The 55,520-nt window shown below is 71.6% G+C and carries 52 protein-coding genes and 3 pseudogenes (2 of these 55 cut by a window edge); 20 read left to right on the forward strand and 35 right to left on the reverse strand.

Features of this window, described 5'->3' with window-relative positions:
- From GTY58_RS10345 to GTY58_RS10355, 3 genes are all read right to left on the reverse strand, one after another.
- Positions 1–759, reverse strand: the 5' portion of a protein-coding gene (locus GTY58_RS10345) for a glutamate ABC transporter substrate-binding protein (RefSeq protein ID WP_010983402.1). The gene continues 159 nt to the left of window position 1, outside the view; 759 of the gene's 918 nt are visible here — the first part of the coding sequence; its start codon is at positions 757–759; its stop codon lies beyond the left edge, outside the window.
- Positions 760–777: 18 nt separating this feature from the next.
- Complete coding sequence (locus tag GTY58_RS10350) at positions 778–1,521, reverse strand: amino acid ABC transporter ATP-binding protein (RefSeq protein WP_037647305.1); 744 nt, start codon at positions 1,519–1,521, stop codon at positions 778–780.
- Positions 1,522–1,636: 115 nt separating this feature from the next.
- Positions 1,637–2,077 carry a DUF6278 family protein gene (locus GTY58_RS10355; protein WP_010983404.1) on the reverse strand — a complete coding sequence of 147 codons (441 nt, stop codon included), beginning with the start codon at positions 2,075–2,077 and terminating at the stop codon, positions 1,637–1,639.
- 207 nt (positions 2,078–2,284) lie between these two features.
- Between GTY58_RS10355 and GTY58_RS10360 the strand changes: the two genes are divergently transcribed.
- The gene (locus GTY58_RS10360) at positions 2,285–4,048 is read left to right on the forward strand and encodes an SGNH/GDSL hydrolase family protein (RefSeq protein ID WP_010983405.1); all 1,764 of its coding nucleotides are present in this window, start codon (positions 2,285–2,287) and stop codon (positions 4,046–4,048) included.
- Positions 4,049–4,054: 6 nt separating this feature from the next.
- Here GTY58_RS10360 and GTY58_RS10365 read toward each other — a convergent pair whose 3' ends face one another.
- From GTY58_RS10365 to GTY58_RS10380, 4 genes are all read right to left on the reverse strand, one after another.
- Entirely contained in the window at positions 4,055–4,843 is a 789-nt protein-coding gene (locus GTY58_RS10365; protein ID WP_010983406.1) for an exodeoxyribonuclease III, read from the reverse strand.
- A gap of 80 nt (positions 4,844–4,923) precedes the next feature.
- Positions 4,924–5,559, reverse strand: a complete 636-nt coding sequence (locus tag GTY58_RS10370; protein ID WP_010983407.1) for an MBL fold metallo-hydrolase — start codon at positions 5,557–5,559, stop codon at positions 4,924–4,926.
- A gap of 72 nt (positions 5,560–5,631) precedes the next feature.
- Positions 5,632–6,927, reverse strand: a complete 1,296-nt coding sequence (gene pcaC, locus GTY58_RS10375; RefSeq protein ID WP_010983408.1) for a 4-carboxymuconolactone decarboxylase — start codon at positions 6,925–6,927, stop codon at positions 5,632–5,634.
- Between the two features lie 32 nt (positions 6,928–6,959).
- Positions 6,960–7,532: an IS110 family transposase gene (locus GTY58_RS10380; protein ID WP_010983409.1), complete on the reverse strand. Its 573-nt coding sequence runs from the start codon at positions 7,530–7,532 to the stop codon at positions 6,960–6,962.
- Between GTY58_RS10380 and GTY58_RS40585 the strand changes: the two are divergent.
- A pseudogene (locus GTY58_RS40585) lies at positions 7,506–7,678 on the forward strand (site-specific integrase); the annotation flags it as partial. The gene GTY58_RS10380 and the pseudogene GTY58_RS40585 overlap by 27 nt on opposite strands.
- Before the next feature lie 123 nt (positions 7,679–7,801).
- Here the strand turns inward: GTY58_RS40585 and GTY58_RS10390 are convergent.
- Positions 7,802–8,563, reverse strand: coding sequence for an SDR family NAD(P)-dependent oxidoreductase (locus GTY58_RS10390; RefSeq protein WP_010983410.1), 762 nt, complete (start codon positions 8,561–8,563; stop codon positions 7,802–7,804).
- 190 nt (positions 8,564–8,753) lie between these two features.
- Between GTY58_RS10390 and GTY58_RS10395 the strand changes: the two genes are divergently transcribed.
- The gene (locus GTY58_RS10395; RefSeq protein ID WP_010983411.1) at positions 8,754–9,626 is read left to right on the forward strand and encodes a helix-turn-helix transcriptional regulator; all 873 of its coding nucleotides are present in this window, start codon (positions 8,754–8,756) and stop codon (positions 9,624–9,626) included.
- 79 nt (positions 9,627–9,705) lie between these two features.
- Here the strand turns inward: GTY58_RS10395 and GTY58_RS10400 are convergent.
- Positions 9,706–10,008, reverse strand: a pseudogene (locus GTY58_RS10400) (Tn3 family transposase); the annotation flags it as partial.
- Between the two features lie 184 nt (positions 10,009–10,192).
- Positions 10,193–11,014, reverse strand: coding sequence for an alpha/beta hydrolase (locus GTY58_RS10405; protein WP_010983413.1), 822 nt, complete (start codon positions 11,012–11,014; stop codon positions 10,193–10,195).
- 246 nt (positions 11,015–11,260) lie between these two features.
- On the opposite strand from GTY58_RS10405, the pseudogene GTY58_RS40590 reads away from it, so the two are divergent.
- Positions 11,261–11,380: pseudogene (locus GTY58_RS40590) on the forward strand (NADPH-dependent FMN reductase); the annotation flags it as partial.
- A gap of 26 nt (positions 11,381–11,406) precedes the next feature.
- Here GTY58_RS40590 and map read toward each other — a convergent pair.
- On the reverse strand, positions 11,407–12,174 hold the full coding sequence (gene map, locus GTY58_RS10410; RefSeq protein WP_010983414.1) for a type I methionyl aminopeptidase: 768 nt from the start codon (positions 12,172–12,174) through the stop codon (positions 11,407–11,409).
- A gap of 65 nt (positions 12,175–12,239) precedes the next feature.
- On the opposite strand from map, the gene GTY58_RS10415 reads away from it, so the two are divergent.
- Positions 12,240–12,545: a helix-turn-helix transcriptional regulator gene (locus tag GTY58_RS10415; RefSeq protein WP_010983415.1), complete on the forward strand. Its 306-nt coding sequence runs from the start codon at positions 12,240–12,242 to the stop codon at positions 12,543–12,545.
- A 24-nt stretch (positions 12,546–12,569) separates the two neighbouring features.
- Here the strand turns inward: GTY58_RS10415 and GTY58_RS10420 are convergent, their stop codons facing one another.
- The 9 genes from GTY58_RS10420 to GTY58_RS10460 form a co-directional block, all read right to left on the reverse strand.
- Positions 12,570–12,806 (reverse strand): hypothetical protein, encoded by a 237-nt coding sequence (locus GTY58_RS10420; RefSeq protein WP_037647302.1) that lies wholly within the window; start codon positions 12,804–12,806, stop codon positions 12,570–12,572.
- A gap of 298 nt (positions 12,807–13,104) precedes the next feature.
- Positions 13,105–15,477 carry an SWIM zinc finger family protein gene (locus GTY58_RS10425; RefSeq protein WP_010983417.1) on the reverse strand — a complete coding sequence of 791 codons (2,373 nt, stop codon included), beginning with the start codon at positions 15,475–15,477 and terminating at the stop codon, positions 13,105–13,107.
- Positions 15,474–18,350, reverse strand: a complete 2,877-nt coding sequence (locus tag GTY58_RS10430; protein WP_078234620.1) for a DEAD/DEAH box helicase — start codon at positions 18,348–18,350, stop codon at positions 15,474–15,476. Before GTY58_RS10430 ends, GTY58_RS10425 begins: the two co-directional genes overlap by 4 nt.
- A gap of 107 nt (positions 18,351–18,457) precedes the next feature.
- Complete coding sequence (locus GTY58_RS10435; protein WP_010983419.1) at positions 18,458–19,042, reverse strand: hypothetical protein; 585 nt, start codon at positions 19,040–19,042, stop codon at positions 18,458–18,460.
- Positions 19,039–20,184, reverse strand: coding sequence for an ROK family glucokinase (locus GTY58_RS10440; RefSeq protein ID WP_010983420.1), 1,146 nt, complete (start codon positions 20,182–20,184; stop codon positions 19,039–19,041). Before GTY58_RS10440 ends, GTY58_RS10435 begins: the two co-directional genes overlap by 4 nt.
- Positions 20,185–20,233: 49 nt before the next feature.
- Positions 20,234–21,076, reverse strand: a complete 843-nt coding sequence (locus GTY58_RS10445; protein WP_010983421.1) for an ATP-binding cassette domain-containing protein — start codon at positions 21,074–21,076, stop codon at positions 20,234–20,236.
- Positions 21,073–22,104, reverse strand: a complete 1,032-nt coding sequence (locus GTY58_RS10450) for an ABC transporter permease (protein WP_010983422.1) — start codon at positions 22,102–22,104, stop codon at positions 21,073–21,075. Before GTY58_RS10450 ends, GTY58_RS10445 begins: the two co-directional genes overlap by 4 nt.
- The gene (locus GTY58_RS10455; protein WP_010983423.1) at positions 22,101–23,105 is read right to left on the reverse strand and encodes a sugar ABC transporter substrate-binding protein; all 1,005 of its coding nucleotides are present in this window, start codon (positions 23,103–23,105) and stop codon (positions 22,101–22,103) included. The genes GTY58_RS10450 and GTY58_RS10455 overlap by 4 nt, the downstream gene beginning before the upstream one ends.
- A 151-nt stretch (positions 23,106–23,256) precedes the next feature.
- Positions 23,257–24,006, reverse strand: coding sequence for a GntR family transcriptional regulator (locus tag GTY58_RS10460; protein ID WP_010983424.1), 750 nt, complete (start codon positions 24,004–24,006; stop codon positions 23,257–23,259).
- 116 nt (positions 24,007–24,122) lie between these two features.
- Here GTY58_RS10460 and GTY58_RS10465 point away from each other — a divergent pair, with 116 nt between their 5' ends.
- Entirely contained in the window at positions 24,123–25,133 is a 1,011-nt protein-coding gene (locus GTY58_RS10465) for a Gfo/Idh/MocA family oxidoreductase (protein WP_010983425.1), read from the forward strand.
- Positions 25,134–25,151: 18 nt separating this feature from the next.
- On the opposite strand, the gene GTY58_RS10470 is transcribed toward GTY58_RS10465, so the two are convergent.
- The 3 genes from GTY58_RS10470 to GTY58_RS10480 all read right to left on the reverse strand — a co-directional run bounded on the left by GTY58_RS10470 (position 25,152) and on the right by GTY58_RS10480 (position 27,542).
- Positions 25,152–25,577: a hotdog fold thioesterase gene (locus GTY58_RS10470; RefSeq protein WP_010983426.1), complete on the reverse strand. Its 426-nt coding sequence runs from the start codon at positions 25,575–25,577 to the stop codon at positions 25,152–25,154.
- Between the two features lie 70 nt (positions 25,578–25,647).
- Positions 25,648–26,829 carry a cytochrome P450 gene (locus GTY58_RS10475; protein WP_010983427.1) on the reverse strand — a complete coding sequence of 394 codons (1,182 nt, stop codon included), beginning with the start codon at positions 26,827–26,829 and terminating at the stop codon, positions 25,648–25,650.
- A 41-nt stretch (positions 26,830–26,870) separates the two neighbouring features.
- On the reverse strand, positions 26,871–27,542 hold the full coding sequence (locus GTY58_RS10480) for a response regulator transcription factor (RefSeq protein WP_010983428.1): 672 nt from the start codon (positions 27,540–27,542) through the stop codon (positions 26,871–26,873).
- 146 nt (positions 27,543–27,688) lie between these two features.
- Between GTY58_RS10480 and GTY58_RS10485 the strand changes: the two genes are divergently transcribed.
- Entirely contained in the window at positions 27,689–28,717 is a 1,029-nt protein-coding gene (locus GTY58_RS10485) for an aldo/keto reductase (RefSeq protein ID WP_010983429.1), read from the forward strand.
- A gap of 102 nt (positions 28,718–28,819) precedes the next feature.
- Here GTY58_RS10485 and GTY58_RS10490 read toward each other — a convergent pair whose 3' ends face one another.
- From GTY58_RS10490 to GTY58_RS10505, 4 genes are all read right to left on the reverse strand, one after another.
- Positions 28,820–30,187 (reverse strand): histidine kinase, encoded by a 1,368-nt coding sequence (locus tag GTY58_RS10490; protein ID WP_242432230.1) that lies wholly within the window; start codon positions 30,185–30,187, stop codon positions 28,820–28,822.
- 287 nt (positions 30,188–30,474) lie between these two features.
- Positions 30,475–30,870, reverse strand: coding sequence for a ribonuclease (locus tag GTY58_RS10495; protein WP_010983431.1), 396 nt, complete (start codon positions 30,868–30,870; stop codon positions 30,475–30,477).
- An 86-nt stretch (positions 30,871–30,956) separates the two neighbouring features.
- Positions 30,957–31,862, reverse strand: coding sequence for a DMT family transporter (locus tag GTY58_RS10500; protein WP_010983432.1), 906 nt, complete (start codon positions 31,860–31,862; stop codon positions 30,957–30,959).
- A gap of 125 nt (positions 31,863–31,987) precedes the next feature.
- Positions 31,988–32,596 carry a dihydrofolate reductase family protein gene (locus tag GTY58_RS10505; protein ID WP_010983433.1) on the reverse strand — a complete coding sequence of 203 codons (609 nt, stop codon included), beginning with the start codon at positions 32,594–32,596 and terminating at the stop codon, positions 31,988–31,990.
- A 197-nt stretch (positions 32,597–32,793) separates the two neighbouring features.
- Between GTY58_RS10505 and GTY58_RS10510 the strand changes: the two genes are divergently transcribed.
- Entirely contained in the window at positions 32,794–33,801 is a 1,008-nt protein-coding gene (locus GTY58_RS10510) for a CorA family divalent cation transporter (protein ID WP_010983434.1), read from the forward strand.
- A 37-nt stretch (positions 33,802–33,838) separates the two neighbouring features.
- Here GTY58_RS10510 and alc read toward each other — a convergent pair whose 3' ends face one another.
- Together alc and allB are read right to left on the reverse strand one after the other, a co-directional pair.
- Positions 33,839–34,969, reverse strand: coding sequence for an allantoicase (gene alc / locus GTY58_RS10515; protein WP_010983435.1), 1,131 nt, complete (start codon positions 34,967–34,969; stop codon positions 33,839–33,841).
- A gap of 69 nt (positions 34,970–35,038) precedes the next feature.
- Positions 35,039–36,376 carry an allantoinase AllB gene (gene allB, locus GTY58_RS10520; protein ID WP_010983436.1) on the reverse strand — a complete coding sequence of 446 codons (1,338 nt, stop codon included), beginning with the start codon at positions 36,374–36,376 and terminating at the stop codon, positions 35,039–35,041.
- A gap of 250 nt (positions 36,377–36,626) precedes the next feature.
- Here allB and GTY58_RS10525 point away from each other — a divergent pair, with 250 nt between their 5' ends.
- Entirely contained in the window at positions 36,627–37,430 is an 804-nt protein-coding gene (locus GTY58_RS10525) for an IclR family transcriptional regulator (protein WP_010983437.1), read from the forward strand.
- A 328-nt stretch (positions 37,431–37,758) separates the two neighbouring features.
- On the opposite strand, the gene GTY58_RS10530 is transcribed toward GTY58_RS10525, so the two are convergent.
- The gene (locus tag GTY58_RS10530) at positions 37,759–38,049 is read right to left on the reverse strand and encodes a DUF5955 family protein (protein WP_248844750.1); all 291 of its coding nucleotides are present in this window, start codon (positions 38,047–38,049) and stop codon (positions 37,759–37,761) included.
- 233 nt (positions 38,050–38,282) lie between these two features.
- Here GTY58_RS10530 and GTY58_RS10535 point away from each other — a divergent pair, with 233 nt between their 5' ends.
- Both GTY58_RS10535 and aceB read left to right on the forward strand, forming a co-directional pair.
- Positions 38,283–38,882 (forward strand): nucleotidyltransferase family protein, encoded by a 600-nt coding sequence (locus GTY58_RS10535; protein WP_010983439.1) that lies wholly within the window; start codon positions 38,283–38,285, stop codon positions 38,880–38,882.
- Between the two features lie 221 nt (positions 38,883–39,103).
- The gene (gene aceB / locus GTY58_RS10540; protein ID WP_010983440.1) at positions 39,104–40,729 is read left to right on the forward strand and encodes a malate synthase A; all 1,626 of its coding nucleotides are present in this window, start codon (positions 39,104–39,106) and stop codon (positions 40,727–40,729) included.
- Positions 40,730–40,733: 4 nt separating this feature from the next.
- On the opposite strand, the gene GTY58_RS10545 is transcribed toward aceB, so the two are convergent.
- From GTY58_RS10545 to GTY58_RS10555, 3 genes are read right to left on the reverse strand one after another with little or no spacing between them, the layout of a single operon-like run.
- A complete protein-coding gene (locus GTY58_RS10545; protein WP_037647298.1) occupies positions 40,734–41,015 on the reverse strand; it encodes a SelT/SelW/SelH family protein in 282 nt (93 codons plus the stop codon).
- Entirely contained in the window at positions 41,012–41,926 is a 915-nt protein-coding gene (locus GTY58_RS10550) for a HipA family kinase (protein WP_010983442.1), read from the reverse strand. Before GTY58_RS10550 ends, GTY58_RS10545 begins: the two co-directional genes overlap by 4 nt.
- A gap of 41 nt (positions 41,927–41,967) precedes the next feature.
- Positions 41,968–43,476, reverse strand: a complete 1,509-nt coding sequence (locus tag GTY58_RS10555) for an IucA/IucC family protein (protein WP_037647295.1) — start codon at positions 43,474–43,476, stop codon at positions 41,968–41,970.
- Positions 43,477–43,570: 94 nt separating this feature from the next.
- Between GTY58_RS10555 and GTY58_RS10560 the strand changes: the two genes are divergently transcribed.
- The 3 genes from GTY58_RS10560 to GTY58_RS10570 are packed head-to-tail and all read left to right on the forward strand — an operon-like array spanning position 43,571 to position 47,241.
- Positions 43,571–45,079: an IucA/IucC family siderophore biosynthesis protein gene (locus GTY58_RS10560; protein ID WP_010983444.1), complete on the forward strand. Its 1,509-nt coding sequence runs from the start codon at positions 43,571–43,573 to the stop codon at positions 45,077–45,079.
- 54 nt (positions 45,080–45,133) lie between these two features.
- Complete coding sequence (locus tag GTY58_RS10565; RefSeq protein WP_010983445.1) at positions 45,134–46,396, forward strand: VWA domain-containing protein; 1,263 nt, start codon at positions 45,134–45,136, stop codon at positions 46,394–46,396.
- Complete coding sequence (locus tag GTY58_RS10570) at positions 46,396–47,241, forward strand: hypothetical protein (RefSeq protein WP_010983446.1); 846 nt, start codon at positions 46,396–46,398, stop codon at positions 47,239–47,241. Before GTY58_RS10565 ends, GTY58_RS10570 begins: the two co-directional genes overlap by 1 nt.
- Before the next feature lie 374 nt (positions 47,242–47,615).
- Here the strand turns inward: GTY58_RS10570 and GTY58_RS10575 are convergent, their stop codons facing one another.
- Positions 47,616–48,254, reverse strand: a complete 639-nt coding sequence (locus tag GTY58_RS10575) for a helix-turn-helix domain-containing protein (protein ID WP_037647292.1) — start codon at positions 48,252–48,254, stop codon at positions 47,616–47,618.
- 85 nt (positions 48,255–48,339) lie between these two features.
- Here GTY58_RS10575 and GTY58_RS10580 point away from each other — a divergent pair, with 85 nt between their 5' ends.
- The 4 genes from GTY58_RS10580 to GTY58_RS10595 all read left to right on the forward strand — a co-directional run bounded on the left by GTY58_RS10580 (position 48,340) and on the right by GTY58_RS10595 (position 51,506).
- Positions 48,340–49,548, forward strand: coding sequence for a pyridoxal phosphate-dependent aminotransferase (locus tag GTY58_RS10580; RefSeq protein WP_010983448.1), 1,209 nt, complete (start codon positions 48,340–48,342; stop codon positions 49,546–49,548).
- Positions 49,549–49,659: 111 nt separating this feature from the next.
- Positions 49,660–50,259 carry a histidine phosphatase family protein gene (locus tag GTY58_RS10585; RefSeq protein ID WP_010983449.1) on the forward strand — a complete coding sequence of 200 codons (600 nt, stop codon included), beginning with the start codon at positions 49,660–49,662 and terminating at the stop codon, positions 50,257–50,259.
- A 59-nt stretch (positions 50,260–50,318) separates the two neighbouring features.
- The gene (locus GTY58_RS10590) at positions 50,319–50,942 is read left to right on the forward strand and encodes a hypothetical protein (RefSeq protein ID WP_037647287.1); all 624 of its coding nucleotides are present in this window, start codon (positions 50,319–50,321) and stop codon (positions 50,940–50,942) included.
- Positions 50,943–51,083: 141 nt separating this feature from the next.
- Positions 51,084–51,506 (forward strand): acyl-CoA thioesterase, encoded by a 423-nt coding sequence (locus GTY58_RS10595; protein ID WP_010983451.1) that lies wholly within the window; start codon positions 51,084–51,086, stop codon positions 51,504–51,506.
- A gap of 52 nt (positions 51,507–51,558) precedes the next feature.
- On the opposite strand, the gene GTY58_RS10600 is transcribed toward GTY58_RS10595, so the two are convergent.
- Positions 51,559–51,960, reverse strand: coding sequence for a helix-turn-helix domain-containing protein (locus GTY58_RS10600; protein ID WP_010983452.1), 402 nt, complete (start codon positions 51,958–51,960; stop codon positions 51,559–51,561).
- Between the two features lie 101 nt (positions 51,961–52,061).
- Here GTY58_RS10600 and GTY58_RS10605 point away from each other — a divergent pair, with 101 nt between their 5' ends.
- Positions 52,062–53,522, forward strand: a complete 1,461-nt coding sequence (locus tag GTY58_RS10605) for an MFS transporter (RefSeq protein WP_010983453.1) — start codon at positions 52,062–52,064, stop codon at positions 53,520–53,522.
- Positions 53,523–53,717: 195 nt separating this feature from the next.
- Positions 53,718–55,520, forward strand: the 5' portion of a protein-coding gene (locus GTY58_RS10610; protein WP_010983454.1) for an alpha-N-acetylglucosaminidase. It continues 384 nt past the right edge of the window; only the first 1,803 of its 2,187 coding nucleotides appear in the window; the start codon lies at positions 53,718–53,720; its stop codon lies beyond the right edge, outside the window.

The raw sequence follows: 55,520 nt of genomic DNA on the forward strand, positions 1-55,520 counted from the left end.
GCCGATGCCGTAGGGCTCCTCGGAGAAGGGCTTGCCGACGACCTTGAGCTCCTCGGGCACCTTCGCCGCGTAGCCGATGAGGATCGCGTCGTCGGTGGTGACGGCGTCGACCTGGTAGGTGAGCAGGTTGTCGACGCAGACGGAGTACGTGTCGTACGCGACGAGCTTCACCTTCGGGTAGTCCTGCTGGATGCGCTGGTACGGGGTGGAACCGGCGGCCGAGCAGACGCGTTTGCCGGCCAGGTCCTGCGGCCCGTTGATCCCCTGCTCGTCCTTGCGGACCAGCAGGGACTGACCCGCCAGGTAGTACGGACCGGCGAAGCCGACGAGCTTCTTGCGCTTGTCGTTGATGGTGTAGGTGCCGACGTAGTAGTCGATCTGGCCGTTCTGGAGGGCGGTTTCACGGTTGGCGGAGGCGATGGTCTTGAAGCGGATCGTGCCGGGGTCGAAGCCGAGCGAGGCCGACATCATCTTGGCGATCTCGATGTCGAAGCCGGAGAAGGCGCCGCTCGCCGGGTCCCTCTCGCCGAGGTAGGGCTGGTCCTCCTTGACGCCGACGGTGAGGTAGCCGCGCTTCTTGGCCCGCTTCCAGGTGGGCGAGTCGTTGAGCTGAAAGCCCTGCGCCACCTGGTAGTCGGGCAGTTTGTCGGTGGCCGGTCCCTTGGTGGGCGGACTGCCCTCCTTGCCGCAGGCGGTCGCGAGAAGTGCCGTGATCAGGACGAGGGCAAGGGCAAGACACACACGTGTGCTGCGGATCATGGGTCGCACTCCCCCGGCTCAGTGCTTGAGGATCTTGGAGAGGAAGTCCTTGGCCCGCTCGGTGCGCGGGTTGGTGAAGAACTCCTCCGGCGTGCGGTCCTCGATGATGCGGCCGTCGGCCATGAAGACGACGCGGTTGGCCGCCGAGCGCGCGAAGCCCATCTCGTGGGTGACGACGACCATGGTCATGCCGTCGCGGGCGAGCTGCTGCATGACCTCCAGCACCTCGTTGATCATCTCGGGGTCGAGGGCCGAGGTCGGTTCGTCGAACAGGAGCGCCTTGGGGTTCATGGCGAGGGCGCGGGCGATGGCCACGCGCTGCTGCTGGCCGCCGGAGAGCTGCGCCGGATACTTGAGCGCCTGATCGGCGAGGCCCACACGGTCGAGGAGCTCCCGGGAGTGCCTGTCGGCCTCGTCCTTCTTGCGGCCGCGGACCTTCACCTGCGCCAGCGAGACGTTCTGCAGCACGGTCTTGTGGGCGAAGAGGTTGAACGACTGGAAGACCATGCCGACCTCGGCGCGGAGTTTCGCGAGCGCCTTGCCCTCGTCGGGGACCGGCTGTCCGTCGAGTCTGATCGTGCCGGACTCGATGGTCTCGAGCCGGTTGACCGTTCTGCAGAGCGTCGACTTGCCCGACCCGGACGGGCCGATGACCACGACCACCTCCCCCTTGCCGACAGTGAGGTTGATGTCCTGGAGGACATGGAGCTCGCCGAAGTACTTGTTCACGTCATGCAGTTCGATCAGCGGATCGACAGCCATGCAGCCCGCCCTACTCACTCTCAGCTGTGTCGCAGTCGCCGCAAACTATCCAGCCAGGAACGGGCTTAATACTCGACACGCACTTTTCGGGCATTAGCCGTATTTACGCCTCGGCTTACGGTTCGGCGACCTCCGCGTACACCTGGGAGAGCTCCGGTGCGCCGGTCGTCGCCCACTCGTGACCGGCGGAGACCACGTCGACCTCACGGCCGCCGGCCAGCCGCACCGTGGGCCGGCCACTGGTCCAGATCTCCCAGTCGGCGCCCGCGACCGTGCGCACGATGACGGTGCCGAGATAGAGCCCCGCGTCGTTTCCCAGCCAGGGCAGGATCTCCTCGTCGTCGCGCCAGCGCGGCAGGAGCTGGTCGAGCGCCTCCAGCGAGGTCGCGGAGTCGTCGAGTTCGACGCCCGCCTGCTCGGCCTGCGAGCGCAGCAGCTCGCACTCCGAGAGAAGTTCGGCGACCCCTTCGCGATCACTGTCACCGTCGGTGAACACCGCGACACCGAAGGCCGCACCGTGCTTCTTGCGCCAGTTGCCCAGGAAAGGGATGTTCATACGCCTAGCGTGTCATTCGCACGACCTGCCGCACCACAGGCGCGCGGACCTGGCCTCGCACGGAGCCGCGCACGGACCCGGACCCGTACGGATCCGGCCCGATCGCCGCGGGTGCGGCCACCGCCTGCATTGACGTGTACCCGACGCCTCCTTAGCTTCAGGGAAGATCTGACATCACCTCGGCTTCCGTGGGGAGAGGAGCGGGACGTGCGTCGACGTCTTTGGGGGGCGGCCGCGCTGCTCGGGCTGTTCGCGGGTGTGGCGCCGGTCGCGGCGGCGGAGGCGGTCGCGGCACCGCACGGCGCCGGACCGGTCCCACTGGAACGGCTCTTCGACAACACCGCGGTCAGCGACGACCAGCGGCCGGGCGCCGCGGACTTCGACGGCTCGGGGAGCTCCCTGTCCGCGCAGGACCTGACGGCGGCCGGCTGGACACCCGGGCGCACGCTGACAGTGCAGGGCGCACGGCTGACCTGGCCGCGCCGGGCGGCGGGCGAGCCCGACAACGTACGGGCCGACGCCCAGTCGGTCCGGCTGCGCGGCCGCGGCGACGCGCTCGCCTTCCTCGCCGCCGGCACGGCCGGCTCCGACGTGAGCGGCACGGGCACGGTCCGGTACGCGAACGGCACCCGCTCCTCGTACCGGCTCACCGCCTCGGACTGGCGCACCGGCCCGCTCGCCACCAAGGCGGTGGCGCTGCCGCACATCAACACCCCCGCGGGTCAACTCGCCGAGAAGGCACGGCTGTACGTCGTGACCGTGCCGCTCGCGCACGGCCGCGAGGTCGCCTCGGTGACACTGCCGCGGGGCGGCGACCTCCATGTGTTCGCCCTCTCGATACGTCCTTCCACCCGTGGCTGGACGGGCAGTTGGGCGGCCTCGACCTCCGGTTACACGGCCGTCGGCCCGTGGACGGACCGGACTCTGCGGCTTGTGGTGCACACCTCGGCGGGCGGGCCACGGGTGCGCATCCGGCTCGACAACACGTTCGCGGCGGCGCCGGTGCGGATCGGCAGCGCGACGGTGGCGGTGCAGGAGGCGGGTGCCCGGCCCGTGGCGGCACCGGTGCCGCTCTCCTTCCGGGGCGCGGCCGGGGCCGAGATCCCCGCGGGGGCGCAGGAGGTCAGCGATCCCGTCGGCTTCCAGGTGCCGGCCGACGCCCAATTGCTGGTCAGCTTCCATCTGCCGGGGACGGTGACCGCAGCGCCCGTGCACCGGCTCGCGGTGCAGCGGTCGTACGTCAGCGAGCCGGGCGACCATGCGGGCGACGGCACTCCGGACGCGTACACCTCGGCCATCACCTCGTGGCCGCTGCTGACCGGCGTGGATGTGGGCGGTGGGCCGGGCTCCGTGGTGATGCTCGGGGACTCGATCACCGATGGCGAGAAGTCGACGCAGGACGCCAATCACCGCTGGCCCAATGTGCTCGCCACCCGTGTGCTCAACCAACATGTGGTCCCGCACTATGGCGTGCTGAACCAGGGCATCTCGGCGAATCGTGTGGTCACCGACCGCTATCCCGGAGACGGGATCTCCACCGACACCGGCGGGGTGAGCGCGCTGCACCGGCTCGACCGTGACGTCCTGGCCCAGACGTCCGCGCGCACGGCCGTCGTCTTCCAGGGCGTCAACGACGTCCGCTGGGGCGCCTCGGCGGATCAGGTGATCGCGGGGCTCCGGGAGCTGGCCGACCGAGCCCATGGGCGAGGGCTACGCGTCCTGGCCGCGACGATCGCGCCCTGCGAGGGCGAGTCCCTGTGCACCCCGGCCGCCGACACCCGGCGCACCGCGGTGAACACCTGGATCCGCGCGAGCGAGAGCTTCGACGGCGTCCTCGACTTCGACGCCGTCGTACGCGACCCCGGGCATCCCGCACGCCTCCTGCCCGCATACGACAGCGGGGACCATCTGCATCCCAACGACGCGGGCCTCGCGGCGCTGGCGGAGTCGGTGGACCTGACGCTGCTGTGAGCCCTGCTACGCGTCCTGCACGTCCAGGTCCACCACGACCGGCGCGTGGTCCGACGCGCCCTTGCCCTTGCGCTCCTCGCGGTCCACGTACGCGTCCTTCACCGCCTTGGCGAACGGCTCGTTGCCGTACACCAGGTCGATGCGCATGCCGCGGTTCTTGGGGAAGCAGAGCTGGCGGTAGTCCCAGTACGTGTAGGGGTGCTCGTACTTCAGCGGACGCGGGACGACATCGGACAGGCCCGCCTCACGGAGCGTCGCCAGGGCGGCGCGCTCGGCCGGGGTGACGTGGGTGAGGCCCTCGAAGGCGGCCACGTCGTACACGTCGTCGTCCGTCGGCGCCACATTGAAGTCGCCCATCACCGCGAACGGCCGGCTGCCCGCCGCGTCGCCCGCGACCGCCGCCTTGAGGGCCTCGAACCACTGGAGCTTGTACGCGTAGTGGGGGTGCTCCACCTCGCGGCCGTTCGGCACGTACACCGACCAGACGCGGACCGGGCCGCAGGTCGCGGAGAGCGCGCGGGGCTCCTGGACGCCGTCGAAGCCGGGGTCGCCGGGCAGGCCCCTGACCACGTCCTCGAGGCCGACGCGGGAGATCACCGCCACGCCGTTCCACCGCCCTGTGGCGTGCACCGCCGACTCGTAGCCCAGCTCGCGCAGCGCGTCCGCCGGGAACTGCTCGGCGGTCGTCTTGGTCTCCTGGATGCACAGCACGTCCGTGCCGCTGCTCTCCAGCCAGGCCAGGAGCCTCGGGAGACGGGCGGTGATCGAGTTCACGTTCCAGGTGGCGATGCGCATGCCTCACAACCTACCGGGCTGGTATGACAACCGGTCGCGCGGTGGTCCCGGCGCCGGACCTCGCCCGACTGGTCCCGGCGTCAGACCTCGGCCGACGCGCCCGGCGTCAGACGCAGGTGTTCGGAGCCGCCGAGGGCGCCGATCTGGTGGTCGTAGATCGGGCGGGCGAGGTCCGTGAGGAGGGCGTCGTGGATGTCGTACGCGCGCTGGGGCTTGACCTCGCGCACATAGTCGATGACCTCGGCGATCTTGCTCCAGGGGGCCATGACGGGGAGCATCAGCGTCTCGACCGGGTGGTCGGGGACGGTGAGCGCGTCGCCCGGGTGGAAGACGCGGCCGTCGTCGATCAGGTAGCCGACGTTGGTGATGCGCGGGATGTCCGGGTGGATCACGGCGTGCAGTTCGCCGTGCACCTGGACGTCGAAGCCCGCGGCGGTGAAGGTGTCACCGTGCCCGACCGTGTGCACGCGGCCCGGGAAAGCCGCGGAGAGCTTCTCGGCAACCGACTTCAGGGTCCAGATCCCGGCCGCCGGGTTGGACTCCAGGCCCGCCCGCAGCCGGTCCTCGTTGAAGTGGTCGAGGTGCTCGTGCGTGACCAGGATCGCGTCCGCGCCGACGGCCGCGTCCTCCTCGCTGAAGGTGCCCGGGTCGATGACGAGCGTGCGCCCGTCCTTCTCGAGGCGGATGCAGGCGTGCGACTTCTTCGTGAGCTTCATGAGTCCATCCTGCCCCCGCCGACGCGACGGAGGGCTGCCGAGACTGGTGCTCTCACTGCCAGGCTCAAAGGATCACTCCTGGGGCGTGGTCTCCTCCCGGATGACCTGCTGGGCCACCTTGAAGGCGCTGTTCGCGGCCGGTACGCCGCAGTAGACCGCCGCCTGGAGGAGCACCTCCTTGATCTCCACCGGCGTGAGCCCGTTGCGCAGGGCCGCGCGGGTGTGGAAGGCGAGCTCGTCGAGGTGGCCGCCCGCGACCAGCGCGGTGAGCGTGACGCAGCTGCGCGCGCGCCGGTCCAGCCCGGGCCGGTCCCAGATCTCGCCCCACGCGTACCGGGTGATGAACTCCTGGAAATCCCCGGAGAACGCGTCCGCCGAGGCCAGGGCCCGGTCGACATGCGCGTCGCCGAGCACCTCGCGGCGCACCTTGAGCCCGGTCTCGTAGCGGTCGGGCCTGCCCGCGGGCTCCGGCTGCATGGCGGCCGGCGCGATCTCGGCGACCGGCGCGACCGGTGCCGGCGCGGCGAGCACCGGCTTCACGGGGGCCGCGGGAATCGCCGTCTGGCCGGTGGTCGACTCGAAGGCGGGCTGCCAGGCGGTGGAGAAGTGCCGCACGAGCAGATCGGTGACCGCCGCGGGCTGCTCCACCGGCACCAGATGGGAGGCGCCGGGCACGACCGCGAGCCGGGCGTCCGGTATCCCGGCGACCAGGGTGCGCGCCTCGGCGGGGCCGGTGACCTGGTCGTCCGAGCCGACGAGGACCAGCGTCGGGACGCCGATCCGGCTGAGTTCGGCGCGTACGTCGAAGGCGGCGAGTGCCTCGCAGGACGCGATGTAACAACCGGGGTCGGTCGTCCGCACCATCTGCACGGCCCACTCTGTGATCGCGGGCTGGGCGGCGGCGAACCCGCCGGTGAACCATCTCTCCGGGGACGTACGGGCGATGGGGTCGAGCCCGTTCGTCCGTACGATCACGCCGCGCTGCCGGAACTCGTCGGCCGTGCCGAAGCGCGGCGAGGCGGCGATCAGCGCGAGCGAGGCGAGGCGTTCGGGGTGGCGCAGTGCCAGCTCGGCGCCGACGGCACCACTGAGCGCGCAGCCCGCGTAGCCGAACCGGTGCACGCCGAGGGCGTCGAGCGTGGCCAGCAGCCGGGCGGCCAGGTCGGTGACGGACCCCGCGGGGTGCGCGGGCGCGCCGCCGTGTCCCGGCAGGTCGAACCGGAACACCCGCCACTGCTTCATCAGCTCCGGGACCTGCCGGTCCCACATGTGCCATGTGGTACCCAGTGAGGGACCGAGGATCAGGACCGGGGCGTCTTCTGGCCCGTCAAAGCGGTATTGCAGGGTGTTCATCGGTGTCTCACTCACCCGCCTGACCCTCTCATCTGTCACGACAGCCCCTATGAGCGGGGTGCTGGCCGTAGCTGTTTGACCAGGTGGAAGACCTCCCGGGCCGCGTAGCGTTTGAGGCAACGCACGATTTCGCGCCGGGTCCTGCCCTCCTCGATCCGCCGCTCGTAGTGGTCCTGAGCGCGCGGGTCGACCCGCAGGCGGGTGAACACGATGCGGTGGAGCGCGGCGTTGGCCTGCCGGTCGCCGCCGCGGTTGAGGCGACGGAACTGCCGGCGTCCCGAGGAGCGCTCGACGGGGCTGACCCCGCACAAAGCGGCGAAGGACGCCTCACTGTCCAGCCGTTCCGGGTTGTCCCCCACCGTGATCAGCAGAGCGACCGCCGTGTCCGGACCGATCCCGACCACGTCGAGAAGCTGCGGGGCACGCCGTTCCACCAGCCGGGTCAGACGAGCGTCGACGTTCCGGATCTCCTCGGAGAGCTGGCCGATCCGGTGAACCGGCAGGCCCAGCGTGATCCGGGTGGCCTGCACCACCGACTCCTCGCCGACCTCCTCGCGACCACGCGCATCGGTGAACTGCGCGCAGGTACGGACGAGTACCGCCACTCCGCCCTGACCCACCTCGGCGAGCAGGGCGCCTCGCTGCTGACGCTGATGGCGAAGTCCGGCACAAGAAGCCGGAGAACGTCCGCCCCTACTTCAAGCCTTCTCCGGAGGTGATCGCCGAGCTCACCAGCCTGCTCGCCCCCACAGACGCCCGCCGCTGAAACGTCGCCGCCCGACAGAGCGGAGCCGTTCGGGTGGCGGGGTTCGTGTCCAGGACACGCGTGGCTGCTCGTTGGCGCCCGGGGGCGGTGATCCATGCGGCCCCTGTGATGGGGGGAAGGGGGTCAGCCTTCACGGCTGGGGAGCATGGCCAGGGCCTGGGAGCGCTGTGCGACGAGGTCGTCGTAGGTGCCGTCGCGCTCGGCCCAGCGGTGCATGAGTGCCGCCTTCACGAGGATTTCGCGGGGGGTGGGGTCCTCTGAGAGCAGTTGCACGACCTCGGTGGCGAAGTCGTCGAGCGGCAGCGCGTGCGGGTTCACCTTTTCCTGGCCTGCTGTGGCGACGGCCGGGGGGACGAGTTCGACGACGCTGACGCCGGTGCCGTCGAGTTGCGCGCGCAGCGCCTCGGAGTAGGCGTGCACCGCGGCTTTCGAGGCGGCGTAGGTGGGCATGGGCGGGAAGGGCAGGAAGGCGATGCCGGAGGTGACGGTGATGAAGGTGCCGGCGCCCCGCCGGACCAGGTGCGGGGTGAAGGCGTCGATGACCCGGATGGTGCCCACCAGGTTGGTGTCGATCGTCGTCGCTGCCGCCTCGAAGTGCGCGGGGTCGCGCAGGTCCTCCAGGAGCATGATGCCCGGCATCGTCACCACGGTGTCCAGCTCGGGGTACCGGGCGAGCACGGCGTCACGGGCAGATGCGACGGAGGCACTGTCGGTGACATCGATGCTGATTGTGCCGAAGCCTTCTCCGGCGAGTTCCGAGAGTGCCTCCGGGCTGCGGCCGCCGACGGCCACGGTGCTGCCCGCTGCGGCGAACCGGCGGGCCAGCTCTCGTCCGATACCCGAGGTCCCGCCGACGATGAGAACGGTGCGGTTGGAGAGATCCACGAGATCTTCCCTTCAGTTCAGAGCGCCGACGGCGTTCAGACCCGCGGCGCCATTCGGCGATGTTCTCTGTCCTTTGTGAACAGTGATGCCGCAAGTCTTGGCGGTATCCGCTGAGCGTGGCAGGGCCCCCGTCTTCCCTGGTCCTGCCAGGGCCCCCGCTGAGACGCACGCACCGCACTACGGTGTCGGTATGAAGGATGAGGAATCCGGCAACCGGCTCGGCAGCTACCTGCGCGCCCGGCGTGAGCTGGTCTCACCGGCGCGGGCGGGGCTCCCGCCCGGCGGCAACCGCCGCGTGCCCGGCCTGCGCCGTGAGGAAGTCGCCCTGCTCGCCGGCATCAGCCCCGACTACTACCTGCGACTGGAACGGGGACGCGACAAGAATCCCTCACCTCAGGTCCTCGAATCACTCGCGCGTGTCCTGCGGCTCGACGACATCGAGCGGACGTATCTGCTCGGCCTCACGGCAGCACGCCCCAGGGCTCCGCGCCGCAAGCGACCCGAGCACGTACCGGCACGGGTGCACCAGCTCCTCGCCCACCTTCGGATTCCCGCGTTCGTCGAAGGTCGCGCCTTCGACGTCCTGGCCTCCAACCCCATGGCCGTCGCGCTCTCCCCGCGCCTGCGGCCCGGCCAGAACCGGCTTCGTTCCCTCTTCCTCGATCCCGAGGAACAAGCCTTTCACCAGGACTGGGCCAAAGCCGCCGCCAGCTTCATCGCCGGCCTTCGCACCACCATCGGGGACGACACCGACAACCCCCGGTTTGTCGAACTCGTCGGAGAGCTCGCACTGTCCAGCCAGCGGTTCCGCACCCTGTGGGCCCGACACGACGTCCGCAACCTCGACGGAGGCACCACCACCGTCCACCACCCCGTCGTCGGTGAACTACGGCTCCACCGCGACAAACTCCCCATCGACGACGTCATCCTCGTTGTCTACTACCCCGACAAGGCCAGCGACGGCGACGAGAAGCTGCAACTTCTCGCCGCACTCTCACAGACCGAACCCACCGACACAGCACACAGCAGGCAGGCAGACGCCCCGCGCCCGAAAACACCCTGACGAACACCGGCCTCCCGGCAGTACAGCCAGAACGGCCGCGCCACGATGTCCGCCATCCGCGGACCGTCTCGGCGCCCGGTCATTGGTCGTCGGTGGCGTCCGGGGCGCGCAGGGGCCGCAGGCCGCCGGGCAGGTCGGGGAGCTGGAAGGAGTAGCGGCCCAGCATGTTGATGTGATGGCGGACGAACGAGGAGAGGCGGGCCACGTCCTCGTCGCGGGCCTCGAACCCGTCCTCGCGCGGCTGCGTGACGGCGGCCTCCAAGTACCTCGTGTTGAACAGCGCATTCAGGACCAAGCCCAGCGCGCCGATCTGGTCCTCCATGCCGTCCTGGTAACGCTGGTAGAGCTGTCCGGCGTTGCCGTGGAAGATCTTCCGGGCGAGCGCGCGGCGGCCCCTCCTGGAGGTTGGCCTGCGCCTTGACCACGGTGTTCTGCGGGACAGTGCGAGCCCTTCGGGCGACCAGCCTTGCCCCGCTCCCGCCTGCTGGAGCGGGGCAACAGGTGGGCGTTCTCCTGCTGAAGGGAGAACTGGCTCTGTCGACGAGGACCGCCACGCGCGCCGCGGCTCAGGCCGAGGGGAAACCGGCTGTCAGGCAGGCCAACAGCCGGCCCGGCGCGTCTTCCTGGAGAAGGTGGCCGGCGCCCTCGATCCAGTGCAGCTCCGCGTGCGGAACGCGTTCGTGCAACCACTCGGCGTACCGCGGCGGAAGAATGCGGTCCTCGCGGCCCCAGACGAGCCGCACCGGAAGCGACATACCGCCCAGCAAGTGCTCGTACGCGACCGTGTCCGCCTGCCTGATCTGGCTGTACTGACGGTAGAACGCCGCTTGCCCTGAGTCCCCTCGCCACGGTGCGAGGAACGCATCGAGAACTCCCGGCCGGAAGCCGACGTGCGTGGCGTGCCGCAGGTGGCTGGCGACCAGCGCTTCGTGCGCGTAACCGGGAAGCTTCTGGAAGACCTCCTCGTGCTCCAGGAAGAGCTGGAAGAGCCCTCTCTCCCACTCGCCGCCGCTCACCGCGTCGAAGAGGGTCAGATCCTGGTAGCTCCTCTTCTCCAGCAGCAATGTCCGAAGCGCCACTGCCCCGCCTATGTCGTGGGCGACCACGCTCGGGTCGGATAGCTCCCAGTGGTCGAGGAGCCGGGCAAAGTTCCTCGCGTGAGCCGCCAGGCTGAGGTCCTGGCCCTCGCGTCGGTCCGACTGGCCGAAGCCGAGATGGTCGAAAAAGAAGACCTTGCGGGTGCGGGCGAGGGCCGGAGCGATGTCCCGCCAAAGAAAGGAAGAATACGGCGTGCCGTGCACCAGTACGATCGGGTCTCCGCGACCCAAGGTCCCCCACCGCACCACCCCTTCAGGCGTCGCAAATTCCTCACCAAGCGTCCAGTCCATCACTGGCCTCCTCCTTGCCTCATGAACAGCGCCTTCCACGGAGAGCGTGCCTCGATGCCTCATCAGCAAGAAGCTCCCGCATCTGTGGTCCCAGGCTCACCGGCATCACCCTTGCCCCGAAGAGGGCGAGCCTTCTGCGAGCAAGGGTGAAAGTTCCGAGGAACGTGCGGGAGCCGAGGGCCACTGTCGCGATGGCTGTCATGACCATCCGGCCAACCGGCGCGGGGCCAAAGTCACCGGCAAACGCGCCTCGGCTTCTACCTCGGCGCCAGCGCACAAAGCTTCAACGACACACCCGCGGTCCACGACGCAGACCTGCACACCGCCCGCCACCTCGGCCGGCGCGTCGCCGAGCACACTCGGCTTTTGGGCTCACCTCGGCGCTACCCCCCTTACGGTCGGGTGAGAATTTCGGCTCCGCTGTCGGTGATGGCGATGGTGTGCTCGCTGTGCGCGGTCCGGCAGCCTGTCGCGCTGCGCAGCGTCCAACCGTCGGCGTCGGTGACGAGTGTGGCAGTGTCGGCCATGACCCAGGGCTCCAGGGCGAGCAGCAGTCCGGGGCGCAGCTTGTATCCGCGGCCGGGCCGTCCGGTGTTCGCGACGTGTGGGTCCTGGTGCATGGTCGAGCCGATGCCGTGGCCTCCGAACTCGGTGTTGATCGGGTAGCCCGCCTTGCTGAGGACCGTGCCGATGGCGTGGGAGAGGTCGCCGATGCGCGCCCCAGGCTTGGCGGCGGCGATGCCGGCGGCGAGTGCACGTTCGGTCGCCTCGATCATCGCGACGCTCTCCGCCGGCCTGGCCTTGCCCACCAGAAAGCTGATCGCGGCGTCCGCGGCCACCCCGCCCCTGGCTACGGCGAGGTCGAGAGTCAGCAGATCCCCGTCTGCCAGCGTGTAGTTGTGAGGCCGCCCATGGAGCACTCCGTCGTTGACGGCCGTGCAGATGTAGTGCCCGAACGGGCCGCGCCCGAAGGAAGGCGCGTAGTCGACGTAGCAGGACTGCGCTCCCGCCTCGGTGATCATCTCCTTGGCCCACTGGTCGATGTCCAGCAGGTTCGTCCCGACCGCGCTGCGCTGCTTCAGCGTGTGCAGGATGTTTCCGACCAGGGCGCCGGTGTCCCTCGCCCGCTCGAGCCGCGCGGAGTTCAGGATCTCAATCATGGGGGACCTCTCATGTACGGCCAATAACTATCCCGGTCTAACTATACCGGTATTAGAATGGGGTCATGGTCAGGTTGCCGCTCACCCCCGCCGAGGTAGAACGCGGACAGCGCCTTGGCGCCCTGCTCCGCCGAGCCCGGGGCTGCCGCTCGATGCTGGACGTGGCGCTCGCTTCGCACATCTCGCCGGAAACTCTGCGGAAGATCGAATCCGGCCGTGTGGCCACCCCCGCCTTCCCGACCATCGCAGCGATCGCCGACACCCTCGGCCTGTCTCTCGACGCCGTCTGGGCCGAGATCAGCCAGGCGGAACGAACCGTCGAGGACCAGTCGGTCCTGCCTGTCACACGGCATCCATCGCTGGTTTCGTAACGCCGCACTCGGCGAGTCAGCGGTTCACTGACCGCGCTGTGCCGGTACGCCTGCGCGCACGCTGATCACCTCGTCGACCAGCCCGAGCACCGCCCAGCGGACCTCGGCGGCTACACCGACCTGGCCGCCTGTCGGCTCCGTCGCTTCCTGCCCGAAGGGCGCGAGCGCCCGCACCCTCGCCGCGTGCCCGCACATGGGGAAGGCGTGGGAGACCCGGTAGCCGACGCACTCGCGGCAGGCGGCGACACCGCCGTTCTCCACTTCGGCATCGCGGTGCGGTTGGAGATCCGCTCCTCCCACTCGCGCCCGGCCGCACACCGCCACCACAACCGACGGGCTTCGTCGTGCTGTCAGGTGTCACGCGCGAATCACAGACCCCGCGGACACCCTCCTGACACAGGATCCCGAAACTGGACATTCCTCTCGCTCGGGGCGCTGGCCCCCAAGTCTGCGCACCCGGCTCCCGGACATCACCGGGAGATCCTCACACCGCCTTCACCAGATGTCGGCCGGCGGTGTCGCGGAGGCAGCCCGGGGGCCCGGCGGGTTGAACGTCGGCTCACGCTTCGTCCGGTGCGCCGAGACCCGTCAGGGCGCCGACCGGGTCCAGGTCCGGGGTGCCCCGGGGCCACCAGTCGTCGTGGTCCGGTTCCGATTCGTAGGCGTACCAGAGGCCGTCGTGGCCGAGGCGGAGCTGGGCATGGCCCTTCGGATGGGTGAGGCGGTTGCGCCAGGGCCGGAACGCCGGGAGGTCGGCAGCGAGGAGAAGCGGGCGGGCGCGGTCGAAACGTCCGGCCGGCGGATCCCAGGGTTCCTCGAGGACGGCGAGCCCTTCGAGTCCGCCCTGTCGCCAGGCGGCGACCGCCCGGGCCAAGTCCCCGGTGGTCCGTCCGGCGGCGGTGGCCAGCGACGCGTACAGCGCGCGTGTCGCCGCGGTCAGACCGGAACCGGGCCGGGCGGCGGCGAGTCGTACCGCGTCCTGCCACAGCGTCAGCTCGGCCACCGGATCGCGTCCGGCGGTGAGCAGGGCGTGCGCGCGGGCGGCCGCGTCGGTGGCCAACTGGTCCAGCGCGAACGGGTCCGGCCCGCCCGGGGCCGCCGGGTAGACCGGGGGCTGCTCCGGGTGCGGGGGCGCCGGCAGCGGTGCCGGGAGGGGCGGGAGCGAACGTCGGGCGAGGGTGTCCCGGGCGCGTACGCCGGGCAGCGGTGCGGGTTCCTGTTCCTGGGCGGCGCGGGCCGCGCGGGCGGCGTTGCGGCGGGACAGGGCGTCCAGCACCTCGCGTTCGCCGCGGCCGCGGAGCAGGAGCAGGACGAACGGGTCCTCGTCCAGCAGTCGCGCGGTCTGGTAGCAGAGGGCCGCCGCGTGCTTGCAGGGGTGGCCGGAGTCGGGGCAGCTGCACTGCGGGTCCAGGTCGCGGGGCTCGGGGAGCAGCGGGATCCCGCAGTCGGCGAGGGAGTGCGGCATCTCCTTGTCGAGCAGCGCGGCGATGTGCCCGGGCCGTTCGGCGGCGGCGTCCAGGAAACGGTCCCAGTCGTCGTCGGAGAGCGTGCGCAGCCGGACCTGCACGCGGTACGGGCGCGGACGGCTGCCGTGTACGTACGCGAGCACGAGCCCGGGCGTGACGGTGATGGCGTCCACGTGCCCCTGTCCGGCGTACACCCTCCCCCGCGCCAGGCGGGCCGCGTCCAGGGCGCCTTCCTCCAGCGCCGACACCCAGGCGTCGCCCCACCAGGTCTCGGCGAACCGGTCGACGCCGACGCCGTCCCCGGTCCGCGCCGGAAGGGCGGCGAAGGTGCGCCGCAGTTCCCCGTCCCGGCCGGGGGCGGCCATGGAACGGGGGACGCGCGGGGCCGAGGGCTGATGCGGCGTGTCTTCCGAGGGCGCCGAACCCGTCAGCGGGCGGGAGGGGGAGACGGGGGGACGGGGCTCGGTCTCGCGCCCGTCGGCACGACGGTCTGCCGTCGGCGTCGACCTGCCGCTCCACACCTCGTCCTCGGCGTGCGTCGAGGACGAGGTCGAGGCGTGCGTCGAGGCCGCGTCCCGCGTTTCGTCTCGCGGGGCCGCGTCCGTGGGAAGCGCGTCCGCAGGAAGATCCGTCGGGTCATCCGCAGGAAGTACGAAGGCGCCGGCGAGGAACTCCCGGAGCTCCCGGGCCCGGTTGCGCCTCTCGTCGCCCTCGCCCGGTGTGCCCTGTCGCTCCCGGGAATCGGTGCGGCTCGCACCGGCCGAACGGCGTGCGGCCCCGACTCCCCTGGCCCTGGCCTCTCGCTGCCCCTGCTTCGCGTCATCACGCGCGGCACGCAACGCCTGCCGTGCGATGTCGCCGGGGCGGCCGGCCTGAGCGTCTTCCTTCGCGGCGGGCAGCCCGGACCAGCCCTCCGCAAGCTCCTCGCCTTCACTGGACTCACCGGACTCACTGTGCTCAGCGGGCCGGCTGGGCTCAGCGGGGCTGTCCGGTGCCGGTGGTGCTCCCTCGCCGGACCCGGCAGCGCTCCCCCGCGCCGTCGCCCGCCGCAATGCCTCACGTGCCACGTCGCCGGGCCGGGAGCGTCGACCCGAGGTCTCGTCGGACGTCGTGGGGCCCGCGTCCCGCACCGGGTCCGCCTCGGCCTGGGCATCGGCATCGGCATCGGCATCGGCCTGGGCATCGGCGCGGGGAGCATCGGCATGGGCTCGGGCATCGGCATCGGCATCGGCATCGGCCGCGTCAGCCCCCCGCGCGTCCCGCCCCCGCGCGGCGCGCAAGGCGCGCCGCGCCACATCCGCGGGCCGCTGCGAGCCGGAAACATCAACCTCACCGGCCGGGTCGTGCGGGCCGGTCACGTCGGCCCCGTCGGCGGAGCGCCGAGGATCGGCCCCGTCGGCGGCCCGCTGCCAGGGGGACCGCTCCGCCCCGTCGTCCATCCCCTGGGTCCCCGTCATGTCGGTCATGTCGGCCTCCGCAGCGACACCAGGTCCGACAGGTCGCGGTCGGTCAGTTCCGTCAGGGACGACTCGCCCGAGCCCAGGATCGCGTCGGCCAGGGCCCGCTTGGCCTCCAGCATCTCGGCGATGCGGTCCTCGACCGTGCCCTCGGTGATCAGGCGGTGGACCTGCACGGGCTGGGTCTGGCCGATGCGGTAGGCGCGGTCGGTGGCCTGTTCCTCGACGGCCGGGTTCCACCAGCGGTCGAAGTGGACGACATGGCCGGCTCGCGTGAGGTTCAGGCCCGTGCCCGCCGCCTTGAGGGAGAGGACCAGGACCGGGGTCGTACCGCTCTGGAAGCGGTCCACCATCCGCTCCCGCTCGGGGACCGGGGTACCCCCGTGCAGCAGCTCGACGGGGACGGCGCGCGAGGCCAGGTGTGCGGTGATGAGACGAGCCATTCCCACGTACTGCGTGAAGACCAGCGCCGAGCCGTCCTCGGACAGCAGCGTGTCCAGCAGCTCGTCCAGCAGGGCCAGCTTGCCGGACCGGGCGGCCAGGCCCGCCGTGCCCCCGGCGTCCTCCTTCAGGTACAGCGCCGGGTGGTCGCAGATCTGCTTCAGGGACGTGAGGAGCTTGAGGACCAGGCCACGGCGGCCGATTCCCTCCGCCGTCTCGATCGCGAGCATCGACTCCCGTACCACCGCCTCGTAGAGGGAGGCCTGCTCGCGGGTGAGCGGCACCGGGTGGTCCGTCTCCGTCTTCGGCGGGAGTTCGGGGACGATGCCCGGGTCGGACTTCTTGCGGCGCAGCAGGAACGGGCGGACCAGTCGGGCCAGGCGCTCCACCGCCTCCTCGTCCTCGCCGTTCTCCACGGCCCGCGCGTGGCGGGCGCGGAAGGACTTCAGCGGGCCGAGCAGACCCGGCGTCGTCCAGTCGAGGAGGGCCCAGAGTTCGGAGAGGTTGTTCTCGACGGGCGTGCCGGTCAGGGCGACCCGCGCGGGCGTGGGGATCGTGCGCAGTGCCTTCGCCGTGGCGGAGTAGGGGTTCTTCACGTGCTGGGCCTCGTCCGCGACGACCATGCCCCACTTCTGTTCGGCGAACCGGGGTGCCGCCGACCGCATCGTCCCGTAGGTGGTGAGCACGAAGCCGCCGTCCAGGTCCTCCAGGCTGCGGTCCGGGCCGTGGTAGCGGCGGACCGGGACACCGGGGGCGAATCTGATGATCTCCCGCTGCCAGTTGCCCAGCAGGGACGCCGGGCAGACCACCAGCGTCGGTTCACTGCGCGCCCGCCGCAGATGGAGTGCGATGACCGTGACCGTCTTGCCCAGCCCCATGTCGTCGGCGAGGCAGCCGCCGAGGCCGAGGGAGGTCATCAGGTCCAGCCAGGCCAGGCCTCGCAGCTGGTAGTCCCGCAGGCGGGCTTGCAGCCCCTCGGGGGGCTCGGCGGGCCGCACTCCCGCCGTCAGCCGGTCGCGCAGCACCGCGAGCGCGCCCGCCGGGACCGCCTCGACCGTCTCCCCGTCGACCTCCGTGCTGCCGGTGAGGGCGGCGGAGAGCGCGTCGACCGGGTCGAGCAGGCCCAGCTCGCGCTTGCGGGCCTTGCGGACGAGGGCCGGGTCGACGAGCACCCACTGGTCGCGCAGCCGGACGACGGGACGGTGGGCTTCTGCCAGGGTGTCCATCTCGGCCTCGGTGAGGGGATCGCCGCCGAGCGCCAACTGCCAGCGGAACTGGAGCAGTTCCTCGCTCTCGAAGAAGCCGGTGCCGTCGGTCGCGGAGCCGGGTGCGGGCCGCACCACCGCGGCCGCGGTCAGGTCGTGGGCGAGGTCCCTCGGCCAGTGCACGGCGACTCCGGCCGCGCCGAGCCGGGTCGCGGCGACGCCGAGCAGTTCGGACAGCTCCTGCTCGGACAGCGCCAGTACGTCGGGCACGTCCTGTTCGGCGAGCCGGTCCAGCGGTGGCCAGACGCGGGCCGCGCGGCGGACGGCCAGGGCCGCGTCCACACGCGCGCGTGGTCCGAACGTCGCGTCCGCCTCGCCCGCCCACAGCGCCGCCGCGTCGACCACGAGGGTCGGGTCGGCGAGGCTGTGCACCTGGACGACGGCCGCGCCCGCGCGGCGGGCCCCTTCGCCGTCGTCGAACAGCTGGTACGCGGACAGATCCAGGCGCAGCGAGACGCGTACGCCGGCGTCCATCCCCGCGGCCACCTCGGCGGCCCAGTCATGGGCTCCCGGCAGCCGCTGCGGCTCGCGCGCCGCGAAGGGCTTCCCGGAGGTGTACGCGGCGGCCGGGGTGCGCGGCAGTGTGTCCGCGACCGCGTCCAGGAAGGACCTCATCAGCGCTTCCGGCTCGGGAAGCCGGAGCGGTCCCGGGCCCGGGAGCGGGACGGCATGGCCCTCGTACGGAAGGGCGGCGGCGACGGCCCTGAGGTGGGCGATGTCCTCGGGGTCCAGCGGTCCGGCACGCCATGCGTCGAGGCCGTCCGCCGTCAGGCCCGGCAGCAGCCGGCCGCGGGCCACGAGCCGCAGGGCGTGCAGGGCGGCGGCGCCCCAGCAGGCGGTGGCGGGGTGGGCGGCGGGGTCACGGCGGGAGCGGGCGAGCAACGGCAGGGCCGCGTCGAGCGGCAGGGACACCGCGGGCACGGTGCCTCTGCGCACGCCGGCTCCGTGCGGTCGTACGACCGTGAGCTCCTCGTCGGACAGCGGGGTGCCGGGGAGCGGTGGCAGCGGTCCGCCCGCCGGATCCCAGAACGCGACCCGCCCCTGTCGCGGCAGCGGCGCGGGCAGGAAGACGGCGGCCAGCCGCACCGGCACGGACGCGTCGACGACCACTCCCGGCCGCACCGCGACCGCGCCGGCGGCGCGTGCCGCACCCCCCGGAACCACCCCGTCCCCCATACGCCCGGTCACCTCCCGCCCCTGCGTCGAATCAGTTGTCTTCGACTGTACGGGCGGGGTCTGACAATCGGCCCCGGCGCCTGGTCGCCGGTCATCGGCAGGACCCGTCAGGGCACCGCCCGCGACACCACGTAGACCATGGGGTGCTGGGGATCGGACCGGTTCACCACGATGTCCTGCGTGGGCGCCGGGTCCTTCTGGTGGTGGACGAGGCCGTACCAGGGCCCGGGTCCGGTGAACTCCCAGCCGACGATCCGCTGGTCGCGGGCGCTGATGGCGATCTTGTCCTGCTTCAGCTCGCCGGTGTTCGTGCCGATGTTGTCGAGGAACGTGTCCAGAGCCTCGTTGCTGGTGCGGAACTGGGCGTACAGGCGGCTGGTCTTCCAGTTGTTCGTCTCGTAGTAGGCGACGTCACTGGACCACCCCGGTATCGGCACCTGGTAGAGCCGGCGCTGCACGCGCGAGGGCCAGCCCGCGGTGAGGCCGGTCGCCGAGTACTTCTCCTCCTTGTCCTTGCCGCTGTCGCGGCTCTGGTTGGCGGAGATCACCAGATAGCCGGCCGGTACCCCGATGAGCAGCACGATGATCAGCAGGGTCAGCGCGCGGCGGCGGATCCTGTGGCGTGGGTCCTCCGGGGTGCGCGACGGTTCGTCGGGCGAGGAGGACTGCCGGGGGACCGAGGCGGCCGTCACGGCGACTCCTTGGTCGTGCGACGGGACTCCACGTACCGCTCGTAGCGCTCGTAGCGCTCCACGCGGCGTCGGTTGGCGCGCCGGAAGCGGCGGGCGACCAAGCGCGCGAGGTCCGCGGCGCCGACCATGCCGGCCTCGGGGCCGAGCTGGGCGCGGGCGATGCGGGCCTCGGGGCGGTAGCCGCGGCCCGTGAGATGCCGGCGGAACGCGTCGCGGGCCGGGCCGATCAGCAGGTCGTCGGCCGCCGAGACGCCGCCGCCGATCACGAAGCAGGACGGGTCGAGGGCGGCGGCGAGGTTGGCGATTCCGACGCCGAGCCACTGGCCGATGTCCTGGAGCAGCTCGATGCACATCGCGTCGCCCTCGCGGGCCAGCTCGGTGATCATCGGTCCGCTGATCTCGGAGATGTTGCCCTTGACGTGCTCGATGATCCCGTACGCCACCGGGGAGTCGGCGGCGGCCAGCTCGCGCGCCTCCCGGACGAGCGCGTTGCCGGAGCTGTACTGCTCCCAGCAGCCGCGGTTGCCGCACGGGCAGCGGTGGCCGCCGGGCACGACCTGCATATGGCCGAACTCGCCCGCCACACCGAACTTGCCGCGCTTGACCTGGCCGTCCTCCAGGATCGCGCCGCCGATGCCGGTGCCCAGCGTGATCATGACGAGATGGTCCTCGCCGCGGCCCGCGCCGAAGCGCCACTCGGCCCAGGCGGCGGAGTTGGCGTCGTTGTCGACCAGGACGGGGACCGCGAGACGTCCGGCGAGGCGGTCGCGCAGGGGCTCGTTGCGCCAGGACAGGTGGGGGGCGAACAGCACGCGGTTGCGGTCCGCGTCGACCCAGCCGGCCGCGCCGATGCCGACCGCGTGCACGTCGTGCCGGTCGGACAGATCCAGGACCAGCTCGACGATCGTGTCCTCGACGACCTTGGGGCTCTTGGACTTGTCCGGGGTCTCCGTGCGGAGCTTCTCCAGGATGTTGCCGTCCGCGTCGACGACGCCCGCCATCACCTTCGTGCCGCCGATGTCGATGCCGACGGTGGGAACGCGCGGCGCCGTCAGATGGGAACGGCGCTCACGGGTCCCCACGGTCCGCAGGACGGTGGCCCGCGCGGAGCCGCGGTGGGTGAAGTCGCGGTAGGTGCTCATCGCGCCGATTCTGCCTCACGCCGCGGCGGCCCCGCATCGCGGAGTCCCGCTAGTCGCCGGGGGCGGCGTCCCTGGGGTGTCCGCCCAGGTGGGTCGGCGCGGGAGCGCGTTCGAGTTCGTGCCGGAGGTCGTCGAGCTCGCTGCCGCCTGCCATCTGGCGGGTCAGCTCGTCCAGGGTGATCTCCTCGCGGGTGTGGCTGCCGAACATGGCGCCGCGCTTCAGGAGCACGAAACGGTCGCCGACCAGATAGGCGTGATGCGGGTTGTGGGTGATCAATACAACACCCAGACCGGCGTCCCGTGCGGCAGCCACATATTTGAGGACCACACCGGACTGCTTCACACCGAGGGCCGCGGTGGGCTCGTCGAGGACGAGGACCTTGGCGCCGAAATAGACGGCGCGGGCGATCGCCACGCACTGGCGCTCGCCGCCGGACAGGGTGCCGATGGGCTGGTCCACGTCCCGCAGGTCGATGCCCATCCGCAGCAGCTCGGCATGGGTCGTCCGGCGCATGAAGTCGACGTCCAGGCGCTTGAACGGGCCCACGCCCTTGCGCGGCTCGGAGCCGAGGAAGAAGTTGCGCCACACCGGCATCAGCGGAACGACCGCGAGGTCCTGGTAGACCGTGGCGATACCGCGGTCCAGGGCCTCGCGCGGGGAGGACAAGTGGGTGTCCTCGCCCTCGATGCGCAGGGTGCCGCCGTCGTGCCGGTGCAGCCCCGCGATGATCTTGATGAGGGTCGACTTGCCCGCGCCGTTGTCACCGAGCACGCAGGAGATCTCGCCCGCGTGGACCTCCAGGGAGACATCTTCGAGGGCGCGGATGTTGCCGTAGTGCTTGCTGACGTCGGCCAGCTCCACGAGCGCCGTACGCTCCACCGTCCCGGTCACTTCGTGGCCTCCGCGCGCTTGCGGACCCAGGCGTTGAGCAGGGTCGCGAGGAGCAGCATCGCTCCGAGGAAGAACTTGAACCAGTCGGGGTTCCACTCGGCGAAGACGATGCCCTTGCTGGTCATGCCGAAGATGAACGCGCCGACCGCCGAGCCGACCGCGCTGCCGTAGCCGCCGGTGATCAGACAGCCGCCGATGACGGCCGCGATGATGTAGATCAGCTCGTTGCCGACGCCTTCGCCGGACTGCACGACGTCGAACGAGAACAGCAGGTGCTGGCCGGAGATCCAGGCGCCGAGGGCGACGCCCATGTAGAGGCCGATCTTGGTCTTGTTCACCGGGACGCCGACCGCGCGGGCCGCGTCCTTGTTGCCGCCGACCGCGAAGATCCAGTTGCCGACCCGGGTGCGCAGCAGGATCCAGGAGGCGACGGCGACCAGGCCGAACCACCACAGGATGGTGACCTTGAAGTCGACGCCGCCGATGGTGAACGTCGACGCGAAGAGGTCGTGCGCGGAGGAGAAGCCCTCCATGTCGGAGATCGACTTGGTGGAGACCGTGCCGCTGATCAGCTTGGTGAAGCCGAGGTTCATGCCGGTCAGCATCAGGAACGTGCCGAGCGTGATGATGAAGCTCGGCAGATTGGTGCGGGTCAGCATGACGCCGTTGAAGGCGCCGATCGCCAGCGTGACGAGCAGCGAGACGCCGACGCCCACCCAGACGTTGGCGGTCATCTGGTAGCTGAACATCGACGAGACCAGCGCCGACGACGTCACCAGGACGCCGGCGGACAGGTCGAACTCGCCGCCGATCATCAGCAGCGCGACCGGGACCGCCATGATGCCGATGGTCGAGGACGCGTAGAGGACCGTGCTGAGGCTCGCGGCCCGCAGGAAGCTGTCGGCGACGATCGCGAAGAACACGAAGACCGCGACGGCGCCGACCACCGAGCCGAGTTCGGGGCGGCCCAGGAGTTTGCGCAGCGGCGAGGTGCGGAGAAGCCGCTCGTCCGCGGTGGTGGCGGTCATCGCGTGCCCCGCTTCGTGTACTGCTCCAGCTTGGCCGCCTGGTCCTTGGTGATGATCTGCGGGCCGGTGAGCACCGGCTTGCCGCCGCCGAGGACGTCGGAGTTGTACTTGTACAGCCAGAGCAGGTCCACCGCCTCGTACCCCTGGAGGTAGGGCTGCTGGTCGACGGCAAAGCCGAGCGTGCCGTCCTTCAGCTCGGCGGCGACCTTCGCGTTCAGGTCGAAGGTGTCGATCTCCGCCTTGCTGCCCGCGTCGTTCCTGGCCTTCACCGCGGTGTCGGCGTAGGGGGCGCCGAGCGTGACGAGCGAGTCGATGGAGGAGTCGGCCTGGAGCTTGGCGCCGATGGAGGACTGCACGTCGGGCATGCTCGTGCCCTGGACGTAGAGGTTCTGCACGGTGCCCTTGAAGGTTTTCTTGACGCCCGCGCAGCGCTGCTCATGGCCGACGTTGCCCTGCTCGTGCAGGATGCACAGGGCCTTCTTCCGGCCGCGCTTGTTCAGCTCCTCACCGACGGCCTCGCCGGCGACGGTCTCGTCCTGGCCGATGTGCGTGAGCGCGCCGAACGCCTTGGACTCCTCGGAGCCCGAGTTCACCGTCACCACGGGGATGCCGGCCTTCTCGGCGCGGGCGACGGCGGCCTTCATCGCGGCGGGCTTGGCCAGCGTGACGATGATGCCGTCGACCTTCTTGTCGACCGCGGCGTCCACGAGCTGGGCCTGCTGCTGCGCCTCGGCGTTGTGCGAGTACAGGAAGTTGATGTTGTCCTTGACGGCGGCCTGCTCGGCGCCGCTCTGCACGATGTCCCAGAACGTGTCGCCATCGCCCGAATGGGTGATCATCGCGAAGGTCCATCTGGGCGTGTTCACCGCGGCCTTGCCCTGGGCGGACGCGGCCTTCCGGGCGTCCTCGGCGCGCTTCCCGCCGGTGCTGCTGCACCCTGCGAGAGACACGCTGAGCGCCCCTGCCAGCGCGATGATTGCCCAGGTCCGAGTCCGTGCCACGAGGCCGTGCCCTTCTTGCCGTGATGCTTGGTCCGTCCAAGTATCGGACACAGGGATCGTGCATCCGGACATCGGGTACCGCTCGCTGTGCACTTCCTGAGCCGCGCCGCGCCCTTGCGGGGGACGCCCCCCTCAGGAACGTACGGCCGGCTCAGGGCCGTACGAGCAGCTGGAACTCGAAGGAGTAGCGCGAGGCGCGGTAGGTGTGGGTGCCGAACTCGACGGCCCGGCCCGTGTCGTCGAAGGTGGTGCGCTGCATCGTGAGCAGCGGGGCGCCCTCGGGCTCGCCGAGCCGCTCGCCCTCCACCGCCGTGGCGGCCCGCGCGCCGACGGACTGCCGGGCGCTGTGCAGCGTGATGCCGGCGGCCCGCATCAGCCGGTACAGGCCGGTCGCCTCCAGCTGCTCGCTGTCCAGGCCGAGCAGTCCGGTCGGCAGGTAGTTGCAGAGGTACGCCATCGGCTCGCCGTGGGCCAGGCGCAGCCGCTCCACCTGGTGCACGTCGCTGCCCTCGGCCACCCCGAGCGCGGCCGCGACCTCGGCGGAGGCCGGCACGAGGGTGTTGAGCAGCACCTGGGTGGCCGGGCGCTGACCGGCGGCCTCCAGGTCGTCGTACAGGCTGCTCAGTTCCAGTGGGCGCTTGACCTGGCTGTGCACCACCTGGGTGCCGACGCCGCGTCGGCGTACGAGCAGGCCCTTGTCGACGAGGGACTGGATGGCCTGGCGGACCGTGGGGCGGGACAGGCCGAGCCGCGCGGCGAGCTCGATCTCGTTGCCCAGCAGGCTGCCGGGGGTCAGCGTCCCGTGCTCGATCGCGGCCTCCAACTGCTGGGACAGCTGGAAGTAGAGCGGGACCGGACTGCTGCGGTCGACGCTGAGCTGGAGCGAGACGGTCGGATCCACTTCTGGTTTCGGCACGGCCCGAGCGTAGCTCCGGTGATTGTTGACGGGAAGTTGTGTAGTTCGGTTGTCCGGACAAACCATTGACACAATGCCCGGTCCGACCTCACTTTGTTCCCATGCGCATCGGACTTATCGGAGCGGGTCGTATCGGTACATTCCACGCGACCACGCTCAGCCGCCACCGCGACGTCGGCTCGCTCATCATCACGGACGTCGCCCCTGCTCGGGCCCATGAACTCGCGGACCGCCTGGGCGAAACCGCGGCGCCCGGCGTGGACGAGATCTTCACCTGGGGTGTCGACGCCGTGATCATCACGGCCGCGACCGCGGCCCACGCCGAACTGATCGGCCGGGCGGCGCGCTCCGGGCTCCCGGTGTTCTGCGAGAAGCCCATCGCCGTCGATCTGCCGGGCACGCTGTCCGCACTGTCCGAGGTGGACGCCGCCGGAACGATTCTCCAGATGGGTTTCCAGCGCCGCTTCGACGTGGGTTACACGAACGCGCGGGAGGCGGTGCGCTCCGGCCGGCTGGGGCGGCTGCACACGGTCCGTGCGATGACGGCCGACCAGTCACCGCCCCCGCCCGACTACCTCCCGCTCTCCGGCGGCATCTACCGCGACTGCCTGGTCCACGACTTCGACATCGTGCGCTGGGTGACCGGCCGCGAGATCGTCGAGGTGTACGCGACCGGGGCCGATGCCGGGCCCGCGATGTTCCGCGAGGCCCAGGACGTCGACACGGCCGCGGTGGTCCTCACGCTCGACGACGGCACGCTCGCCACGGCGACGGCGACCCGCATCAACGGGGCCGGCTACGACGTCCGCATGGAACTGGCAGGTGAGCTGGACACGGTCGCGGTCGGTCTGGACGACCGGACGCCGATCGCCTCCACGGAACCGGCCGGGCCGCCGCCCGCGGACAAGCCGTGGACCGGCTTCCTCGAGCGCTTCGGGCCCGCGTACGAGGCGGAGCTGGCCGCGTTCGTCGAGGTGGTGCGCGGCGAGCGCGCCAACCCCTGCGACGGCCGCGAGGCACTCCAGGCGCTGCGCGTCGCGGAGGCCTGCGAGCTGTCCCGGCACGAGCGGCGCCCGGTGCAGCTCGGGGAGATCGCGGGCGGGCGGGACTAAGACGCCCACGAACCGAGGTCAGGCCCCGGCCGTCAGCACCGTGCCCTGGGCGACCGCGCACAGGGCTTCGGTGCCGTCCTCGGTCACGGTGAGCAGGTCGCAGCGGACGACGGCCTGGCGGCGGCCCGCGTGCACCACCTCGGCGCGGGCCACGAGGGTGTGGCCGAGAGCCGGGCGGACGTACTGGATGGAGAAGCCGCCGGTGAGGACCGCCGGGCCGAGGGCCGCGCCGCCCGCGAACGTGATCGCGTTGTCGGCGGCGTAGGAGAGGACTCCGCCGTGCAGGAAGCCGTTCTGCTGGTGGAGTTCCTCGCGGATGCCGACCTCAAGCGTGGCCGCGCCGTCCCCGAACGCGGTGATCCGCGTACCGAGCAGCCGGCTGAAGGGCTGGCTGTCCAGCGCCTGCTGGGCCGAGGAGAGGTCCAGGGTGGCGGGGGCGTTCATGAGGGCGGGCCTCCGGTGCGTCCGTGCGGTCGGGGTGTCTCCCCGCGGTGTCCGCGACGACGGTACGCCCCTACCAGCGCACCGGGAGCCGCCGCACCCCGCGTATCAGCATGCCCGGCGGCCTGGCGCCCGGTGGGCCGTCGAGCGCCAGGTCGGGGCAGCGCTCCAGGAGTGACCTCAGGGCCACCCTGGCTTCGAGCCGGGCCAGCGGTGCGCCCAGGCAGTAGTGAATGCCGTGCCCGAAGGCGAGGTGGCCCTGGGGGGCGCGGTGGATGTCGAAGACGTGCGGGTCCGGATGACGCGCCGGGTCACGGCCGGCGGCGTCGAGCCCGATCATCACCGGGTCGCCCTCCGCGATGGCCGTACCGCCTATCTCCATCGACTCGGCCGCATAGCGGTACGTCGCCGTCTCGACCGGTCCCTCGAAGCGCAGCACCTCCTCCACGGCGCCGTCGAGGAGCGTCATGTCGGCTCGCAGCGCGGCCAGTTGGTCCGGATGCGTGAGCAGGGTGTGCACCCCGTTCGTGATCAGGTTGACCGTCGTCTCGTGGCCCGCGACCAGCAGGATGAACGCCATCGCGCGCAGCTCTTCGCCGGACAGCCGGTCGTCGTCCTCCGCCCTGGTGCGGATGAGGTCGCCGAGCAGGTCGTCGGCGGGTGCCGTGGACCTCTTGTCATCGATCAGCTCGTCGAGGTACGCGGCCAGCCTCTCGTAGGCGGCGAGCTCCGCGTCGCCGCCGGTGGGTGCCACGATCTCGTTCGACAGGGCTCGGAACGTCACCCGGTCGATGTCCGGCACGCCGAGCAGCTCACAGATGACGGTGATCGGCAGTGGGTAGGCGAAGGAGTCCACGAGGTCGGCCCGGCCCCGCGGCAGCATCTCGTCCAGCAGTCCGTCGGTGATCTCCTGGATGCGCGGGCGCAGCGCCTCCACGCGCCGCATGGTGAACGCGCGGGCGACGAGGCTGCGCAGCCGGGTGTGCTCCGGCGGATCGACGACCAGCAGATAGGGGCCCATCAGCTCCACGTCCAGCGAGGTGAGCCCCTTCTTGGTGCCGTCCTTGGACAGTCTCGGGTCGGCGAGGGCGGCACGCGCCTCCTCGTGTCCGACGACGAGCCAGCCCTCGAACGCCTCGGGCGGCGGGGTGCGCACCCAGTGGACGGGACCCCGCTCGCGCAGCTCCGCGTACACCGGATACGGGTCCTCCGTGAACCGCGCGCCGTACTCTCCCAGGTCGATCACATTCCCCATGAGCTCCCCCTTCCACCCGTGACAACGCGCGAGGCCCCCGCCTAGTGCCCGTCCGCCTCCAGCAGCCCGGCGTCGTACGTCAGCAGGGCTATCTGCACCCGGTTGTTGAGGTCGAGCTTGGCGAGGATGCGGGAGACGTGGGTCTTGACCGTGGCGACGCTCATGTACAGCTCGGCGGCGATCGCCGCGTTGGAGCCGCCCCGGCCCACCGCGACGGCCACCTCGCGTTCGCGGTCGTTGAGCGCGGCGATCCGGTCGCGGGCGGTCGCCCTGCGCGTGTCGGGGGAGCCGCCCGCCGCGTGGAGCATCAACTGGCGCGTGACGGCGGGCGAGAGCACGGGATCACCACCCGCGACCCGCCGTACCGCGTCGAGGAGCTGCGCCGGCGGGGTGTCCTTGAGGACGAATCCGGCGGCACCCGCGCGCAGGGCCCGCAGCACCTGCTCATCGGCGTGGAAGGTGGTGAGGACCACGACCTGCGGGGCGTCCGCGCGGCCCCGGAGCAGCTCGGTGGCGGCGAGTCCGTCCAGCGTCGGCATGCGGATGTCCATGAGGACGACGTCCGGGCGGGTGCGGTCGACGAGTTGCTCCACCTCGCTGCCGTCGGCGGCCTCGCCGACGATCTCGATGTCGGCGGCGCCGCCCATCATGAGGGACAGGCCGGCCCTCACCAGGGGGTCGTCGTCGACGAGGAGCAGTCGGATCGCAGTCATGGGACCACCGTAGTGATGCGCTACGACAATCCCCACCGATCGACCGCGGCTGTCAACGGCTGTCAACAATTGTTGACATTAACAGTCGGCGTCGGCCAACGTCACAGTCAATCGCTGTGAGGCGTACCGATCGACGGAGGGTTTCAGTGCGTTATCGACTCTTAGGGCGGACCGGCCTCCGCGTCTCCGAGCTGTTCCTCGGCGCCATGACGTTCGGCGAACAGGGCGGGGTGGGTGCGCCGAGGCCGGAGTGCGCGCGCATCCTGGACGCGTACGCGGAGGCCGGCGGCAATGTGATCGACACCGCCATCAACTACCGGGGCGGGGAGAGCGAGACGATCGTCGGCGAGCTGCTCAAGGGGCAGCGCGACCGGTTCGTCCTCTCCACCAAGTACACCATCTCGCGCGACGGCGCCGACCCCAATGCCGCGGGCAACCACCGCAAGAACCTGACGCTTTCGCTGGAGACGAGCCTGCGCAGGCTGGGCACCGACTACATCGACGTCTACTGGGTGCACATCTGGGACCGGAACACCCCGATCGAGGAGACCGTACGGGCCCTCGACGACGCCGTGCGGTCCGGGAAGGTGCTGTACGTGGGCATATCGGATGTCCCGGCCTGGGTGGTGTCGCGGGCCAACACGCTCGCGGAATGGCGGGGGTGGACGCCGTTCTCGGCGCTCCAGGTCCCCTACAGCCTGCTCAACCGCGACATCGAGCGCGAACTGCTGCCGATGGCCGAGGCGTTCGGCATGTCGGTGGCGGCCTGGAGCCCGTTGCAGAACGGCATCCTGTCCGGCAAGTACACCCGCCCCGGCGGCCTGGAGCCGGGCACGGCGGCCCGGTTGCCGGCGGAGGCGATCGGTGACCGCGAGCGGGCCGAGGCCGAGGCCGTGCAGTCCGCGGCCGACGAACTCGGCGTCTCCTGCGCGCAGGTGGCCATCGCCTGGACGATGGCCCACTCCCCCGCCGTGCACCCGATCCTCGGCGCCCGTCGCGTGGAGCAGCTCGTGGAAAACCTGGGCGCGGCCGAACTGACCCTGCCGACGGAGGTGTTGGCCGCGCTCGAGAGTGCGACGGACTTCCGCGCGGGCTTCCCGGCGGACTTCATCGACGACACGTCGGCATGGGTGTACGGCACGGCGGGGCATCGGGTGGTGGGGCGCGCCGGGTGAGGCCCCCGGAGGGGCGGGCGCTCGGCCTCGGGCTCCCGCACGGCCGAACTCGGGCTCCCGCACGACGCCCCGGGCCGGGCTGTTCGGCCTCCCGCCGCCCCGCTACCGGGGATCCGGCCCCGGCCCCGGCCACGGCAGCCAAGCCCGCAGCCCGAACCCGCCGTCGCCCTCCGCACCGTGGTCGAGTCGGCCGCCCGCCAGGGTCGCGCGTTCCATGAGGCCGATCAGGCCCTGACCGGAGCCGGGGACATGGGGTACGTCGCCCGGCGGCGCGGGATTGCGCACGGAGACGGTGAGGCCGTCGCCCGGGGCGCCCGCCACGGTCACCGTGACCTCGGCGCCGGGCGCGTGCTTGCGCGCGTTCGTCAGGCCCTCCTGGACGATGCGGTACGCGGTGCGGCCGATGGAGGCGGGGACCGCGGCGGGGGCGGTCACCCGGTGGTCGAGGACGATCTTCATACCGGCCTCGCGGGACTCGGCGACCAGCCCGTCGAGGGCGGCGAGCGTCGGTTGCGGGCGGCCCGCGTCGTCGGCGTCGCCCGCCCGCAGCACGCCGATGATCTCCCGCAGGTCCTGCAACGCCTCGTGCGCGCTCTCCCGGATCACCCCGGCCGCCCGCGCGATCTCCTCCCGGGGCGCGTCGGGGCGGAACTCCAGCGCGCCGGCGTGCACGCTCAGCAGCGTCAGCCGGTGGGCGAGCACGTCGTGCATCTCGCGCGCGATGGCCTCCCTGGCCAGCCGCTGCGCCTGCTCGGCCCGCAGCTCCGCCTCCGTCTCGGCGCGCCGCGCCCGGTCCCGCAGACTCAGCACGAGCTGCCGCTTGGATCGTACGAACATCCCCCAGCCGACCACCGTCACGGTCAGCAGCCCGGCGACGGCCACGGCGGCGACATAGGGCAGATCGGGGTCCGGGCGCAGCCAGTAGACGCCCGGGAGCAGCGCGAGCTGGATGCCGCCGACCCACGCGACGTACCGGAAGGGCAGGTGCACGGCGAGGGTGAAGAGGGCGATCAGGCCCGCGCCGCCCGCGGTGTTCGAGATCAGCCCGACCGGCATCATCGCCACGGCGAGCCCGAGCGGCCGGCGGCGCCGCAGCCACACCGCCGCACAGGCCGACGCGCCGAGCCATTGGTCGGCGACGGCCAGGCCGTGCGGGATGTCGTGCTCCCGGGTCACCGCCTCCGCGGCGGCGATCCCGATGACCACGGCCAGCAGGACGCAGCCGAGGTCGACGATCCAGTCCCGCACGGTACGCCGCGGATGCCGGCCACGCTCCGCGCCGCCGGCGTCCAGCGCTGCGATCACGGCGGACGGCAGGAACCACCGCTGCCGGGGCAGCCCGTACGACAGCGGCACGGCCGGCTCCGGCAGCCCCGGCGGCCGCGGGCCGGACCGAGCCGGCACCATCCGCTCGAACACGGCCCGGTATGTCGACGCCCCCGGGGAAGGCGCCGGCTTGTCACTGCTCACGGTCGACAAATTTACGCAGGGACGGCCGCCGGCACCTCCCCGCCGACGCGACCGACGACCAAAGTCGTCCACTCGAAGACTTTCGGCGCGGCTGCCTGCGGGGAGGCCGCGGCTTCGGACGGACAGGCCTCGCCCCGCGGCCGGTGAGCGTGGGGGGTCCGCGGGGCGAGGGTCTTCCTGTGCAGGCCTCCGGCCTGGTCGCGCCGTTCCTCGAGAGCCGGACGTCGGCTCAGCACATCGGCTCAGCACGTCCACTCAGCACATCGGCTCAGCGCTCGACGTGTGACTCAGCAGTCGAAGTCGATCAGGTCGAACGTGACGTAGTGGTCCGAGGTGTAGTAGTCCTCCTGGGTCTGCTTGCCCGTGACGATGCGGCGGGCACCGCGCGTCGAGGAGCCGGGCGTCTTCACGGTGTACTCGTGGTAGTAGCCGCTGGACTGCGTGGGCAGGACGCCTTCCCGGTTCTGGAAGACGGCCCCGTCCTGCGAGTACGGGAAGGGGCCGTTCGACTCGATCAGATCGAGCGTGTCGTACGCCTGGGACGGCAGGTCGCTGTAGCAGATGCTGCCGACCGAGGCGGCCGTGGCATCCGCGGTCGTCGCGGAGACCGTGCCGCCCACGAGCAGGGCGGACAGGAGCGCGGCTGCGGCGCTGATACGAGTGATTCGTGGGGGGAATCTCATGGCTCTAGAATGACGCGCGTAGACCATGACATGTCAATGTCAAGGCAACTGATTTCTCCCGCCGAGTCCGTTGAATTTTCCGGGAGTTAACCTGCCGCCCGGCGCCCCCACGCGGTCCCCGCGAGGACGAGAACGCCCCCCATCAGCCCCAACGCGCCGAGACGTTCGCCGCCGAGGGTGATCCCCGCGGCGGCGGCCCACAGCGGCTCGGTGCCGAGCAGCAGGCTGACCCGGGACGGCGAGGTCCGGCGTACGGCCCACATCTGTACGCAGAACGCGAAGAGCGTGCAGAACGCCGCGAGGAAGAGCAGCCCGCCCCACTCCCGCGCCCCGAAGCCCGCGGCCGTGCCCCACACGGTCGCGTCGGTGCCGGTCGAGAGCACCGCGAACACGGCGACCGCGGCACCCAGTTGGACCGTGGTCAGGGGCAGCGCGTCGGCGCCCTGAACGGACTTGACGCGGGACATGGCGAGCACGTGGACGGTGCGGGCGAGGGCCGCGAGCAGCATCAGCAGATCGCCGAGCGAGGGGCGGGTGAACCCGCCGCCCTGGGTGAGCAGCACGACGCCGAGCACGGAGACCCCGGCCGCGGCGAGGAAGGCCCGCGGGGGCCGCGCCCGGGTCACGGCCGCCTCGGCGAGCGGCGTGAAGATCATGGTGAGGCTGATGATGAGGCCCGCGTTGGTCGCCGAGGTGTGGACGACGCCGTACGTCTCCAGGAGGAAGATCCCGCTCAGGATCAGCCCCAGCAGCGCCGCCCCGCGCCACTGCGCGGCGCTCAGCGCGCGCAGCGAACGCCGTCCGGCGATCACCAGCACGGGCAGGACGACGCCGAAGCGCAGCACCAGGACGGCGATCACCGTCCGCGCCGTGGTGATGTCCTTGGCCGCGAGATAGCTGGCTCCCCACACCACCGCGACGAGCAGCACGGGCAGGTCGGTGAGCCAGGCACGGCGGGGCGCGAGCGCGCCGGGTACGGCGATCGACGACATGGGAGCGGTCTCCAGCGGGCGGACGGGCGTGGAGACGTCGGCGGCTCTCACAGGGAACGATCACCGTACCGGCGAGGATGCGTGAGGGCTACACGGTTTCGGCGGACGCTTCGGCAGCGGACGCTTCAGTAGCTGCCGTACGTCGGACGGCCCGCCCGTTCGTACGTGTGGATCGCCACGCCCGCGCCCGTGGTGCTGCCAAAGACGTGCCGGAACGCGGTGGGGACGGCGCCCTCGGCGAACAGGCGGCGGCCGGCCCCCAGTACGACCGGGAAGGTCAGCAGGTGCACGGTGTCGATCAGATCGAGCGCGAGGAGGGACCGGGCGAGGGCACCGCTGCCGTGGACCTGGAGCTCGCGGGCGGTGCGCTCCTTGAGGGCGGCGACCTCCTTGGCGAGGTCGCCGCGGATCACGGTCGTACCGGACCAGGCGGGGTCCGTGAGGCTCGACGAGGCGACGTACTTCGGCAGGGAGTTGAGCTTGGCGGCGATCGGGTCGGCGGGGTCGGTGACCTTCGGCCAGTAGCCGGCGAAGATCTCGTACGTGCGCCTGCCGAGCAGGAAGGCGTCCACGCGGGCGAAGGCGTCGGTCACGAACCGTCCGAAGTCCTCGTCCCCGTACGGGACGCTCCAGCCGCCCTGCTCGAAGCCGTCGCTGCGGTCCTCCTCGGGTCCGCCGGGAGCTTGGTGGACACCGTCGAGGGTGACAAAAGCGGTGAGGGTGAGCTTGCCCATGACAGCTGCCTTCTTCCTTCGGTGGGGTCCCCGTCCTCAGGACAGACCCCACCGGCACCCGTGACTCATCGGTCCCCCGGAAACCGGCGAGGGGCGGGGACACGGCGCTGTGCGCGGTCAGCCGTTCGCGGGGCCTTCGGCGGTAGTGTGCCGATGGACGTTGCAGTGCCGCACGACGCCATCCACGGTGAGGGGCGATGATCGTTTCGGTGGTGTCGATGCCGGAGGGCGTCGTCGCTCGCACGGGGCTGACACAGGCCCGGGAGCATCTCGCGTCCTCCCGTTTCGTGATCGTGGACGTCGACCAGGAAGAAGAACCCCCGCTCGACGACGAGCCGCTCTCCCGTCGGCTCGGGCTGGATGACGCGGCCTGGAAGTGGCTCGGCAGACCGGACGAGCACGTCCGGGTCGAGTACCACGCGGGCACGGCCGCCGGCGTCGTGCCGGTGGTCTGCGGCAACCAGGTCATCCACATCCACGTCCTGGCCGGCGATCGGCACTTCATCACGATTCATCAGGGGCCCGTCGAACTGATCGACACCTTCATCGGCCAGTTGCCGCAGGACCGGCCCCCCGACGCGGTGACGACGCTGTTCCTGTTTCTGCAAGGGGTCCTGGAGACGTATCGCCGGGCCATCACGCAGGCCCATCTGGAGGTCGAGGACCTCGAGGAAGCGATGTTCGAGCAACGGCAGCCGGAGCAGGTCCGTCGGCTGGCCCAGCTGCGACAGCGCGCGGCCCACCTGCACCGCGCGTTCCTGCCCTACGCCGCGGTCGCGCAGGAGATCCTCGTACGTCGCAGGATGGCGGATCACGACCTCTCGGCGGAACGGCAGGCGATGAACCGCCTGCACGAGCACACCGTGCAGCTGGTGCTCGTGGAGATCGAGGCGCTGCGGGACGCGGCCCGGCGAGCCGCGAGCAGCTACGCGTCACTCATCGCCGATCAGCAGAACGTCGTGATCAACCGGCTCACCATCGTCTCGATGATCTTCTTGCCGCTGTCGTTCCTGACCGGATTCTTCGGCATGAACTTCGCCTTCCTGACCAACCGGCTCACGAGCGAGGACTCCTTCCTGGAGTTCGGCGTGGGTCTTCAGGTGGGTGCGGTGATCGTCGCCCTGTACTACGTGCTGTACCGCACCCACTGGCGTCAGCTGCGCGACAGCCGGGCCCGCGACGCCGCCGGCGACGACCAGCCCTGACTCCGCCCCGGCGGGGCGCCACGAGGCAGCACGGCCCTCAGCCGCCGAGCTCCTGGTACCTGGCCGTCAGGCGCGCCGCGCCCTCCTCCGTCAGGGAGCCGAACAGGCGCAGGCGGGAGATGCCTCCGTCCGGGAAGATGTCCACGCGCGCGTGGGTCCCGGCCACCGGCGCGGCCAGGGTGAAGCGGTGGTTGGTGTCGGGCTGCAGGCGGGTGCGCGGGAGGATCTCCGTCCACTCGCCGCTCTCACCGTCCTTCACCGACACCGCCGCCCACCCGGCGCTGTTGCCCTTCAGGTACGCCGTGTCGATCTCGATCGCGCGGATCTCGGACCGGGCGACCAGCTGGTAGCGGATCCAGTCGTTGCCGTGGTCGCGGCGGCGCCGCGTCTCCCAGCCGTCGTCCATCTGGCGGGAGCGGCCCGGCTGGATCGTGTTCGTGGCGGGTGAGTAGAAGAGGTTCGAGGCGTCCTCGACCCGGCCGCCGTTCTCGAGGGCCACGACGTCGAAGGTGCCCAGCGCCGCCAGCCACACGGGGTCCGGCACGGCCTCGCCGTACACCCGCAGACGGGCGATGCCGCCGTCGGGGTGCTGGTTGACCCGCAGATGCGTGAAGCGCTGCTCCACCGACACCTCGAAGCCGTTCGCCGCGTGGCCGCCGACCGCCGTGCGCGGGACGAGCGTCATCCACTTCACGTCGCCCGCGAGGAGTTCCTCCGGGGACGGGGACCCGGGTACCGAGGCGCCCTCGACCGACACCGCCTGCGGGTAGTTGCCCCGGAAGTGGGCCGTGTCGACGACGACGCCGCGTACGACGCCGGGCGCGCCGAGACGTACGAGCGCCCAGTCGTGGTCCTCGGCCGTCGGCCACGGGTGTGCGGCCGAGGCGCCGCGCCGGCGGCGGGTCTCCCAGCCGTCCATGATCTTGCCCTTGTGCCCGAAGTGTTCGGGGTCGAACTCGGCGCGTCCGGCCACGAGGAGGTTCTCGCGCTGGGCGAAGAACTCGTCGTTGGCGGCGATGACACCGGCGCCGAGCTGCCGGTCGGCGAGGTTGGCGTACTGGGTGAAGGGGAAGTCGGCGGTGCGGTAGTCCGCGTACGGGTCACCGCCTCCGTAGGGGTTCGCGTCGCCGGTGAAGCGGGCCGAAGGGGATGGATGCTGCGCCGTCACGGTGATCAGGTCTGCCTCTCGGGAGTCGGCCACTGCGGGTGCGGAGGAGGATTACGCGGGGGGGGCGGACTACGGTTCCCTGCTGAGGAGCCGGCCCTTCGGCTCCGTGAACTCGCCGTCAGCCATGATGCGTTCGCCGCGCAGCCAGGTGGACTTGACGACGCCGCTGAGGGTCTTGCCGGCGTAGGCGGTGACCCGGTTGCGGTGCTGAAGTGCCGCCGGGTCCACGGTGAAGGTCTCGTCGGGCGCCAGCACCGCGAAGTCGGCGTCGCGGCCCGCCTCGATGGCGCCCTTCTGGGCCAGGCCGACGAGCCGGGCCGTCCGTGCGGACATCCAGCGGACGACGTCCTCGAGGCTGTGGCCGCGCCGCCGGGCCTCGGTCCAGATCGCGGGCAGGCTGAGCTGGAGTCCGGAGATCCCGCCCCACGCCGTCGCGAAGTCATCGGTCTTCAGGTCGGCGGTGGAGGGCGAGTGGTCGGTGACCACGCAGTCGATCGTGCCGTCGGCCAGCGCCTGCCACAGCAGGTCCTGGTTGGCGGCCTCACGGATGGGCGGGCAGCACTTGAACTCGCTGGCCCCGTCCGGAACTTCCTCGGCCGTGAGCGTGAGGTAGTGGGGGCAGGTCTCCACCGTGACGCGTACGCCCTCGGCCTTGGCGCCGGCGATCAGCGGCAGCGCGTCGCTCGACGACAGGTGCAGCACGTGCACGCGCGCGTTGAGGCGCTTCGCCTGCGCGAGGAGGTTCGCGATAGCGGTGTCCTCGGCGTCGCGCGGGCGCGAGGCGAGGAAGTCGGTGTACCTGGGGCCGCCCCGCTGGGGGGCGGCGGCGAGGTGGTGCGGGTCCTCGGCGTGGACGATGAGCAGTCCGCCGAAGCCGGCGATCTCGGCCATCGACCGGGCCAGCCGCTCCTGGTCCAGCTCGGGGAACTCGTCGACGCCCGAGGGCGACAGGAACGCCTTGAAGCCGAAGACGCCCGCGTCGTGCAGCGGCCGCAGGTCCTTGACGTTGTCGGGCAGTGCGCCGCCCCAGAAACCGACGTCGATGTGCGCCTTGTCGGCGGCCACGTCCCTCTTGGTGCGCAGATTGCCGACCGTCGTGGTCGGCGGGAGGGAGTTGAGCGGCATGTCGACCAGGGTGGTGATGCCCCCGGCGGCCGCGGCGCGCGTCGCCGTCCAGAAGCCCTCCCAGTGGGTGCGCCCGGGGTCGTTGACGTGCACGTGGGTGTCGACCAGGCCGGGCAGCAGCACGTCGTCGCCGAGGTCCTCCAGGCGGGCGCCGGCCGGCACCTCGGCGTCGTGCGGCAGCACCGCCGTGATCTTCCCCGCGGCGACCGCGACCGCGGCGGGGCGCGTCCCCTCGGGAGTGATGACGCGCGTCGAGCGCAGCACCAGTTCGACGTCGGACACCCGGGCCCCTTCCATGCCGCTGTTTACTTCCGCGTAACGAAATTCAACGTTCTGTTGAAGGAGTCTTCACCCACGGCCCCCCACCGTCAAGAGTGAACCTCTCCACCCCACCCTCGACGCACCCAGCCTGGACGTTTCCACAAAGCGGAATTATAGTTTCGGTAGGCAGAATGTAACTACGCACAACCGGAGAGTCAACCGACCGACAGGTAGGCTTCAGCTCTTCCTGACCACCCGAAAGGAACGCGCCGTGCCGACGTCCAGCGCCAGCACCACCGACTCCGCCAAGTCGCCCGCCCCGAGCGGTGGTGTCCAGTCCCTCGAGCGCGCCTTCGACCTGCTCGAACGGATGGCGGACGCCGGTGGCGAAGTCGGCCTCAGCGAGCTGTCCGCGAGCAGCGGGCTGCCCCTGCCGACCATTCACCGCCTGATGCGCACCCTCGTGGCCTGCGGTTACGTACGCCAGCAGCCCAACCGCCGGTACGCCCTCGGCCCCCGCCTCATCCGGCTCGGCGAGTCCGCGTCCCGGCTGCTCGGCACCTGGGCCCGCCCCTATCTCGCACGCCTGGTCGAGGAGACCGGCGAGACGGCGAACATGGCGCTTCTCGACGGCGACGAGATCGTCTATGTCGCCCAGGTGCCGTCCAAGCACTCGATGCGCATGTTCACCGAGGTCGGCCGCCGGGTGCTCCCGCACTCCACCGGCGTGGGCAAGGCACTGCTCGCGAACACGCCGGCGAACGAGGTGCGCGCGCTGCTGGCCCGTACCGGGATGCCCGCCGCCACGGAGAAGACGATCACCACTCCTGACGGCTTCCTCGCCGCGCTCGAAGAGGTGCGCCGGCTCGGCTACGCGATCGACGACAACGAGCAGGAGATAGGAGTCCGGTGCCTCGCGGTGTCCGTACCGGACTCGCCGACCGCCGCGGCCATCTCCATCTCCGGCCCGGCGGGCCGGGTCACCGAGGAGGCGACGGAGAAGATCGTGCCGGTGCTTCAGCAGGTGGCGGCGGAGCTTTCGGAGGCGCTGGCGACTTCGGGGCCGACGGCCTGACCCGATCTCACGGCCCGGCCCCGGCCCGGGACCGACGGCGGGGCCGGGCCCTCACCAGCCCGGCTCTCGCACCGTCATGGAGCCCGGCCCTCCCATGGCACCGTCTTGGAGCCCGTCGCCACGCCGGGCATGAGGCACGCGCCGGGCATGAGGCACGCGCCGCGCCCGGCGAGCGGCGGCGGCGCGGGCCGGCCGGGGAGCCGATCACGCCGCGCGCCGAATCTCGTCGGTGCCGAGCACCGCGCGGCCGCCATGTGGAACCGTCCTGATCCCTCGGACGGACCTGAGCCCGCCCTCCGCGCAGGCGACGGGAAGGTGACGACAGGGCCTAGCCGCGCCTCGGTGGTTCCCCGAACAGCTCCACCGCGCCGCGTACGTCCGCGAGGCCCCGGGCCAGCGCGCTGACCGAGCCGATCGCGCCGGCGATCAGCAGCAGTGAGCGGCGTAACCGCGGGATCTCGGGGACTCCGCCGACGGCCATCGCCGCCAGTGCGGCCAGTTCGTCCTCGGCGATGCCCCGGTCGGGGAACTCGACGGGATGCGCGGCGAGTTCGCGGCGCAGCCGGGACACGGCGGTCCGCAGCCCTGCCACCCTCGGGTCCTCGTCGCTGCCGGTCACTGGCCTCTGCCCCAAGCTCCGCAACACAGCTCTCCCCCTCGCACGCCGTTGTGCGAATGTCCTTCGTACGTCGCTCAGTTCCCCGCGCCGACGATGGGCGCCGGGGAACCGGGTCAGTAAACGCCACCCGGTGTGGTGGGCGCCACTCCGAGGACCGAAATTCAGTCCATGGACATCACCCGGTCCGCGCGGGTTCGAGCGCACACCCGAGCCGGGTCGGGTATGCAGGGGGAATGACCGAGAACGAGGACCTGGTGGCGGGGCTCCTGCTGGCGGCCGGTGGCGGGCGTCGGCTCGGGGGCCGGCCCAAGGCGCTCCTGGAACACCGAGGGCGCCCCCTTGTCGAACATGTGGCCGGAGTGCTGCGGGCGGCCGGATCCACCCGCGTGTATGTCGTCCTGGGCGCCCAGGCCGCCGCCGTACGGGAGCGCGCGGTGCTGCCCGGCTGCATCCTCGTGGACAACCCGGACTGGGAGCTGGGCATGGGCACCTCCCTGCGGGCCGGGCTGGAGGCGATGCATGGAACGGGGGTACGCGCCGCGCTGGTGTCGCTCGTCGACCAGCCGGGGATCGGACCGGCGGCGGTGGCCCGGGTACGGGCGGCGTACACGTCCCCCTCGACCCTCGCCTCGGCCGCGTACGACGGAGTGCGCGGCCACCCCGTCCTGTTCGGCGCCGCCCACTGGGCGGCCGTCGCCGCGAGCGCGACCGGCGACCGGGGCGCCCGCGCCTACCTCAAGGCCCATGAGTCCGCGATCACCCTTGTCGAGTGCGGGGACGTGGCCGAGGCGTACGACATCGACACGGTCGCCGACCTCGTCCACCTGGAGTGAACGGGGTGGCACTGAGCGCCATCTTCTGTCGACTCTGAGAATCTCGACATCAACAAACCATTGAACTTCCACCATGAGGAAACTACTATCCACTGTTCAGAAGCGCCGGACCGCTCCCGAGGCGCCCCCAGCCGCATCCGCGGCCCCTGGCACCCGGTGCCGCGTCGACGCGCGCACGCGCGCGGTCCGTATCCGTAGCTCGCTGAAGGAAGTGACAGCTCATGTCCGCACCAGCGCCGTCCCCGCTGGCCCTCGTCGACGCCGAGCCCCTGCCCCGGCAGGAAGAGGTCCTCACCGACGCGGCCCTCGCCTTCGTGGCCGAGCTGCACCGGCTGTTCACGCCCCGGCGTGACGAGCTCCTCGCCCGTCGCGCGCAGCGCCGCGCCGAGATCGCCCGCACCTCCACGCTCGACTTCCTCCCGGAGACCGCCGCCGTCCGCGCGGACGAGTCCTGGAAGGTGGCCCCCGCGCCGGCCGCGCTGAACGACCGCCGCGTCGAGATCACCGGCCCCACCGACCGCAAGATGACCATCAACGCCCTCAACTCCGGCGCGAGGGTGTGGCTCGCGGACTTCGAGGACGCCTCCGCGCCCACCTGGGAGAACGTGGTCGTCGGGCAGCTCAACCTGACGGACGCGTACACGCGGAACATCGACTTCACGGACCCGAAGTCCGGCAAGTCGTACGCCCTCAAGGCGAATGAGGAGCTGGCGACCGTCGTCATGCGGCCGCGCGGCTGGCACCTGAACGAGCGTCATCTCGTCGACTCGCAGGGCAGGCCCGTCCCGGGCGCGCTCGTCGACTTCGGCCTGTACTTCTTCCACAACGCGCGGCGCCTGCTGGACCTCGGCAAGGGCCCGTACTTCTACCTCCCCAAGACGGAGTCGCACCTGGAGGCCCGCCTCTGGAACGACGTCTTCGTCTTCGCGCAGGACTACGTCGGCATCCCGCAGGGCACGGTCCGCGCCACCGTCCTGATCGAGACGATCACGGCCGCGTACGAGATGGAGGAGATCCTCTACGAACTCCGCGACCACGCCTCCGGGTTGAACGCGGGCCGCTGGGACTACCTGTTCTCCATCGTCAAGAACTTCCGTGACGGCGGCGCCAAGTTCGTCCTGCCGGACCGCAACGCGGTCACGATGACGGCCCCGTTCATGCGCGCCTACACCGAACTTTTGGTCCGCACCTGCCACAAGCGCGGCGCGCACGCGATCGGCGGCATGGCGGCGTTCATCCCGTCCCGGCGCGACGAAGAGGTCAACAAGGTCGCCTTCGAGAAGGTCAAGGCCGACAAGGACCGCGAGGCGGGCGACGGCTTCGACGGCTCCTGGGTCGCGCACCCCGACCTCGTCCCGATCGCGATGGCGTCCTTCGACGCGGTGCTCGGCGACAAGCCGAACCAGAAGGACCGCCTCCGCGAGGACGTGTCCGTGGCGCCCGGCGACCTGATCGCCATCGACTCCCTGGAGGCCAAGCCGACGTACAACGGGCTGGTCAACGCCGTGCAGGTCGGTATCCGCTACATCGAGGCCTGGCTGCGCGGCCTCGGCGCGGTCGCCATCTTCAACCTCATGGAGGACGCGGCCACGGCGGAGATCTCACGTTCGCAGATCTGGCAGTGGATCAACGCGGGCGTCGAGTTCGAGAACGGCGAGAAGGCCACTCCCGAGCTGGCCCGCAAGGTCGCCGCCGAGGAACTCGCGAACCTCCGCGCCGAACTCGGCGAGGAGGCCTTCGCGGCCGGGAACTGGCAGCAGGCCCACGACCTGCTGCTGAAGGTGGCGCTGGACGAGGACTACGCGGACTTCCTCACCCTGCCCGCGTACGAACAGCTCGCCGGCTGAGCGGTCACCTCTCCGAGTGGCCCAGGGACTTCTCCGGGGCCACTCGGTCGCGTACGAGCCGCTTCACGGCCGTCGGCTCCGGAAAGCCCTGCTCCCGCCGGTCCCATACCACCTCGTCGTCCACGCGGACGACGAAGACGCCCCCGGTGCCCGGCTTGAGCGCCAGCTCCGTCAGCTCGGTCTCGAACGTCGTGAGCAGTTCCTGGGCCAGCCAGGCCGCCCGGGGCAGCCAGCGGCACTGGGTGCAGTACTCGATCTGGACGCGATGAGTGTGCGGGGTGGTCATCCGAGGTGCACCGACCAATCCTGTTCAGCCGCCGGTTTGCCGTGCAGGTCCGGGACCCGTTTGAGCCAGTTGGGGCGGCCCGCCCGGGTCTTCGCCGCGCGATGGGCGTCCTCGGCGGTGAGTTGTTCTCGGGTGGGGAAGTCCGTGGGGAGCCAGGTCCCGGAGGCCCTGACGCGGGCGGCGAGGTAGCCGACGTAGGCGGCGCGTACGTCGTCGGGGGTGTCGAAGCCCGGTTCGTCGGCCAGCCAGGCGTCGGGCACCTCCGCCAGCACCTCACGCAGCAGCTCCTCCGTCACCCGGGGTGCCAGCTCGGCGTCCGCGGCACGGGTGTCGGGGGCGTAACCACCGAGCGCGTGCGAGCGGAAGTCGTACGCCTTCTCCGGGGACGAGGCGTCCCACCGGTGGTGGAAGACGAGGGCGGCGCCGTGGTCGATCAGCCACAGCCTCGGGGGCGCGATGCCGAACGTGGGCCAGATCATCAGGTTCGAGCTGTGCACCGTGCGGTCGACGTTCACCGTGAGGGCGTCCAGCCAGATCACCTTGCCGGCCTCCAGCGGGTCGACGTCGAAGGTCTTCGCGATCTCCGGGGTGAAGTCCTCGGCGCCCGGCAGGTAGTCCATGCCGAGATTGACTCCGGCGCTGGCGTGGAGGAGGTCCTGGACCTCCTGGTGCGGCTCGTGCTCGGCGACCGTCGGGTCGAAGTGGACGAGGACGAGCTCGGGAAAGCGCAGTCCGAGGCGGCGCGCCAGCTCGCCGACGATCACCTCGGCGACCAGCGCCTTGCGGCCCTGCGCCGAGGCGGTGAACTTCACGACGTAGGTCCCCAGGTCGTCGGCCTCGACGACTCCGGGGACGGAGCCGCCCGCCCGCAACGGGGTCACGTATCGAACGGCAGTCACTTCGCGCAGCACACCGGCCACTGTAAAACAGTCGCTCACCCGAGTGATCGGATTTATGCGCGGGCCAGGGGGTTGGGCAGCGGCAGATAGCGGGCGTCCGCACCGTCCGCGCCCGTCCACCGCAGGAGGAGGTTCGTCTTGCCGGGGAGCGTGGGTGAGGCCAGCAGTTCTCCGACTTCGGGGAGGTCGTGGCGCGCCAGTTCCCGTCGTACCGCCGGCCACGGGTCCGTTCCCGGCCGGCGTTCGGCGAGCAGGGCCGCGAGCTCGGCGAGGTGGTTGACGACCAGGCAGTACACGAGCCGCTCCCAGCCGGCCGCCCGGCTCACGTCGGGCAGCAGCTTCACCCCTTCCGCATCCCGGAAGAGCGCCTGGACGGGCATGCCGTCGGCGTCCACGGCGACCAGCGTGTTCTGGAGGTGCGCCTCGAGGACGACCCCGTGGCGGGCGAACGCGTCCAGCACCGGCGGCACCACCTGGCGCAGATACGCCGCCCACCAGGCCCTCGGATCGTCGAGCCGGTCGAGCGGGTTGCCGTCGAAGCCCTCCACCAGGGCGGCCGCGAGGAGCGGGGTGGTACCGGGCAGGAGATGGGGGGCGAGCCCGTCGCGGACGAGGACGGCCAGTTCCTCGAAGGCGAAGCCGGCGGTGCGGTAGCCGCGGTCGCTCAGCCACGCCGCGGGCCCGCGCGCCGCGGCGAAGGCGTTCGCCGCCGCCTCGTCCGTGCGGCGGAGTTTCAGCAGGTCGTGGCGCCACAGCCGGCGTACGTCGTTGGTGATGCGCACATCGAGGCTGAACTTCAGGAAGAGGTCCGCCTCGGGCGCGTACAGCGTGCGGACGGCGGCCGTCGGCCAGACGGCACACCCGGTCCGGCCGAGCCGTACGAGGCGGCCGTCCGCGAAGGCGTCGCGGATCTCCGGGCGGGCGCCGACCAGGTCCAGCTGCCAGGGATGGGCGGGCAGCAGCCGGTAGCCGGGCGGGGCCTCGGCGAGCGCGTCGAGCGCCGTGGTGTCGCCCTCCTCCACGACCGTGTCCGCGCGCACCCCCAGCAGGACCAGCGGGAAACGGGCGTACGCCTCGGGCGCGTAGGGCAGCCATCCGGTGACGGGGCCGCCGCCGCGGGCCTTGGGCGCCGGATGGTGGGGATGGCCGGTGATCAGGGACTGTTCGGAGCGCAGATACGGGTCGTCCGGCGGCGTCGCGCGGGCGCGCGCGCCGAGCAGCGCGGCCACCGCGTCCCGGCTGTCGACCATCTCGCCGGGCAGCTCGGAATTGGACAGACCGGTGCCCCGGCGCAGTTCCTCGGCGACGAGTTTCACCAGCTCGGCATGGGTCAGCCGGTGCCAGGCGCCGCCTGCGTACACCTCGGGGTCGCGGGGGCGGCGGTCCCCGCGTACGCGCAGCAGCCTGCCGCCGGAGCGCAGCCGGTACACGCCCTGATCGCCGGCGGGTTCCCCCATTTCCCGCAGCAGACAGTTCAGCAGCGGCGCGTCCGCATAGGCGTCGGCGGCCGGTCCGACGTCGTCCCCGGGGGACATCGGGATCATGGGGTCCACGCGATCCATTCGTTCCATACGGTCCATCCGGTGCACTGGCGATCAGTATGTCTGTCGTCGTGTGCCGCCGCGACGCCGTACCCGTCCCCCGAGGAGCCCGACCGTGCACCGTCCCGCCACCGCAGAGTCCGAGCTCGCCGCCGAGCTCGACGCCGTACGGCCCGGCCTGTCGGCGCCGTACGCGGCCGCGCTCCCGGGCGCCCGTGCGGCCGTCCTGACCCGGCTGTGGCGGGCGCTGGCCCATGAGCCGCTGCCGTGGATCGCGCACCGGGAGCCGGAGCCCGGCGGACTCACGCTGCGGCTGGCCGACGGACGCCGGCTGCACGGCCCGCCCTCGGACCCGTACGCGACCGCTCCGTACGTCACCGGCGTGCGGCTCGACGAGACGTCGTACGCGCATCCGGCCCGGCTGGTGTCGGCGCTCGGCGTCCCGCACGGCCCGGCCCTGGCCGCCGAACTCGACCACAGTGTCGCCTCGTTGGCCCTGTCGCGGGCCGGTCAGCCGCGGGTCGACCCGAAGTCGCCGACGACGAGCTGGGAGTGGGAACAGCGGGTGGTCGACGGGCATCCGTTCCACCCCAACTGCCGTTCCCGGCCCGGCTTTTCGGCCGCCGAGCAGCTCGCTTACGGGCCCGAGCACCGGCCGGTGGTGCGGCTGGGCCTCGTGGCCGTGGAGGAGTGTCTCGTCCGGGGCGAGTGGCCCAAGTGGCTGCGGGACGGGGAGCGCGTGCTGATTCCGGTCCACCCCTGGCAGACGGCACACGTGCTCGACGCACCGGTGGAGGACGGGCCGGCCGCCCACCCGCTGATGTCCTTGCGGACCCTCGCGCTCCGCGACGGCGGCCCGGACGTCAAGACCGCGCTCAGCGCCCGGCTGACATCGTCCGTGCGGGACATCTCCGTGTACTCGATCGAGACGTCCGCGACGGTGTCGGAGTTCGCCGAGGCCTTCGCCGCCCGCACGGACGGCCTGCTGCACATCACCCGCACCCTGGGCGCGGCCACGGCCGGCCGGCCCGAGCTGGCCGCGGTGGTACGCGAGTCCCCGGACACGTACGCCGACGCGGAGGCGGCGGAACGTGTCGTTCCGGTGGCCTCGCTCACCGGTACCGGGCTGCCCGGCTCTCCCGCGTGGCTCGCCGAGTTCACCCGGCTCACGCTCACCGTGGGTCTGCGGCTGCTCGACCTGGGCGTGGCCCTGGAGGCGCACGGCCAGAACCTCCTGGTGGTCCTGTCCGCCACGGGTGCCCCGCTGCGCCTCGTGTACCGCGACCTCGCCGACATCCGCGTCAGCCCGGCCCGGCTGGCCCGGCACGGTGTCCCGCTCCCGGATCTCGGCGGGCGTCTCGTCACGGACGACGAAACCACCCTGCGCCGCAAACTGTTCGGCTCCCTCGTCGCGGGCGCGCTGGCGGCGACGGCGGGGTCGGGGCCGGCGCTGCGGGAGGCGCTCGCCGCCGCGGCGCGGGATCTGCCGCGCACCCCCGATCTGACGGCGCTGCTCGAAGAGCCGCTGCCGGCCAAGGCGTTGACGCTGATGCGGCTGTCGCCCGACCGGCCGGGGGACAGCTGGGCACAGCTGCCCAACCCGCTCGTCACGCGCGCGTTCTGAGACCGGAGCCCGCTCGTTTTGAAGCCCGGACCCTTTGATCAATAGGATCCGCCGATGATCACAAGACAACGGCTGGCGGTGGGGCTCTGCGCTCTGCTCGCCGCCCTGACGGCCGGGTTCGCCTTCCCGGCCGGCGCCGTCGCCGACGAGACGACAGCCGACGCGCCCAAGGTGGACCTCGTCCTCGACGTCAGCGGTTCCATGCGGGCCCGGGACATCGACGGCGGATCCCGGATGGCCGCGGCGAAGCAGGCGTTCAACGAAGTGCTGGACGCGACGCCCGAGGAGGTGCGGCTCGGCATTCGCACGCTGGGCGCCAACTACCCGGGCGACGACCGCAAGACGGGCTGCAAGGACACCGCGCAGCTGTACCCGGTCTCGACGCTGGACCGGACCGAGGCCAAGACGGCGGTGGCGACGCTCTCGCCGACCGGCTGGACACCGATCGGCCCGGCCCTGCTCAAGGCGGCCGACGACCTCGACGGCGGCACCGGCTCGCACCGCATCGTCCTCATCACCGACGGCGAGGACACCTGCGCCCCCCTCGACCCGTGCGAGGTGGCCCGGGAGATCGCGGCCAAGGGCGTCGGGCTCACCATCGACACCCTCGGTCTGGTGCCGAACAGCAAGCTGAGCAAGCAGCTCAGCTGCATCGCCGAGGCGACCGGCGGCACGTACACCTCGGTGGAGCACAAGGAGGACCTCACCGACAAGGTCAACCAGCTGGTGGACCGCGCCGCCGACAAGGTGGTGACGCCGGTCGCCGTGGACGGCGCCGCCGACTGCGCGAAGGCGCCGACGCTGAAGTCCGGGCTCTTCACGGACCGTGCGGAGTTCGCCCAGCACCGCTGGTACCGCGTGGACGTGAAGCCGGGGCAGGAGCTGCGCGCCTCGGTGAGCCTCTCCGCCGACCGTCAGGTGAACCCGGACTACGGGGTGTTGCTGCGGGCGGTGACCGTGCACAACCGTGAGATCGTCCGCGGTGAGGCCGCGGGCACGGGCCGTACGGACGTCGTGTCGACGGGTCTGCGCTATCCGAAGGCCGAGAGCGACGACGAGGACGCCACCGCCGAGACGGTGTGTCTCCAGGTCTCCCACTCCTTCTCGCCGGCCGCCGGCGTGAAGACCACGCCCGGACTGCCGCTGGAGCTGACCGTCGACGTGGTGGACGGACCCGACCAGGCGGGCGACGTGGCCTCGTTCGGCCTCGGGCGCGGCTGGTGGCTGCTCGGCGCCCTGGTGCTGACCGGCTTCCTCGCGGGTCTGCTGTGGGGCTGGCTGTCGCGCTGGCGGTTCGCGGTCTGGAGGACCAACTGATGCGTATCTCACGTGTACTGAAGTCAGGTGTCCGGAACTCGGGTGTCCTGGTCGCGGCGGGTCTGCTGCTCGGCGCCGCCGTGGCACCGGCCGTCGCCGACTCCTCGCCGTCCGCGAGCCCCTCCGGGGACAGTGCCGCGCCCACCTCGGCGGGCACCTCGTTCCGTACCGCGACCGAGATCGCGCAGGGGCAGCGGGCCACGGCCGGCGGCTCCGCGGGCGACTACCTGTACTGGTCGTTCCCCGCGGACACCGGTCTGCGGCCCACCGTGAAGGCGACGGTGAAGTTCCCGCAGTCCGCCGAGCGCGGCGCGAGCCAGACCTGGCAGCTCGACGTCTACGACGGGCTGCGGCGCCGCCAGGCGTGCCAGTACGGGGCGCAGACGCGGACGGCCGCCCAGGACGCGACCTCCGTCGACCTGTCCTGCACGCTGCGCACGGTCCGCGCGTGGTCGGAGCCGTGGGCCGATGATCCGCTGCCGGGCACGTACTACGTCCGGCTGACCCTGGTCGACGTGGCGACGGGCGACCTGGGGCTGCCGGTGAGCGCGGAGGTCCAGGTGGACTCCAAGGACATCGGCGGTTCGGCGGCGGTCGACGGGTCGCTGTCCCAGCCGCTGGTGCCGGGGATCGCGACGGCCTCCGACACGTCGGACGAGGGATCGGACTCGGCCAAGGCCTCGCTGTTCTCACTGGAGCCCGACGACGGCTGGGCCTCCGGCTGGTGGACCGACCGCTGGGTGTGGACGGCGATCGGCGGCATCCTCGCGGCGCTCGCCGGAATCGGCGGGTACGCGCTGACGAAGGGCTCGGGCCGGCCCAGGCAGGTACCACCGGGCGCGTGACGGACGCGCGCGACAAGGCGGAGGCCCGCCGTGCCCCATGGCACGGCGGGCCTCCTTGTGCGTGCGGGTGCGGGGCGGGTGACCCGTGCGGGGGCGGGCGACCGTGCGGGGGTGGGTGCGCGTGCGGGGGTGGGTGCGGGTGGCCCGTGCGGGGGTGGGTGCGGGTGCGCGGGGCCGCAAGGGCGGGTGCACGGGGGCCGTACGGGGGCCGCGCGGACGGCGACCCGCACCAGACGGACGGGAGACGGCCCGTGGGAACAGGCGGACGGACGGCCGCGCGGGACGAACGGGCGACGGCGGCCCGCGCAGGACAGGCAGCCGACGGCCCCCACCAGACGGACGGGCGACCGCCCGCGCGAGACCGACGGGCGGTGTCAGTCGCCGCGCAGCAGCTTGGCGAGCGCGCTCTCGCCCGTGATCTCGGCGCGGCCCTCCCGTACGGCCTGATGGAGCGTCAAAGTCTCACGGCTCAGGGCCATACAGGTGTCCGCGTCGATGACCAGACGCGCGTCGGGCTCCTCGGGGGCCGGTCCCTCGCCGTACGCCGGGCCCTCCGCCGCACCCAGGTGCAGATGGAACCGCCCTTCCTCCAGGCGGATTTCGAGCAGGCCGACGGCAAGGCCGTCCCCCTCCAGCGAGCGCAGCAACGGCAGCGCGAACCAGTGCGCGCGCACCGCGTCCGTGGCCCGGCGCTCCGCCAGCGCGGGCGCACCCCAGCTGCCCAGCGCCTGGAGAACGGGCAGCAACTCACGCCCGCGCCCGGTGAGTTCGTACACGTACACCGCACCCGGCGGCGGCAACCGGCGCCGGGTCGTCAGCCCGTCGCGCTCCATGTCCTTCAGCCGGGACGCCAGTACGTCGGTACTCACACCCGGCAGGTCCGCGTGCAGATCGGTGTAGCGGCGCGGGCCGCCGAGCAGCTCGCGGACGATCAGGAGGGTCCAGCGGTCACCGACGGCGTCGAGGGCTCGGGCCGCGGAACAGTACTGGTCGTAGCTTCGGCGAGGTGGCATGCGACGCAGTCTAGACATGTTGTTGGACTTTCCAAGCTCTGACTTGGTAAAACCAAGTAACACCACGAACCGGAGGGCACAGCGCATGGAGTTCCGGCAGTCGAGCAAGCTCAGCGAGGTCTGTTACGAGATCCGCGGCCCGGTGATCGAGCACGCCAACGCGCTGGAGGAGGCGGGCCACAGCGTGCTGCGCCTGAACACCGGCAACCCCGCGCTCTTCGGCTTCGAGGCGCCCGAGGAGATCCTCCAGGACATGATCCGGATGCTCCCCCGGGCGCACGGCTACACCGACTCGCGCGGCGTCCTCTCCGCCCGCCGCGCCGTGGCCCAGCGCTACCAGGACCGTGGCCTGGAGGTCGACGTCGACGACGTGTTCCTGGGCAACGGCGTCTCCGAACTCGTCTCGATGGCCGTACAGGCGCTGATCGAGGACGGCGACGAAGTCCTCATCCCGGCCCCGGACTTCCCCCTCTGGACGGCCGTCACCACGCTCGCGGGCGGCAAGGCGGTGCACTACCTCTGCGACGAGCAGGCCGACTGGTACCCGGACCTGGCGGACATGGCCGCGAAGATCACCGACCGCACGCGCGCCGTGGTCATCATCAACCCCAACAACCCCACCGGCGCGGTCTATCCGAAGGAGATCGTCGAGGGCATCCTCGATCTCGCCCGTCGGCACGGCCTGATGGTGTTCGCGGACGAGATCTACGACCAGATCCTGTACGACGACGCCGTGCACCACTCGGCCGCCGCCCTCGCGCCCGACCTGGTGGTCCTCACCTTCTGCGGCCTGTCGAAGACGTACCGCGTGGCCGGCTTCCGGTCCGGCTGGCTGGTCGTCACGGGCCCCAAGCAGCACGCCCGCAGCTATCTGGAGGGCCTGACGATGCTCGCCTCCATGCGGCTGTGCGCGAACGCCCCCGCCCAGTACGCGATCCAGGCCGCGCTCGGCGGCCGCCAGTCCATCCAGGAGCTGACCGCACCGGGCGGCCGGCTGTACGAGCAGCGCGACCGCGCCTGGCAGAAGCTCAACGAGATCCCGGGCGTCTCGTGCGTGAAGCCGAAGGGCGCGTTGTACGCGTTCCCGCGCATCGACCCCACCGTGCACAAGATCCACGACGACGAGAAGTTCGTCCTGGACCTGCTGCTGCGGGAGAAGATCCAGGTGGTCCAGGGCACCGGCTTCAACTGGCCCCGCCCCGACCACTTCCGCATCCTCACGCTCCCCCACGCGGACGACCTGGACGCGGCGATCAGCCGGATCGGGCGGTTCCTGAGCGGGTACCGGCAGTAAGACCGTCCGGCACATTGGGGCTGTCCGGCGCAGTAGGGCTGTCCGGCGCAGCCGGACCTGCGGCCGGCACCCGGCGGTGTCACCGTACGAAGGGACAGAAAGGGTGTGGCGATGGGTGACCTTCTCCTCGTACGGCACGGTGAGACCGAGTGGTCGGTGTCCGGGCGGCACACGGGGTCGACCGACATTCCGCTCACCGAGAACGGACGGGAGCAGGCGCGCAGGCTGGCTCCGCTGATCGCCTCGCACCACGTCGGGGCCGCGTTCGTCAGCCCGATGCGGCGGGCGCGGGAGACGGCGCGGCTGGCGGGGCTCGACGGGGCGCGCGTCGACGCGGACCTGAGCGAGTGGGACTACGGCGGGTACGAGGGGGTCACGACCGTCGAGATCCACCGGACCCGGCCCGACTGGTTCCTGTTCACGGACGGGGTCGAGCCCGGCCCGCCGGAGCACCCCGGGGAGAGTCCGGAGGAGGTCGGGGCGCGCGCGGAGCGCATGCTGGCCAAGGTCGACGCGGCGCTCGCCGACACGGAGGGCAGTGTCGTCGTGGTCTCCCACGGTCACTTCCTCCGCGTGCTGGCCGCGCGGCGGCTGGGGCTGCCCGCCTCGGGCGGCGCCCTGTTCCAGCTCGCGACCGGAACGGTGAGCCGGCTGAGCACGGAGCACCGCCGCCATGTGGTGGCCAGCTGGAATGTCAGACCCTCCTCGTAGTCTTCAAGTGGGCCGGTCAGCAGGCCGCCCGCCGAGAGGACGAAGGAAGGAGCGCCGCCGTGACCCGACCGCCGACCGCCGCGCAGCGGCGCGTCATCGAGGCCGCCGATCCCGTCACCGGGCGACTGAAGGGGACCGAGGCCCAGCTCGCCGCCCTGGTGAAGCGAGGACTCGCCTTCCGGCATCCGCGGCCGCCGCACGACCACTTTCTGACGCCCGCCGGGCATCGCATACGTGAAGCTCCCGAGCCGGTCGTCGAGACACCCGCGCCGGCCGAGGCCGGGTCCGGCGTGTTCGCCGCGCGGATCGGCGGCGAGGAGGGCGAGGCCGGCCCTTCCCGCCTCCGCGAGGTGCACAGTGCCTGGCAGGGGCTCCTGGAGTTGCGCCGGATGACCAGCCCGGACGGTGCCGTCGACCGTCCGTGCGGGTGGGAGCGTGCGCATCTGGTGCAGGCCGCCGCGCTCGCGCTGGAGGCCGCGGGGCACCGGCCGGCAGGCACGGACGGTGGTGGGTACCGGGTGCGCGCGACTCCCCAGCCGGAGGCGGTCGCGGTACAGGAGCCGGACCCGGAGGCGTTGCGCGCCTGCGCGGCCACGCTGGAGAAGGCGGGCTGGCAGGTCGGCGAGCACGCGGAGCCGCGCACGGGGGCGCGGTATGTGCTGGCCTCACCGAGGCGCGTATGAGGTCTCGCCCCGGCGGCCCGAAGCCCGAAGCCCGAAGCCCGAAGCCCCAAAGAGCCTACGGGGCAAGGGAATTGGAGATCCCTCGCTCACTAGTGCTCCGTTAGTGTTGCGTCCGTCCTGATCGTCGTAGAGGGGGAAGTCGTGGCAGAGCCGTTTTCCGTAGCAGTGACTGTCCGCGGGTACGAGACCGATGTGCAGGGACACCTCAACCAGAGCGTGTATCTCCAGTACGCGGAGCACGCCCGCTGGTCGCTGCTGCACGCGGCCGGGATCAGCCAGACGGAGCTGACAGGCAAGGGCGTGGGTCCGGTGACCCTGGAGACCACCATCCGCTACAAACGGGAGCTGCGCGCGGGGGACGAGGTCGAGGTGACGTGCGGCTTCGTCTGGGGCGAGGGCAAGAGCTTCCGCGTCGAGCAGACGATCCGGAAGACGGACGGCACGGTGTCCGCCGAGCTGACGGCGGTCGGCGGACTGCTGGACCTCAAGGAGCGCAGGCTGGTCGCGGACCCACGCGAGTACTTCCGCGCACTGGCCGCCGACCCGGGTTTGTTCGACCTCTGACCGTCAATCACGACCCCGCGCCCGCCGTGTTGTAGAGCGGGTGCGCGGCCTCCTACCCATCCAGCAGTTCCGGCCGGTGCCGGGCGTCGTAGGCCGCGCGCGACTGTGCGACGGTGACCCGGTGCCGCTCGGCCCAGTCCGTCAGCGACAGCAGGGTCGCGTGCAACTCCCCTGCCACCGGGGTGAGTTCGTACTCGACCTTCGGCGGCACCGTCGAATGGACGGTGCGCGTCACGAGCCCGTCCCGCTCCAGGTTGCGCAGGGTCAGCGTGAGCATCCGCCGGCTGATGCCCTCGATGCTGCGCTCCAGCTCGGTGAAGCGGATCGGCCCGTGCGCGGCCGCGACGATGATCTGCACGCTCCACTTGCCGGCGACCCTGTCAAGAACTTCGCGGACGGGGCACGCGTGCGCGTTCACGACCTGCGCCGTAACAGCGGTGTTCCCTTGGGACATTCAGGTGCCTCCTTATGCCGGTATCCATGGTCACCCACGATGTACTCCGTTACAAGTCGTGCACCTAAGGTGCTTTCGGAGACCACGGAGGTCAGCCAGCCATGTCGTTCCTGATCGAGTCCCGCACGCGACAGCGACAGCGAACGCCCTCCCGGTGGGCGTCCCTGGTCGTCCTGTGCGCGGGTACGTTGATGACGGTCCTGGACGGCAACGTCGTGACCGTGGCCATGCCCGCGATCCAGGGCGACCTCGGCTTTTCGGGCCCTGGGCTCGCCTGGGTGGTGAACGCGTATCTGATCCCGTTCGGCGGACTGCTCCTGCTGGTCGGCCGCCTGGGCGACCTCGTGGGCGGCAAGCGGATGTTCACGGCGGGGCTCGCCGTCTTCACCGTGGCGTCCGTGCTGTGCGGGGTCGCCACCAGCCAGGCCACGCTGGTCGCGGCCCGCGCCCTGCAAGGGATCGGCGGAGCGATGACCTCGGCCGTCGTCCTCGGCATGCTCGTCGCCCTCTTCCCCGAACCGCGTGAACAGGCCCGTGCCATCGCGGTGTTCAGCGCGGTAGGCGCGGCGGGCGGGGCGCTCGGCACATTCCTGGGCGGTGCGCTGACCCAGGCCCTGAACTGGCACTGGATCTTCCTGATCAACCTGCCGATCGGCGTACTGGCCTGGCTCGCCGCCCTGCGGTTCCTCGCCCCGGAGCGGGGTGCCGGGCTCGGCAGGGGCGCCGACTACCCGGGCGCGGCGCTGGTCACGGGCGCGCTGATGCTCACGGTGTACGCGATCGTCGGCGCCGGCGACCGCGGGCTCGCCGGCACGCTGGTCCTCGCGGCGGTCTCACTCGCCCTCTTCTCCGCGTTCACCGTCCGCCAGGCCCGAGCCCCTCGCCCCTTGCTCCGTCTGCGCCTGTTCCGCTCGCGCGTGCTGACCGGCGCGAACGCCGTGCAGGTCCTGATGATCGGGGGGATGTTCGGCTTCCAGTACATCGGCGCGCTCTATCTCCAACGCGTCCTTGGATACGGTGAGTTGCTCACCGGAACGGCTTTCCTGCCGGCGCCGATCGCGATCGGGGTGCTGATGCTGGGCCTGTCGGCGCGGACGATCGCCCGCTTCGGCCCGTACCGTGTGCTGCTCTCGGGTCTCGTGCTCATCTCCGCCGGAATGGCCCTGCTGAGCCGTGCGCCGGTCGACGGCACCTACCTCGCCGACGTCCTGCCACCGCTGCTTCTCCTGGCCGCCGGTTTCGCTGCTGCCATGCCCGCCGTGACGGGGCTCGCGATGTCGGGCGCCCGTGCGGAGGACGCCGGACTCGCCTCCGGGCTCTTCAACACCACACAGGTGGTGGGCGGTTCGCTGGGTCTCGCGGTGCTGACGACCCTGGCGGCGAGCCGCACCGACCATCTGCGGCACGGGGGCGCCGACCTCGTGGCGGCCACCGCGTCCGGCTACCGGCTGGCGTTCATGGTGGCGACGGGCATCGCCGTGGCGGCGCTGGTGCTGGCGGCGGGGGTGCTGCGAACGGAGCGTGCCACCTCGGGGCAGCCCCCGGCGAACACCCCCAGGTGATCCGCACCCACGCGTCACAGCACGTACGCCGCCGGCCCCGCTCCCCCATCTGGCCGGAACGTGCGCTCAGACCGCGGCCCAGCGGGTATCCCTGCACACGGCGATCCCCGCACACGGCGTCACCGCACCCGCACACGATCCCTTCCATGCCCACGGACCCGCCCACCACCCCCACCGCGGAACGAGGGAGACCCCATGCCGCTGGCGCGCCGCGTCCTCCTGACCGCTCTCGCCGCCGGGTCCGCGGGCGCCGCCGTCGCCTGTGACCCGGCCTCGGCCGACGGAGCGCCCGCGGCGGGCTCGGCCGCGACGGCCGCCCGCCGGCTCCTCCCCCGTCACTGGCGGCAGCTGACGTTCCGCACGGCGGGCGGACGCGACACGTTCCAGGTGTCCGGCCGTACGGGCCGCGTCACCGTCACGGGCGGCACACCGGCGACCCAGCTCACGGGGCTGAACTGGTACTTGAGGAACATCGCGGACGCCGACATCAACTGGGCGGGCAGGCAGCTCCGCCTGCCCCGCGCACTGCCGGGCCTCGCCGGCACAGTGACCCGGCGCGCGAACGTCCCGCACCGCTTCGCCCTCAACGACACGAACGACGGCTACACGGGCCCGTACCACGACTGGACGTACTGGGAGCGTGAGCTCGACGTACTGGCCCTGCACGGCTACAACGAAGTGCTCGTCCAAACGGGCGCGGACGCGCTCCACCACCGGGTGTTCCAGGAGTTCGGGTACACCGACGAGGAGCTGCGGAAGTGGATTCCGGGGCCGGCCCATCAGCCCTGGTGGCTGCTGCAGAACCTCTCCGCCTTCCCCGACCCCGTCTCACAACAGCTCCTCGACGCCCGGGCCGCGCTCGGCCGGCGCATCGCGAACCGGCTGCGGGAGCTGGGCATGACACCGGTGTTCCCCGGCTACTTCGGCACGGTTCCGCCGGGCTTCGCCGACCGCAACGCGGGTGCGCACACCGTCCCGCAGGGCACCTGGATGGGCTTCGCCAGGCCCGACTGGCTGGACCCGCGCACCGAGCACTTCACACGGGTGGCCGCGGCCTTCTACCGGATCCAGGACGAGATGTTCGGCGGCGCCTCGACCCGCTACAAGATGGACCTGCTGCACGAGGGCGGCAGCCCCGGTGACGTGCCCGTCGGCGACGCGGCGAAGGGCGTCGAGAGGGCGTTGCGGGCCGCGCACCCGGGCGCCGTATGGGTGATCCTGGGCTGGCAGCACAACCCGCCCAGGGCGATCGTCGACGCCGTGGACAAGGACCGGATGCTCGTCGTGGACGGCCTCTGTGACCGCTTCCCGAAGGTCACCGACCGCGAGGCGGACTGGCACGGCACCCCGTACGCCTTCGGCTCGATCTGGAACTTCGGCGGCCATACGACCCTGGGCGCGAACACTCCCGACTGGGCTTCGCTGTACGAGCGGTGGCGCACCAGGCCGGGCAGCACCCTGCGCGGTGTCGCTCTGCTCCCGGAGGCCGCGGACAACAATCCGGCCGCCTTCGCCCTGTTTTCCGAACTCGCCTGGCGCGAGGGCGACTTGGACCTGCGCGCATGGTTCGCGCGGTGGGCGCGCTCGCGCTACGGGGGACGCGATCCACATGCGGAGGCCGCCTGGGACATCCTGCGCCGGACCGCGTACGGCACCACGCGCGCCGACTCGTGGAGCGAGGGCGCGGACGGGCTGTTCGGGGCGCGCCCCTCCCTCGCGGCGACGAAGGCGGCTTCCTGGTCGCCGAAGCGCCTCCGTTACCGGCCCGAGGAGTTCGAACCGGCGCTTGGCGAGCTCCTGAAGGTGCGGCCGGGGCTGCGCGGCTCGTCGGCGTACCGCCGCGACCTGCTCGACGTGGCCCGCCAGGCACTCTCCAACCGCAGCCGGGTACTCCTCCCGCAGATCAGGACGGCGTACGAGGCCAAGGACACCGCCCGCTTCGACCGGCTGACCGGCGTCTGGCTGGCCCTGATGGACCTGCTGGAGGCACTCCTGGCC

The organism is Streptomyces sp. SID5469, from assembly GCF_009862865.1.
Lineage (GTDB): Bacteria > Actinomycetota > Actinomycetes > Streptomycetales > Streptomycetaceae > Streptomyces > Streptomyces avermitilis.

Excerpts from the sequence above, each read along its gene's own strand:
- GTY58_RS10350 (WP_037647305.1), bottom strand. The coding sequence starts at position 1,521 with ATGGCTGTCGATCCGCTGATCGAACTGCATGACGTGAACAAGTACTTC.
- GTY58_RS10355 (WP_010983404.1), bottom strand. The coding sequence starts at position 2,077 with ATGAACATCCCTTTCCTGGGCAACTGGCGCAAGAAGCACGGTGCGGCC.
- GTY58_RS10365 (WP_010983406.1), bottom strand. The coding sequence starts at position 4,843 with ATGCGCATCGCCACCTGGAACGTGAACTCGATCACCGCCCGTCTCCCG.
- GTY58_RS10370 (WP_010983407.1), bottom strand. The coding sequence starts at position 5,559 with ATGAAGCTCACGAAGAAGTCGCACGCCTGCATCCGCCTCGAGAAGGAC.
- GTY58_RS10395 (WP_010983411.1), top strand. The coding sequence starts at position 8,754 with ATGAAGGATGAGGAATCCGGCAACCGGCTCGGCAGCTACCTGCGCGCC.
- GTY58_RS10405 (WP_010983413.1), bottom strand. The coding sequence starts at position 11,014 with ATGGACTGGACGCTTGGTGAGGAATTTGCGACGCCTGAAGGGGTGGTG.
- map (WP_010983414.1), bottom strand. The coding sequence starts at position 12,174 with ATGATTGAGATCCTGAACTCCGCGCGGCTCGAGCGGGCGAGGGACACC.
- GTY58_RS10415 (WP_010983415.1), top strand. The coding sequence starts at position 12,240 with ATGGTCAGGTTGCCGCTCACCCCCGCCGAGGTAGAACGCGGACAGCGC.
- GTY58_RS10425 (WP_010983417.1), bottom strand. The coding sequence starts at position 15,477 with ATGACCGACATGACGGGGACCCAGGGGATGGACGACGGGGCGGAGCGG.
- GTY58_RS10430 (WP_078234620.1), bottom strand. The coding sequence starts at position 18,350 with ATGGGGGACGGGGTGGTTCCGGGGGGTGCGGCACGCGCCGCCGGCGCG.
- GTY58_RS10440 (WP_010983420.1), bottom strand. The coding sequence starts at position 20,184 with ATGAGCACCTACCGCGACTTCACCCACCGCGGCTCCGCGCGGGCCACC.
- GTY58_RS10450 (WP_010983422.1), bottom strand. The coding sequence starts at position 22,104 with ATGACCGCCACCACCGCGGACGAGCGGCTTCTCCGCACCTCGCCGCTG.
- GTY58_RS10465 (WP_010983425.1), top strand. The coding sequence starts at position 24,123 with ATGCGCATCGGACTTATCGGAGCGGGTCGTATCGGTACATTCCACGCG.
- GTY58_RS10470 (WP_010983426.1), bottom strand. The coding sequence starts at position 25,577 with ATGAACGCCCCCGCCACCCTGGACCTCTCCTCGGCCCAGCAGGCGCTG.
- GTY58_RS10475 (WP_010983427.1), bottom strand. The coding sequence starts at position 26,829 with ATGGGGAATGTGATCGACCTGGGAGAGTACGGCGCGCGGTTCACGGAG.
- GTY58_RS10480 (WP_010983428.1), bottom strand. The coding sequence starts at position 27,542 with ATGACTGCGATCCGACTGCTCCTCGTCGACGACGACCCCCTGGTGAGG.
- GTY58_RS10495 (WP_010983431.1), bottom strand. The coding sequence starts at position 30,870 with ATGAGATTCCCCCCACGAATCACTCGTATCAGCGCCGCAGCCGCGCTC.
- GTY58_RS10500 (WP_010983432.1), bottom strand. The coding sequence starts at position 31,862 with ATGTCGTCGATCGCCGTACCCGGCGCGCTCGCGCCCCGCCGTGCCTGG.
- GTY58_RS10505 (WP_010983433.1), bottom strand. The coding sequence starts at position 32,596 with ATGGGCAAGCTCACCCTCACCGCTTTTGTCACCCTCGACGGTGTCCAC.
- GTY58_RS10510 (WP_010983434.1), top strand. The coding sequence starts at position 32,794 with ATGATCGTTTCGGTGGTGTCGATGCCGGAGGGCGTCGTCGCTCGCACG.
- GTY58_RS10535 (WP_010983439.1), top strand. The coding sequence starts at position 38,283 with ATGACCGAGAACGAGGACCTGGTGGCGGGGCTCCTGCTGGCGGCCGGT.
- aceB (WP_010983440.1), top strand. The coding sequence starts at position 39,104 with ATGTCCGCACCAGCGCCGTCCCCGCTGGCCCTCGTCGACGCCGAGCCC.
- GTY58_RS10545 (WP_037647298.1), bottom strand. The coding sequence starts at position 41,015 with ATGACCACCCCGCACACTCATCGCGTCCAGATCGAGTACTGCACCCAG.
- GTY58_RS10555 (WP_037647295.1), bottom strand. The coding sequence starts at position 43,476 with ATGGATCGCGTGGACCCCATGATCCCGATGTCCCCCGGGGACGACGTC.
- GTY58_RS10565 (WP_010983445.1), top strand. The coding sequence starts at position 45,134 with ATGATCACAAGACAACGGCTGGCGGTGGGGCTCTGCGCTCTGCTCGCC.
- GTY58_RS10570 (WP_010983446.1), top strand. The coding sequence starts at position 46,396 with ATGCGTATCTCACGTGTACTGAAGTCAGGTGTCCGGAACTCGGGTGTC.
- GTY58_RS10575 (WP_037647292.1), bottom strand. The coding sequence starts at position 48,254 with ATGCCACCTCGCCGAAGCTACGACCAGTACTGTTCCGCGGCCCGAGCC.
- GTY58_RS10580 (WP_010983448.1), top strand. The coding sequence starts at position 48,340 with ATGGAGTTCCGGCAGTCGAGCAAGCTCAGCGAGGTCTGTTACGAGATC.
- GTY58_RS10585 (WP_010983449.1), top strand. The coding sequence starts at position 49,660 with ATGGGTGACCTTCTCCTCGTACGGCACGGTGAGACCGAGTGGTCGGTG.
- GTY58_RS10600 (WP_010983452.1), bottom strand. The coding sequence starts at position 51,960 with ATGTCCCAAGGGAACACCGCTGTTACGGCGCAGGTCGTGAACGCGCAC.
- GTY58_RS10605 (WP_010983453.1), top strand. The coding sequence starts at position 52,062 with ATGTCGTTCCTGATCGAGTCCCGCACGCGACAGCGACAGCGAACGCCC.